Origin of the sequence: Pseudomonas baetica (genome assembly GCF_002813455.1) — a bacterium.
Taxonomy (GTDB): Bacteria; Pseudomonadota; Gammaproteobacteria; order Pseudomonadales; family Pseudomonadaceae; genus Aquipseudomonas; species Aquipseudomonas baetica.
The window spans coordinates 2009853-2066626 of the sequence record NZ_PHHE01000001.1; the positions used below are offsets into that span (position 1 = coordinate 2009853).

Sequence of the window (56774 nt, forward strand, 5' to 3'; positions counted from 1 at the left end):
GCCGACGGCATTCCGCGGCCTGCTTCGTAGGAGGTGTAACTCGACTTACTAATACCCGCAGCCTCCCAAACGGCCTGTTGGGTCAACCCTTTGGCCTCCCGATACCGTCTCAGATTTGTTCCGATGGTCATGGCTCTGCTGCCTGCGTGGTTGCTCATGCTTTCCATCGTATTAACTGTCTATCCATACAGTATCTATATATCGGTACATTTCTGCTTGCATTTGAGCATTCGATAGTCTCATAATCCTGCCACTTCTGTATTGGAATACAGATATTGACAGGATTTCCCATGTTCATCGATTGGCTGACGATTTCGCAGGAGCACGATCACGATCTTCCGATCGTGTGCGACGTCTTTACCCTAACGATAGACGCGAACAGTAATGAAGTGTTGAGCACCCGGCAGCCTCGCTTCAAACATGAAGCGAGCTTCTCTACCTCCGTCAGCATTCACGTTCAGGGTCGGAAGATTCGCGTTGAAGGAAATCCCAGCCGGGTAGGGCGGCTGGACAACTTATTCGGGTTTGCCTCTATCGAGCAATGCGTCTCGGTATACAACGCTTTGTTGCGTGAATACGGTCTTCCTGGCTTCACACGTTGCACCCGCCTAGATATTCGTCAGGGTGAGTCAGGTGCAAAGTCCGGCGACCGTATCGCTGACGGGGCAAAGATTGAACGGATCGACCTGACCACCAATGTTTCGTTGGGTGAGGGCAATGTACTTGCCTATTTACGCGGCGTTTCTAGTCAGCGAATCGGGCATTCCATCGGTTTTTTGTATCCCAATGGTCGCACTGTTGCTTGGACGCCAAAGGGCAACGGCAAAGGCGGGCGACTCCAATATCGAAAGGCATATGACAAGGCCTTTGAGATGGATCAGAACTGCCTTCCAAAAATAAAGCGTGTTTTTGGCGAAGACTCACCTGAGTACAAATATGTTCAGCGGGTAAAAAACTACTGTGCCCAAGAAGGCGTAGTCCGCATGGAACAAGAGCTTAAAAGCGAATATTTACAGCGTGAAGCCCTTTGCTATTGGGGCCTATTTGATGAAAGGCGTCTGGCCGAACTCCACAGTGAGTTTCTTAAAATAGATGAAAAGTTGAAGGTGACAGCCATGGATATTGTGAGCATTGCTGAACAATTGGTTGCTGAGGGTGTTTGCGACACTCTACGTTCTGCTCGTACCACGGCTAGTTACGCTCTTGAGTGGATGTCTGGCACATCCAACATTGACTTTTCAAAGTCTCAGGTAAAAGGACATGCGGCCAAACTTAATCGTATCGGCATCAACATTCGCAATGCTTGCGATACGAGTCGTTTTGCTCCGGTGTTTGTCCGCCAGTGTCGGGAAGTGACGAAAAGTACTCTGTCTATACCAACATGGTACCAGCGCCCTAATCATCTGCAGCAGGTTGCCGCGTGAGAACGGTAAGTTTTCAGGGGACTCAGCTCACAAGCGGACAGCGAAGGAGATTGGCTGAACAGCAGCAAGTTCGCGATTTTTTTATCAACCCGGTTCTTGCTCAGCAGGTCGAGCAAGCGCTCAAGGCTGTCGAGGCCCGAAAAGAGCAGGGTGTTAAGCCAGAGCGTATCTGGATGCTAGAGCGTCAAGAAGCAGGAACAACCTCGGTGGCTGAATGGATGGGTTTCTAATGGATAAGAAACAGTTTCAAACTCTCCGCTGGAATGTTGAGGCCGATATTCGCAACCACGTTAGCGATGAGTCGCTAGTAAAAAGCATTGCAAATGATGTTATGCGAACTGTATTGGCTGACTTTTCGAATCAGGCGATTGCTCGACAACGCAGCAAGCGTCAATTTCTGACTTTCAGGCGCAACCCTGAAGTCATTGCGCCCAGTTGGGCATACCGCAAGCCTGGCACTGTCCCTGGCTTTCCAACACTGAGATAAGGGCATTACATGTCTAACGTAATCGTAGTTGAAGTAACTGGCAATCATCGTAGTGGTACCGCCGCGAAAAGCGGCAAACCTTATTGCATGTTTGAAGCATATGCTCACTTGCCAAATATTCCATACCCGCAAAAATGTACTTTTTACGCTGAAACCCCACAGCAGGTTCCTCAGCCGGGAAAGTATGAGTGCGATGTTATTGCACAGGTTCGGGATGACCGTCTCATTTTTGAAGTCGATCCTCGCCAAGGGCGTCGTGTCAGTTCGAACGCTCCGATTTCTTCGGCAACTCCTAAGTCTGCGTAATGCCCGGCATTCTTTTCTGTCCATCTGAGATTTCTATCGATGGCGGTTTGCCGGTTTGTTCTACTTCTTGGGAGGCTTTGCCTTACATGCCTCCCTTTGATCCGTCTCAGCTTGATCCAACTACTTTGGCGCAAGCATTTGGGGCCGGATTCACACTAGTCGCTTTCTTTATGATCGGGTCTATGGGTATCCGGGCGTTTCTTAATTTCATCAAGCAATCCTGAGGATTCAATCATGTTTAAAAAGACGAGTGCTGTAGTTGTGTCTGCTGTTGCCTTGGCTGTTGTTGCACCATCAGTATTCGCCGCTGATCCTGCGGGCGGCTGGGATTATACCGGTCTTACTTCCTCCATCGATTTCAGCACTATTTCCGTCGGTGTTCTTGCCGTGGCTGGAATCTTGGCCGGTGTGTACGCCGGTATCAAAGGTGCCAAAATCGTGCTGGGTTTCCTGCGCGGTTAAATCACCTCTTCTGATTGACCTGGGTGTCTTCGGGCACCCTTTTTTTTACCTGAATATTTGCAACAGCGAAGAGTCTCGCTATTTGCCTGAGGCCTGCAAAATGGATCAGCTCTATTACTTTGCTATGTTTTGCATCGGTTGTGGTTGCTCGTTCGCTACCTTCTCGGGGTGGTGATATGAGAGCAACGGCTTTTTTCTTTTTAACCGCGCTTTTTAGTGCCAATAGCTTTGCCGGTTATTACTACACGATTGCCGACGGTGTAACTGAGTATCCGACACCTGATGCAGCGTGTACCTTTGTGCTTTCCACATATACGGACGTTACCTATACAAATCTTACTTTCAATCATTGGGGCACACTTACCGACACAGGTGATCCTGTAGCAGCTGGTTCAGGTTACTGCTATTACAACAGAACCAATAAATGGGGTGAGGTTTCTGTAAAGCGGCATCCAGCAGTAATCAAACAACACATTTCGAATGAGCACGTACCTAACGAGTGCGCAGGCGCTCCTGCTGCCATTGTCAGTCGCGGCCCTTATTCCTCGGTAGTGCGCAGTGATGGTAAGAACTATGTGGTTGGTTCATCTCCATCTTCTGTGTGTTCGGGTAATTGCTTATATGAAAAGCCTGATGCCGCCAATACCAAGGACTGCTTTGTTTTATCATCGGATGCACAAACTGGTTTTTGTAATTATGGCTTCACTTTAGTCACAGCTGATAACGGTGATGGGACGAGCTGTTCAGTTAACACCTCAATTCCTTATGAAACCGGTTCTAGCCTGAATGGCTCAGAGACTGGTGGTGAGGATGAAGATTGCGACACAACTCTCCCCAACAATACCTGCGATAGCACTGGTGGTGAGGGTGGTGGAGACGGTTCTGGTGATGGGAACGGTGATGGGAGTGGAGAGGGTGGTAGCTCCAATGATGGCTTTAAGACCCCCGGAAAGCCTGATCTTGATCCTAGGGAAGGTCAGCGAAAGCCTCGCATAGCTTCGCAATATCTAGGCTTCAGTTCGACCTTTCAGGAATCTGTTACGTACACCACAATCAAATCCTCTTTTCAAAATATCGGTGATCCTGGTGCAGCGTGCCCCGTTGCAACTATTGATCTTTTTGGAACAAATATAACCTTCGATTCCCACTGCATTATTTTTGAGTCTATCGCACCTACATTGTCCTTTGTGTTCATGGCGGCGTGGGCTTTATTGGCCGTTTTTATTATTCTTTCAGCTTAGGTAAACCACATGCTAAGTGATTTCTCTGCATGGCTCAGGGATGTAGTAAGTGATGTCGCGCAATTTTTCATTGATATGCTTCTTAATCTGTTGGACTGGATCTGGGCAGCGTTTGTCACTTTGATCGACTCACTGCCCATTGCAAGTACTGTTGAGCAAGCGGCTGGATTGTTTACAGCAATACCGCCATCGGTTTGGTATTTCATGAATGTGTTCCAGATACCGAATGGAATCATTAGTGTTATAAGTGCATATTTAATTCGTTTCTTTATTCGTCGGCTTCCATTCATTGGGTGATGTATGGCTATTCATGCTTATGTTGGAAAGCCGGGCCATGGCAAGAGCTATGGTGTTGTTGAGCATGTGGTAATTCCTTCGCTCAAACAAAACAGGCATGTGGTTACTAATATTCCGCTGTCAATCGACGATCTTCTTTCTACTTACGGCGGCAACATTACCCAGCTTCCGCCAAACTGGTTTGAGCTTGATGATCTTTCGCATATTATTCCTCCCGGATCTGTTGCGATCATCGATGAATGCTGGAGGCGTTGGCCGGCAGGTCAAAATACAAATCACGCAAACTTTACTGATAAATCCCTGTTAGCTGAACACCGGCATCGTGTTGATGCAAATAACAACTCAATGCGTGTTGTATTGGTTACGCAAGATCTAGCGCAAATTTCGTCGTGGGTTCGTCTTTTAATTGAAACCACGTATAGAATTAGAAAGCTGAGCAAGAAAGCTTTTAAGGTTGACATTTATAACGGCGCTGTTACTGGTGACTCCCCGTCAAAATCGAAGCTTGTAAGAACTACGGCAGGCACATTCAAGCCTTCTGTTTATTCTTTCTATAAATCAGCAACTCAATCTGATTCGGGAGCTGTTGGTGATGAGTCGTCTGCTGACGGTCGTGCCAGTATTCTTCGTTCGTTCGGTCTTTGGTCAACAATTGTCGTGTTTGTTTTATTTATCGGCCTAGGCATTTTTGGGGTAAAGAGTTTCTTTTCCGCTAGCTCTCCCGGTGTGGTAGAACACGATATTCCTTCGTCTGTTTCAAAGCCACCAATCAAATCATCTGAACCTGCTATTTCTACGACTTGGCGTTTAGTTGGGTTTATTCATCCATCAAAACCAGACCAGTCCTCTAAAGCTGTCGCTGAGGCTTTAGCCTTAATAGCAGATAATAATGGAAACACTCGATACATTTCGTTTTCTAACTGTCGATACTTTCCTGATTACATTGAAGCCTATTGCATAGTCGATGGCTTCAAGGTCACCAACTGGTCGCTTAAAAAGTCTATCCCCATTGTAGGTGGGTTAATTGGCGGTGGTGTTTAGCGTAGCGCAAACGACGCCGCTAATTAATCCACCCACCACTTGGAACTCCAGTCATGATTAACTCTAAGATGATTCACCGTTTCTGCCTGTCCATTAGCCTTGTTCTTTTTTTATCTGTTTCCCAAGCTGAAACTGTTACGCCTCCGCTTAATTTTGACTTTCAAAGCATTCAAGTTTCTTCGGCATTACAACTCCTTGCCGACTATCGTGGTTTAAATCTTGTGCTGGATGACAGTATTCACGGTTCGCTTTCCATGCGAATGAAGGATGTCACCTGGGATGAGGCAATTGAATATGTATCGTCTGCCAAGGGCTTGCTATATAGCGTAGAAGGTAACTTTTTGCGCGTAAGCTCACTCCAGCGCCCTAGCGAGTATTCAAAGCAGTCTTATGGCGTCTTTCAACAGCTCAAAGATTCAAGCTCTTCTGCCGCCAATTCGTCTTTCAGAGTTTCTATTTTTAAAGTGCATAATATCTTGTCGTCTGACGCTATAAAGGCATTTGCTCTCGATCAGGGCGAGAGCCTTAACTTTGAGGATGACTCTTCTATTATTGTTGCTCGGATGTCTGACAGCAGGCTTTCTGATTTTCGTACTTATCTTGCTGCTGTTGATTACTCAAGAAAGCAGGTGATGATTGAGGCTCGCATAGTCGAAGTTGATCGATCCTACTCCAAAAATCTCGGCGTCCAATGGGGTGGATCTGTTGGCAGCGGCGCCGGTACTGTCACTGGGTCTGTACCACTTGGACTTTCAGCGGCCGCTGTTGCTGGATTCGGTATCGTCTCCAAATCAGTCAATCTTGACGTGGCCCTCAGCGCAATGGAACAGCGCGGGAAAGGCCGCGTTATCTCTAGTCCGCGCGTATACACCTCTGATCGACACCAAGCCAAAATCGTTAAGGGATCTCAGGTTCCTTACCAGCAGTCCGCAGGGGAGGGGTCAACATCAATTTCTTTTAAGGAGGCTGCGTTATCTTTGGACGTCACTCCGTTCGTTAACGAGAAGGGTGTATTGCTCGATGTTATTCTTTCTAAGGACGAACCAGATTATTCCAACGCCATGAATGGTGTTCCACCAATCAACACCACGTCGCTTACCTCCCGGGTTTTTTCAGGCTTCGGTCAGACTGTGGCCCTTGGCGGTGTCTACTCGGACGTCGACACGACAGTGACCAAGAGTGTTCCGTTTCTCGGGAAAATTCCCGGTTTTAAATGGTTGTTTACCAGTAGCTCGACCGTATCTAATAGCACTGAGCTTGTGCTTTTCCTCACACCTGTTTTGGTCGAGAAGCAATGACAGGCGTCATTTTCCTCTGGCGTTAGCCTGGTGAGGCCCGCAATGCACAATCAAATCGACAAATTGATAGCTGAAACGATGAAGATCGATGTTGATGCAAGCAAGGTAACTGCGGAAATATTCTGGATTCCACTGGCAATTTCGATAGGATTGATCTCTTTCGTAGCTACCATAACTGCGGTTATTTTGAAGCTACTTTGACATTCTCATATAACTAAACTAAACAACTATTTAGCATAGTTATTCCTTAGGGGTATATGGGCGAGTAGGGTGCTAGATAATCGCAGGTAGCTCCTTTCCAGTTAACAAACGGTTATCCAAGCTAATAAATTCGAATTCATCACTATGCGCATAAATTTGCCGTGTTGCATTGCCGATAATTCGACTGTTGAAGGCTGCAACCTCTGTTTTTTCTAACGGGATCACTCGCTCGTTTGCCTCGTAGTCGCCTAGAACAGCGATATCTTTGCTCAAGGGGATGAAAATACTGACGTCTCTCAGCGCGAACCCCAAGCCCCAGCCATCGTCAGGTCGATCTGTAGTGGTCTAATGAAACCGGACACCCATTTAGGCGAGAATGCTCGCCAGATAGAGGTGTCTGATGACCAAACAACGTCGTTCTTTTTCCGCTGAATTCAAACGCGAGGCCGCAGGCCTCGTGCTCGATCAAGGCTATAGCCATATCGAAGCCAGCCGCTCGCTTGGTGTGGTTGAGTCCGCGTTGCGCCGCTGGGTTAATCAGCTTCAGCAGGAGCGCACTGGCGTTACTCCGCAGAGTAAAGCGCTGACGCCAGAGCAACAGAAAATCCAGGAATTGGAAGCTCGAATCGCTCGACTTGAGCGGGAGAAATCCATTTTAAAAAAGGCTACCGCGCTCTTGATGTCGGAAGAGCACGAGCGCACGCGCTGATTGATCAACTGAGCCCCCAAGAGCCGGTTGATTGGCTTTGCGCAGTCTTTGACGTCACTCGTTCGTGTTACTACGCCCATCGTCTCAGGCGCCGAACTCCAGACGTTGAGCGGCTTCGGTTGCGCAGCCGGGTTAACGAACTGTTTACGCAAAGTCGAAGCGCCGCCGGTAGCCGCAGCATCGTGTCGATGATGCAGGAAGACGGCGAGCAAATTGGGCGGTTCAAGGTGCGAGGCCTGATGCGGGAACTGGAGTTGGTCAGTAAACAACCTGGATCACATGCCTACAAACAAGCGACGGTTGAGCGGCCTGACATTCCGAACATATTGAATCGAGAGTTTGATGTGCCGGCGCCGAATCAGGTCTGGTGTGGCGACATCACCTACATCTGGGCTCAAGGGAAATGGCATTACCTGGCTGTCGTTATGGATCTTTACGCGCGCCGAGTGGTGGGCTGGGCGCTGTCGAACAAGCCGGATGCGGATCTGGTCATCAAGGCGTTGGACATGGCTTACGAACAGCGTGGCAGGCCTCAAGGGCTTCTGTTTCACTCGGATCAGGGCTCGCAATATGGCAGTCGCCAGTTTCGCCAACGGCTCTGGCGTTACCGCATGCGCCAAAGCATGAGCCGTCGTGGAAACTGCTGGGATAACGCGCCGATGGAGCGTGTGTTTCGCAGCTTGAAAACTGAATGGATACCGACCGTGGGCTACATGACAGCTCAAGAAGCGCACCGCGACATCAGTCATTACCTGATGCATCGGTACAACTGGATTAGACCGCACCAATTCAACAACGGACTGGCCCCAGCTCAGGCCGAGAAAAAACTTAACGTCGTGTCCGGGATTAGTTGACCACTACAAACTGCCGGCTGATAGCTTCCTTGGTTGTTGAATGAGTCTGACGTACAATTTTTGCTTTCTAATGAGCAGTTTTGATAAGGAATCCCATGACGCAATCGCAAGATCTTCACAAAGAAAAAGCTCGAATTTCCGTTGCTTTTCAGACCGCTGAAGGTACCGAAATAGCCGCATTTCGTGAGTTTTGGCGGACAAATTGTGAGCAGGCAAACCAAGGGTATCTAAATTTTTTACAAGTCATGAATGGCTCCGAGCAAATATCATTTGCAAAGGTTTCGGAGCTTGAAGAGGTGTTCTTGCGCCTGTGTCAGTACGATTACGTATTAAACGAAAAATCCAAAGATCTACCAGTTGAAGGTGATGTGCACGCTGGTGTTCAGATCCGGTTGAATGACGCTGTCAAATGGGTTGCGTTTGCTCGGCAGAGCATGAAGCATATTCGCGGCTGGACCTTTCCAATGAATCGTTGATCCGTCAATCAGGGAAAGACTCGTCTAGCCCGCCGGGTTGAGTTTCCGATTCGGAAACTTCGCTCCATGGCCGCAGTTTCGCGGCCGCGAAACTTTTCTCTCCGACGGGATTGACCAAGCCAAAAGGGAAGGATTCCGGCTAGCCTGAGTTTCCGATTCGGAAACTTCGCTCCATGGCCGCAGTTTCGCGCCCGCGAAACTTTTCTCTCCAGGATTGACCAAGCCAAAAAAGGGAAGGATTCCGGCTAGCCTAGGTTTCCGATTCGGAAACTTCCCTCCCTGACCCGCAGTTTCGCGCCCGCGAAACTTTTTTGTACGCTCCCCAAACATCATGATTTCGAAGCTCTCTCATTGCTTGAGGCATCTGTTACGCTCGATGCTTCAACCAAGGGGATGCATATGCAATATAAAGGCAAAGCTATTTTGACTCTTCGCTGTCTGCTGACCGTTCCGCGTCAAATGACGGTGGCCACCAACATCGACGTTTCGGTAACGCCTCGCGATAATCATGTCGTAATTGCTGCAACGCTCGCCGAAGAAGTCCCCAACGTTTCTGAGCTTGATATTTCAATTGAGGATGAGGTTCATCGTTTTGTGGTGGATTCAACGACGCATCTTGGTCGCCAATACGTCTTCTTCTGTTTCCCCGTTGCAGACTGAAACCTCGACCTGCCCGCAGGGCATTAGGCGCCACGCTAATCGGTAGCCAGGCTAATCAACATCCGCGCCGATACCCGGCAACGCCGGCCGCTCTCAAGCCCAATAAAAAACCCCCGGCGATCGACAAATCACCGAGGGTTTCTTTCGCGTTAAAACCTCTGAGGATCGCTCTGAGGGCACTTCGCGCATTGTTCTGCCAAGAGCTTTTTACGCGGTCTTACGCGCAGCCTGCACGGTCCCGTGACGTCCAGCACTATCTTAGGATAGGTCCCGGAGGTCCGATTTCTCAGCGAGTCTCAGGTTTCCCGATGAGGCGTTTTTCAGTGTCCTCGATGGTTGATGCCCTCACGTAACAGGCACCCGTAGCTTTTTGGCCTTGTATTCGTTGGATCATCAGCATCTTTGCCATGCTTTCTTTGCAATGTGCCTCGGAGTCGCTTGCAAAGGTTTCAGGCACCTTTCCCTCAATCAACATGATGAAAAACCACATTTTCAGCATGGCGCCTCCATGGCTTTCGGAGCGAAGCGGGTGGGGGTGTTGTTACACCCCCACTTTGGTATGGTTTTCCATACTTTCCAACCTTCACACGACCTGCTTTTGCTATCTCAGCGCTTCTTGCTCGTACCCGAAAAGCACACCTTTCAAGGCGATTTTGGCTTGATTACGGATATCTACAGGTAGGGCTTCAAACCGCCGAAGAATAGGCAACATGTCTTGGGATACAACCATTTCAGAAGGCTCTAATAAGAGTTCATCAGTGGTTGTTCCCAGCACTTGGGCAAGGCTTACCACCTTGTCAGCCGACGGCATTCCGCGGCCTGCTTCGTAGGAGGTGTAACTCGACTTACTAATACCCGCAGCCTCCCAAACGGCCTGTTGGGTCAACCCTTTGGCCTCCCGATACCGTCTCAGATTTGTTCCGATGGTCATGGCTCTGCTGCCTGCGTGGTTGCTCATGCTTTCCATCGTATTAACTGTCTATCCATACAGTATCTATATATCGGTACATTTCTGCTTGCATTTGAGCATTCGATAGTCTCATAATCCTGCCACTTCTGTATTGGAATACAGATATTGACAGGATTTCCCATGTTCATCGATTGGCTGACGATTTCGCAGGAGCACGATCACGATCTTCCGATCGTGTGCGACGTCTTTACCCTAACGATAGACGCGAACAGTAATGAAGTGTTGAGCACCCGGCAGCCTCGCTTCAAACATGAAGCGAGCTTCTCTACCTCCGTCAGCATTCACGTTCAGGGTCGGAAGATTCGCGTTGAAGGAAATCCCAGCCGGGTAGGGCGGCTGGACAACTTATTCGGGTTTGCCTCTATCGAGCAATGCGTCTCGGTATACAACGCTTTGTTGCGTGAATACGGTCTTCCTGGCTTCACACGTTGCACCCGCCTAGATATTCGTCAGGGTGAGTCAGGTGCAAAGTCCGGCGACCGTATCGCTGACGGGGCAAAGATTGAACGGATCGACCTGACCACCAATGTTTCGTTGGGTGAGGGCAATGTACTTGCCTATTTACGCGGCGTTTCTAGTCAGCGAATCGGGCATTCCATCGGTTTTTTGTATCCCAATGGTCGCACTGTTGCTTGGACGCCAAAGGGCAACGGCAAAGGCGGGCGACTCCAATATCGAAAGGCATATGACAAGGCCTTTGAGATGGATCAGAACTGCCTTCCAAAAATAAAGCGTGTTTTTGGCGAAGACTCACCTGAGTACAAATATGTTCAGCGGGTAAAAAACTACTGTGCCCAAGAAGGCGTAGTCCGCATGGAACAAGAGCTTAAAAGCGAATATTTACAGCGTGAAGCCCTTTGCTATTGGGCCTATTTGATGAAAGGCGTCTGGCCGAACTCCACAGTGAGTTTCTTAAAATAGATGAAAAGTTGAAGGTGACAGCCATGGATATTGTGAGCATTGCTGAACAATTGGTTGCTGAGGGTGTTTGCGACACTCTACGTTCTGCTCGTACCACGGCTAGTTACGCTCTTGAGTGGATGTCTGGCACATCCAACATTGACTTTTCAAAGTCTCAGGTAAAAGGACATGCGGCCAAACTTAATCGTATCGGCATCAACATTCGCAATGCTTGCGATACGAGTCGTTTTGCTCCGGTGTTTGTCCGCCAGTGTCGGGAAGTGACGAAAAGTACTCTGTCTATACCAACATGGTACCAGCGCCCTAATCATCTGCAGCAGGTTGCCGCGTGAGAACGGTAAGTTTTCAGGGGACTCAGCTCACAAGCGGACAGCGAAGGAGATTGGCTGAACAGCAGCAAGTTCGCGATTTTTTTATCAACCCGGTTCTTGCTCAGCAGGTCGAGCAAGCGCTCAAGGCTGTCGAGGCCCGAAAAGAGCAGGGTGTTAAGCCAGAGCGTATCTGGATGCTAGAGCGTCAAGAAGCAGGAACAACCTCGGTGGCTGAATGGATGGGTTTCTAATGGATAAGAAACAGTTTCAAACTCTCCGCTGGAATGTTGAGGCCGATATTCGCAACCACGTTAGCGATGAGTCGCTAGTAAAAAGCATTGCAAATGATGTTATGCGAACTGTATTGGCTGACTTTTCGAATCAGGCGATTGCTCGACAACGCAGCAAGCGTCAATTTCTGACTTTCAGGCGCAACCCTGAAGTCATTGCGCCCAGTTGGGCATACCGCAAGCCTGGCACTGTCCCTGGCTTTCCAACACTGAGATAAGGGCATTACATGTCTAACGTAATCGTAGTTGAAGTAACTGGCAATCATCGTAGTGGTACCGCCGCGAAAAGCGGCAAACCTTATTGCATGTTTGAAGCATATGCTCACTTGCCAAATATTCCATACCCGCAAAAATGTACTTTTTACGCTGAAACCCCACAGCAGGTTCCTCAGCCGGGAAAGTATGAGTGCGATGTTATTGCACAGGTTCGGGATGACCGTCTCATTTTTGAAGTCGATCCTCGCCAAGGGCGTCGTGTCAGTTCGAACGCTCCGATTTCTTCGGCAACTCCTAAGTCTGCGTAATGCCCGGCATTCTTTTCTGTCCATCTGAGATTTCTATCGATGGCGGTTTGCCGGTTTGTTCTACTTCTTGGGAGGCTTTGCCTTACATGCCTCCCTTTGATCCGTCTCAGCTTGATCCAACTACTTTGGCGCAAGCATTTGGGGCCGGATTCACACTAGTCGCTTTCTTTATGATCGGGTCTATGGGTATCCGGGCGTTTCTTAATTTCATCAAGCAATCCTGAGGATTCAATCATGTTTAAAAAGACGAGTGCTGTAGTTGTGTCTGCTGTTGCCTTGGCTGTTGTTGCACCATCAGTATTCGCCGCTGATCCTGCGGGCGGCTGGGATTATACCGGTCTTACTTCCTCCATCGATTTCAGCACTATTTCCGTCGGTGTTCTTGCCGTGGCTGGAATCTTGGCCGGTGTGTACGCCGGTATCAAAGGTGCCAAAATCGTGCTGGGTTTCCTGCGCGGTTAAATCACCTCTTCTGATTGACCTGGGTGTCTTCGGGCACCCTTTTTTTTACCTGAATATTTGCAACAGCGAAGAGTCTCGCTATTTGCCTGAGGCCTGCAAAATGGATCAGCTCTATTACTTGCTATGTTTTGCATCGGTTGTGGTTGCTCGTTCGCTACCTTCTCGGGTGGTGATATGAGAGCAACGGCTTTTTTCTTTTAACCGCGCTTTTTAGTGCCAATAGCTTTGCCGGTTATTACTACACGATTGCCGACGGTGTAACTGAGTATCCGACACCTGATGCAGCGTGTACCTTTGTGCTTTCCACATATACGGACGTTACCTATACAAATCTTACTTTCAATCATTGGGGCACACTTACCGACACAGGTGATCCTGTAGCAGCTGGTTCAGGTTACTGCTATTACAACAGAACCAATAAATGGGGTGAGGTTTCTGTAAAGCGCATCCAGCAGTAATCAAACAACACATTTCGAATGAGCACGTACCTAACGAGTGCGCAGGCGCTCCTGCTGCCATTGTCAGTCGCGGCCCTTATTCCTCGGTAGTGCGCAGTGATGGTAAGAACTATGTGGTTGGTTCATCTCCATCTTCTGTGTGTTCGGGTAATTGCTTATATGAAAAGCCTGATGCCGCCAATACCAAGGACTGCTTTGTTTTATCATCGGATGCACAAACTGGTTTTTGTAATTATGGCTTCACTTTAGTCACAGCTGATAACGGTGATGGGACGAGCTGTTCAGTTAACACCTCAATTCCTTATGAAACCGGTTCTAGCCTGAATGGCTCAGGACTGGTGGTGAGGATGAAGATTGCGACACAACTCTCCCCAACAATACCTGCGATAGCACTGGTGGTGAGGGTGGTGGAGACGGTTCTGGTGATGGAACGGTGATGGGAGTGGAGAGGGTGGTAGCTCCAATGATGGCTTTAAGACCCCCGGAAAGCCTGATCTTGATCCTAGGGAAGGTCAGCGAAAGCCTCGCATAGCTTCGCAATATCTAGGCTTCAGTTCGACCTTTCAGGAATCTGTTACGTACACCACAATCAAATCCTCTTTTCAAAATATCGGTGATCCTGGTGCAGCGTGCCCCGTTGCAACTATTGATCTTTTTGGAACAAATATAACCTTCGATTCCCACTGCATTATTTTGAGTCTATCGCACCTACATTGTCCTTTGTGTTCATGGCGGCGTGGGCTTTATTGGCCGTTTTTATTATTCTTTCAGCTTAGGTAAACCACATGCTAAGTGATTTCTCTGCATGGCTCAGGGATGTAGTAAGTGATGTCGCGCAATTTTCATTGATATGCTTCTTAATCTGTTGGACTGGATCTGGGCAGCGTTTGTCACTTTGATCGACTCACTGCCCATTGCAAGTACTGTTGAGCAAGCGGCTGGATTGTTTACAGCAATACCGCCATCGGTTTGGTATTTCATGAATGTGTTCCAGATACCGAATGAATCATTAGTGTTATAAGTGCATATTTAATTCGTTTCTTTATTCGTCGGCTTCCATTCATTGGGTGATGTATGGCTATTCATGCTTATGTTGGAAAGCCGGCCATGGCAAGAGCTATGGTGTTGTTGAGCATGTGGTAATTCCTTCGCTCAAACAAAACAGGCATGTGGTTACTAATATTCCGCTGTCAATCGACGATCTTCTTTCTACTTACGGCGGCAACATTACCCAGCTTCCGCCAAACTGGTTTGAGCTTGATGATCTTTCGCATATTATTCCTCCCGGATCTGTTGCGATCATCGATGAATGCTGGAGGCGTTGGCCGGCAGGTCAAAATACAAATCACGCAAACTTTACTGATAAATCCCTGTTAGCTGAACACCGGCATCGTGTTGATGCAAATAACAACTCAATGCGTGTTGTATTGGTTACGCAAGATCTAGCGCAAATTTCGTCGTGGGTTCGTCTTTTAATTGAAACCACGTATAGAATTAGAAAGCTGAGCAAGAAAGCTTTTAAGGTTGACATTTATAACGGCGCTGTTACTGGTGACTCCCCGTCAAAATCGAAGCTTGTAAGAACTACGGCAGGCACATTCAAGCCTTCTGTTTATTCTTTCTATAAATCAGCAACTCAATCTGATTCGGGAGCTGTTGGTGATGAGTCGTCTGCTGACGGTCGTGCCAGTATTCTTCGTTCGTTCGGTCTTTGGTCAACAATTGTCGTGTTTGTTTTATTTATCGGCCTAGGCATTTTTGGGGTAAAGAGTTTCTTTTCCGCTAGCTCTCCCGGTGTGGTAGAACACGATATTCCTTCGTCTGTTTCAAAGCCACCAATCAAATCATCTGAACCTGCTATTTCTACGACTTGGCGTTTAGTTGGGTTTATTCATCCATCAAAACCAGACCAGTCCTCTAAAGCTGTCGCTGAGGCTTTAGCCTTAATAGCAGATAATAATGGAAACACTCGATACATTTCGTTTTCTAACTGTCGATACTTTCCTGATTACATTGAAGCCTATTGCATAGTCGATGGCTTCAAGGTCACCAACTGGTCGCTTAAAAAGTCTATCCCCATTGTAGGTGGGTTAATTGGCGGTGGTGTTTAGCGTAGCGCAAACGACGCCGCTAATTAATCCACCCACCACTTGGAACTCCAGTCATGATTAACTCTAAGATGATTCACCGTTTCTGCCTGTCCATTAGCCTTGTTCTTTTTTTATCTGTTTCCCAAGCTGAAACTGTTACGCCTCCGCTTAATTTTGACTTTCAAAGCATTCAAGTTTCTTCGGCATTACAACTCCTTGCCGACTATCGTGGTTTAAATCTTGTGCTGGATGACAGTATTCACGGTTCGCTTTCCATGCGAATGAAGGATGTCACCTGGATGAGGCAATTGAATATGTATCGTCTGCCAAGGGCTTGCTATATAGCGTAGAAGGTAACTTTTTGCGCGTAAGCTCACTCCAGCGCCCTAGCGAGTATTCAAAGCAGTCTTATGGCGTCTTTCAACAGCTCAAAGATTCAAGCTCTTCTGCCGCCAATTCGTCTTTCAGAGTTTCTATTTTTAAAGTGCATAATATCTTGTCGTCTGACGCTATAAAGGCATTTGCTCTCGATCAGGGCGAGAGCCTTAACTTTGAGGATGACTCTTCTATTATTGTTGCTCGGATGTCTGACAGCAGGCTTTCTGATTTTCGTACTTATCTTGCTGCTGTTGATTACTCAAGAAAGCAGGTGATGATTGAGGCTCGCATAGTCGAAGTTGATCGATCCTACTCCAAAAATCTCGGCGTCCAATGGGGTGGATCTGTTGGCAGCGGCGCCGGTACTGTCACTGGGTCTGTACCACTTGGACTTTCAGCGGCCGCTGTTGCTGGATTCGGTATCGTCTCCAAATCAGTCAATCTTGACGTGGCCCTCAGCGCAATGGAACAGCGCGGGAAAGGCCGCGTTATCTCTAGTCCGCGCGTATACACCTCTGATCGACACCAAGCCAAAATCGTTAAGGGATCTCAGGTTCCTTACCAGCAGTCCGCAGGGGAGGGGTCAACATCAATTTCTTTTAAGGAGGCTGCGTTATCTTTGGACGTCACTCCGTTCGTTAACGAGAAGGGTGTATTGCTCGATGTTATTCTTTCTAAGGACGAACCAGATTATTCCAACGCCATGAATGGTGTTCCACCAATCAACACCACGTCGCTTACCTCCCGGGTTTTTTCAGGCTTCGGTCAGACTGTGGCCCTTGGCGGTGTCTACTCGGACGTCGACACGACAGTGACCAAGAGTGTTCCGTTTCTCGGGAAAATTCCCGGTTTTAAATGGTTGTTTACCAGTAGCTCGACCGTATCTAATAGCACTGAGCTTGTGCTTTTCCTCACACCTGTTTTGGTCGAGAAGCAATGACAGGCGTCATTTTCCTCTGGCGTTAGCCTGGTGAGGCCCGCAATGCACAATCAAATCGACAAATTGATAGCTGAAACGATGAAGATCGATGTTGATGCAAGCAAGGTAACTGCGGAAATATTCTGGATTCCACTGGCAATTTCGATAGGATTGATCTCTTTCGTAGCTACCATAACTGCGGTTATTTTGAAGCTACTTTGACATTCTCATATAACTAAACTAAACAACTATTTAGCATAGTTATTCCTTAGGGGTATATGGGCGAGTAGGGTGCTAGATAATCGCAGGTAGCTCCTTTCCAGTTAACAAACGGTTATCCAAGCTAATAAATTCGAATTCATCACTATGCGCATAAATTTGCCGTGTTGCATTGCCGATAATTCGACTGTTGAAGGCTGCAACCTCTGTTTTTTCTAACGGGATCACTCGCTCGTTTGCCTCGTAGTCGCCTAGAACAGCGATATCTTTGCTCAAGGGGATGAAAATACTGACGTCTCTCAGCGCGAACCCCAAGCCCCAGCCATCGTCAGGTCGATCTGTAGTGGTCTAATGAAACCGGACACCCATTTAGGCGAGAATGCTCGCCAGATAGAGGTGTCTGATGACCAAACAACGTCGTTCTTTTTCCGCTGAATTCAAACGCGAGGCCGCAGGCCTCGTGCTCGATCAAGGCTATAGCCATATCGAAGCCAGCCGCTCGCTTGGTGTGGTTGAGTCCGCGTTGCGCCGCTGGGTTAATCAGCTTCAGCAGGAGCGCACTGGCGTTACTCCGCAGAGTAAAGCGCTGACGCCAGAGCAACAGAAAATCCAGGAATTGGAAGCTCGAATCGCTCGACTTGAGCGGGAGAAATCCATTTTAAAAAAGGCTACCGCGCTCTTGATGTCGGAAGAGCACGAGCGCACGCGCTGATTGATCAACTGAGCCCCCAAGAGCCGGTTGATTGGCTTTGCGCAGTCTTTGACGTCACTCGTTCGTGTTACTACGCCCATCGTCTCAGGCGCCGAACTCCAGACGTTGAGCGGCTTCGGTTGCGCAGCCGGGTTAACGAACTGTTTACGCAAAGTCGAAGCGCCGCCGGTAGCCGCAGCATCGTGTCGATGATGCAGGAAGACGGCGAGCAAATTGGGCGGTTCAAGGTGCGAGGCCTGATGCGGGAACTGGAGTTGGTCAGTAAACAACCTGGATCACATGCCTACAAACAAGCGACGGTTGAGCGGCCTGACATTCCGAACATATTGAATCGAGAGTTTGATGTGCCGGCGCCGAATCAGGTCTGGTGTGGCGACATCACCTACATCTGGGCTCAAGGGAAATGGCATTACCTGGCTGTCGTTATGGATCTTTACGCGCGCCGAGTGGTGGGCTGGGCGCTGTCGAACAAGCCGGATGCGGATCTGGTCATCAAGGCGTTGGACATGGCTTACGAACAGCGTGGCAGGCCTCAAGGGCTTCTGTTTCACTCGGATCAGGGCTCGCAATATGGCAGTCGCCAGTTTCGCCAACGGCTCTGGCGTTACCGCATGCGCCAAAGCATGAGCCGTCGTGGAAACTGCTGGGATAACGCGCCGATGGAGCGTGTGTTTCGCAGCTTGAAAACTGAATGGATACCGACCGTGGGCTACATGACAGCTCAAGAAGCGCACCGCGACATCAGTCATTACCTGATGCATCGGTACAACTGGATTAGACCGCACCAATTCAACAACGGACTGGCCCCAGCTCAGGCCGAGAAAAAACTTAACGTCGTGTCCGGGATTAGTTGACCACTACAAACTGCCGGCTGATAGCTTCCTTGGTTGTTGAATGAGTCTGACGTACAATTTTTGCTTTCTAATGAGCAGTTTTGATAAGGAATCCCATGACGCAATCGCAAGATCTTCACAAAGAAAAAGCTCGAATTTCCGTTGCTTTTCAGACCGCTGAAGGTACCGAAATAGCCGCATTTCGTGAGTTTTGGCGGACAAATTGTGAGCAGGCAAACCAAGGGTATCTAAATTTTTTACAAGTCATGAATGGCTCCGAGCAAATATCATTTGCAAAGGTTTCGGAGCTTGAAGAGGTGTTCTTGCGCCTGTGTCAGTACGATTACGTATTAAACGAAAAATCCAAAGATCTACCAGTTGAAGGTGATGTGCACGCTGGTGTTCAGATCCGGTTGAATGACGCTGTCAAATGGGTTGCGTTTGCTCGGCAGAGCATGAAGCATATTCGCGGCTGGACCTTTCCAATGAATCGTTGATCCGTCAATCAGGGAAAGACTCGTCTAGCCCGCCGGGTTGAGTTTCCGATTCGGAAACTTCGCTCCATGGCCGCAGTTTCGCGGCCGCGAAACTTTTCTCTCCGACGGGATTGACCAAGCCAAAAGGGAAGGATTCCGGCTAGCCTGAGTTTCCGATTCGGAAACTTCGCTCCATGGCCGCAGTTTCGCGCCCGCGAAACTTTTCTCTCCAGGATTGACCAAGCCAAAAAAGGGAAGGATTCCGGCTAGCCTAGGTTTCCGATTCGGAAACTTCCCTCCCTGACCCGCAGTTTCGCGCCCGCGAAACTTTTTTGTACGCTCCCCAAACATCATGATTTCGAAGCTCTCTCATTGCTTGAGGCATCTGTTACGCTCGATGCTTCAACCAAGGGATGCATATGCAATATAAAGGCAAAGCTATTTTGACTCTTCGCTGTCTGCTGACCGTTCCGCGTCAAATGACGGTGGCCACCAACATCGACGTTTCGGTAACGCCTCGCGATAATCATGTCGTAATTGCTGCAACGCTCGCCGAAGAAGTCCCCAACGTTTCTGAGCTTGATATTTCAATTGAGGATGAGGTTCATCGTTTTGTGGTGGATTCAACGACGCATCTTGGTCGCCAATACGTCTTCTTCTGTTTCCCCGTTGCAGACTGAAACCTCGACCTGCCCGCAGGGCATTAGGCGCCACGCTAATCGGTAGCCAGGCTAATCAACATCCGCGCCGATACCCGGCAACGCCGGCCGCTCTCAAGCCCAATAAAAAACCCCCGGCGATCGACAAATCACCGAGGGTTTCTTTCGCGTTAAAACCTCTGAGGATCGCTCTGAGGGCACTTCGCGCATTGTTCTGCCAAGAGCTTTTTACGCGGTCTTACGCGCAGCCTGCACGGTCCCGTGACGTCCAGCACTATCTTAGGATAGGTCCCGGAGGTCCGATTTCTCAGCGAGTCTCAGGTTTCCCGATGAGGCGTTTTTCAGTGTCCTCGATGGTTGATGCCCTCACGTAACAGGCACCCGTAGCTTTTTGGCCTTGTATTCGTTGGATCATCAGCATCTTTGCCATGCTTTCTTTGCAATGTGCCTCGGAGTCGCTTGCAAAGGTTTCAGGCACCTTTCCCTCAATCAACATGATGAAAAACCACATTTTCAGCATGGCGCCTCCATGGCTTTCGGAGCGAAGCGGGTGGGGGTGTTGTTACACCCCCACTTTGGTATGGTTTTCCATACTTTCCAACCTTCACACGACCTGCTTTTGCTATCTCAGCGCTTCTTGCTCGTACCCGAAAAGCACACCTTTCAAGGCGATTTTGGCTTGATTACGGATATCTACAGGTAGGGCTTCAAACCGCCGAAGAATAGGCAACATGTCTTGGGATACAACCATTTCAGAAGGCTCTAATAAGAGTTCATCAGTGGTTGTTCCCAGCACTTGGGCAAGGCTTACCACCTTGTCAGCCGACGGCATTCCGCGGCCTGCTTCGTAGGAGGTGTAACTCGACTTACTAATACCCGCAGCCTCCCAAACGGCCTGTTGGGTCAACCCTTTGGCCTCCCGATACCGTCTCAGATTTGTTCCGATGGTCATGGCTCTGCTGCCTGCGTGGTTGCTCATGCTTTCCATCGTATTAACTGTCTATCCATACAGTATCTATATATCGGTACATTTCTGCTTGCATTTGAGCATTCGATAGTCTCATAATCCTGCCACTTCTGTATTGGAATACAGATATTGACAGGATTTCCCATGTTCATCGATTGGCTGACGATTTCGCAGGAGCACGATCACGATCTTCCGATCGTGTGCGACGTCTTTACCCTAACGATAGACGCGAACAGTAATGAAGTGTTGAGCACCCGGCAGCCTCGCTTCAAACATGAAGCGAGCTTCTCTACCTCCGTCAGCATTCACGTTCAGGGTCGGAAGATTCGCGTTGAAGGAAATCCCAGCCGGGTAGGGCGGCTGGACAACTTATTCGGGTTTGCCTCTATCGAGCAATGCGTCTCGGTATACAACGCTTTGTTGCGTGAATACGGTCTTCCTGGCTTCACACGTTGCACCCGCCTAGATATTCGTCAGGGTGAGTCAGGTGCAAAGTCCGGCGACCGTATCGCTGACGGGGCAAAGATTGAACGGATCGACCTGACCACCAATGTTTCGTTGGGTGAGGGCAATGTACTTGCCTATTTACGCGGCGTTTCTAGTCAGCGAATCGGGCATTCCATCGGTTTTTTGTATCCCAATGGTCGCACTGTTGCTTGGACGCCAAAGGGCAACGGCAAAGGCGGGCGACTCCAATATCGAAAGGCATATGACAAGGCCTTTGAGATGGATCAGAACTGCCTTCCAAAAATAAAGCGTGTTTTTGGCGAAGACTCACCTGAGTACAAATATGTTCAGCGGGTAAAAAACTACTGTGCCCAAGAAGGCGTAGTCCGCATGGAACAAGAGCTTAAAAGCGAATATTTACAGCGTGAAGCCCTTTGCTATTGGGGCCTATTTGATGAAAGGCGTCTGGCCGAACTCCACAGTGAGTTTCTTAAAATAGATGAAAAGTTGAAGGTGACAGCCATGGATATTGTGAGCATTGCTGAACAATTGGTTGCTGAGGGTGTTTGCGACACTCTACGTTCTGCTCGTACCACGGCTAGTTACGCTCTTGAGTGGATGTCTGGCACATCCAACATTGACTTTTCAAAGTCTCAGGTAAAAGGACATGCGGCCAAACTTAATCGTATCGGCATCAACATTCGCAATGCTTGCGATACGAGTCGTTTTGCTCCGGTGTTTGTCCGCCAGTGTCGGGAAGTGACGAAAAGTACTCTGTCTATACCAACATGGTACCAGCGCCCTAATCATCTGCAGCAGGTTGCCGCGTGAGAACGGTAAGTTTTCAGGGGACTCAGCTCACAAGCGGACAGCGAAGGAGATTGGCTGAACAGCAGCAAGTTCGCGATTTTTTTATCAACCCGGTTCTTGCTCAGCAGGTCGAGCAAGCGCTCAAGGCTGTCGAGGCCCGAAAAGAGCAGGGTGTTAAGCCAGAGCGTATCTGGATGCTAGAGCGTCAAGAAGCAGGAACAACCTCGGTGGCTGAATGGATGGGTTTCTAATGGATAAGAAACAGTTTCAAACTCTCCGCTGGAATGTTGAGGCCGATATTCGCAACCACGTTAGCGATGAGTCGCTAGTAAAAAGCATTGCAAATGATGTTATGCGAACTGTATTGGCTGACTTTTCGAATCAGGCGATTGCTCGACAACGCAGCAAGCGTCAATTTCTGACTTTCAGGCGCAACCCTGAAGTCATTGCGCCCAGTTGGGCATACCGCAAGCCTGGCACTGTCCCTGGCTTTCCAACACTGAGATAAGGGCATTACATGTCTAACGTAATCGTAGTTGAAGTAACTGGCAATCATCGTAGTGGTACCGCCGCGAAAAGCGGCAAACCTTATTGCATGTTTGAAGCATATGCTCACTTGCCAAATATTCCATACCCGCAAAAATGTACTTTTTACGCTGAAACCCCACAGCAGGTTCCTCAGCCGGGAAAGTATGAGTGCGATGTTATTGCACAGGTTCGGGATGACCGTCTCATTTTTGAAGTCGATCCTCGCCAAGGGCGTCGTGTCAGTTCGAACGCTCCGATTTCTTCGGCAACTCCTAAGTCTGCGTAATGCCCGGCATTCTTTTCTGTCCATCTGAGATTTCTATCGATGGCGGTTTGCCGGTTTGTTCTACTTCTTGGGAGGCTTTGCCTTACATGCCTCCCTTTGATCCGTCTCAGCTTGATCCAACTACTTTGGCGCAAGCATTTGGGGCCGGATTCACACTAGTCGCTTTCTTTATGATCGGGTCTATGGGTATCCGGGCGTTTCTTAATTTCATCAAGCAATCCTGAGGATTCAATCATGTTTAAAAAGACGAGTGCTGTAGTTGTGTCTGCTGTTGCCTTGGCTGTTGTTGCACCATCAGTATTCGCCGCTGATCCTGCGGGCGGCTGGGATTATACCGGTCTTACTTCCTCCATCGATTTCAGCACTATTTCCGTCGGTGTTCTTGCCGTGGCTGGAATCTTGGCCGGTGTGTACGCCGGTATCAAAGGTGCCAAAATCGTGCTGGGTTTCCTGCGCGGTTAAATCACCTCTTCTGATTGACCTGGGTGTCTTCGGGCACCCTTTTTTTTACCTGAATATTTGCAACAGCGAAGAGTCTCGCTATTTGCCTGAGGCCTGCAAAATGGATCAGCTCTATTACTTTGCTATGTTTTGCATCGGTTGTGGTTGCTCGTTCGCTACCTTCTCGGGGTGGTGATATGAGAGCAACGGCTTTTTTCTTTTTAACCGCGCTTTTTAGTGCCAATAGCTTTGCCGGTTATTACTACACGATTGCCGACGGTGTAACTGAGTATCCGACACCTGATGCAGCGTGTACCTTTGTGCTTTCCACATATACGGACGTTACCTATACAAATCTTACTTTCAATCATTGGGGCACACTTACCGACACAGGTGATCCTGTAGCAGCTGGTTCAGGTTACTGCTATTACAACAGAACCAATAAATGGGGTGAGGTTTCTGTAAAGCGGCATCCAGCAGTAATCAAACAACACATTTCGAATGAGCACGTACCTAACGAGTGCGCAGGCGCTCCTGCTGCCATTGTCAGTCGCGGCCCTTATTCCTCGGTAGTGCGCAGTGATGGTAAGAACTATGTGGTTGGTTCATCTCCATCTTCTGTGTGTTCGGGTAATTGCTTATATGAAAAGCCTGATGCCGCCAATACCAAGGACTGCTTTGTTTTATCATCGGATGCACAAACTGGTTTTTGTAATTATGGCTTCACTTTAGTCACAGCTGATAACGGTGATGGGACGAGCTGTTCAGTTAACACCTCAATTCCTTATGAAACCGGTTCTAGCCTGAATGGCTCAGAGACTGGTGGTGAGGATGAAGATTGCGACACAACTCTCCCCAACAATACCTGCGATAGCACTGGTGGTGAGGGTGGTGGAGACGGTTCTGGTGATGGGAACGGTGATGGGAGTGGAGAGGGTGGTAGCTCCAATGATGGCTTTAAGACCCCCGGAAAGCCTGATCTTGATCCTAGGGAAGGTCAGCGAAAGCCTCGCATAGCTTCGCAATATCTAGGCTTCAGTTCGACCTTTCAGGAATCTGTTACGTACACCACAATCAAATCCTCTTTTCAAAATATCGGTGATCCTGGTGCAGCGTGCCCCGTTGCAACTATTGATCTTTTTGGAACAAATATAACCTTCGATTCCCACTGCATTATTTTTGAGTCTATCGCACCTACATTGTCCTTTGTGTTCATGGCGGCGTGGGCTTTATTGGCCGTTTTTATTATTCTTTCAGCTTAGGTAAACCACATGCTAAGTGATTTCTCTGCATGGCTCAGGGATGTAGTAAGTGATGTCGCGCAATTTTTCATTGATATGCTTCTTAATCTGTTGGACTGGATCTGGGCAGCGTTTGTCACTTTGATCGACTCACTGCCCATTGCAAGTACTGTTGAGCAAGCGGCTGGATTGTTTACAGCAATACCGCCATCGGTTTGGTATTTCATGAATGTGTTCCAGATACCGAATGGAATCATTAGTGTTATAAGTGCATATTTAATTCGTTTCTTTATTCGTCGGCTTCCATTCATTGGGTGATGTATGGCTATTCATGCTTATGTTGGAAAGCCGGGCCATGGCAAGAGCTATGGTGTTGTTGAGCATGTGGTAATTCCTTCGCTCAAACAAAACAGGCATGTGGTTACTAATATTCCGCTGTCAATCGACGATCTTCTTTCTACTTACGGCGGCAACATTACCCAGCTTCCGCCAAACTGGTTTGAGCTTGATGATCTTTCGCATATTATTCCTCCCGGATCTGTTGCGATCATCGATGAATGCTGGAGGCGTTGGCCGGCAGGTCAAAATACAAATCACGCAAACTTTACTGATAAATCCCTGTTAGCTGAACACCGGCATCGTGTTGATGCAAATAACAACTCAATGCGTGTTGTATTGGTTACGCAAGATCTAGCGCAAATTTCGTCGTGGGTTCGTCTTTTAATTGAAACCACGTATAGAATTAGAAAGCTGAGCAAGAAAGCTTTTAAGGTTGACATTTATAACGGCGCTGTTACTGGTGACTCCCCGTCAAAATCGAAGCTTGTAAGAACTACGGCAGGCACATTCAAGCCTTCTGTTTATTCTTTCTATAAATCAGCAACTCAATCTGATTCGGGAGCTGTTGGTGATGAGTCGTCTGCTGACGGTCGTGCCAGTATTCTTCGTTCGTTCGGTCTTTGGTCAACAATTGTCGTGTTTGTTTTATTTATCGGCCTAGGCATTTTTGGGGTAAAGAGTTTCTTTTCCGCTAGCTCTCCCGGTGTGGTAGAACACGATATTCCTTCGTCTGTTTCAAAGCCACCAATCAAATCATCTGAACCTGCTATTTCTACGACTTGGCGTTTAGTTGGGTTTATTCATCCATCAAAACCAGACCAGTCCTCTAAAGCTGTCGCTGAGGCTTTAGCCTTAATAGCAGATAATAATGGAAACACTCGATACATTTCGTTTTCTAACTGTCGATACTTTCCTGATTACATTGAAGCCTATTGCATAGTCGATGGCTTCAAGGTCACCAACTGGTCGCTTAAAAAGTCTATCCCCATTGTAGGTGGGTTAATTGGCGGTGGTGTTTAGCGTAGCGCAAACGACGCCGCTAATTAATCCACCCACCACTTGGAACTCCAGTCATGATTAACTCTAAGATGATTCACCGTTTCTGCCTGTCCATTAGCCTTGTTCTTTTTTTATCTGTTTCCCAAGCTGAAACTGTTACGCCTCCGCTTAATTTTGACTTTCAAAGCATTCAAGTTTCTTCGGCATTACAACTCCTTGCCGACTATCGTGGTTTAAATCTTGTGCTGGATGACAGTATTCACGGTTCGCTTTCCATGCGAATGAAGGATGTCACCTGGGATGAGGCAATTGAATATGTATCGTCTGCCAAGGGCTTGCTATATAGCGTAGAAGGTAACTTTTTGCGCGTAAGCTCACTCCAGCGCCCTAGCGAGTATTCAAAGCAGTCTTATGGCGTCTTTCAACAGCTCAAAGATTCAAGCTCTTCTGCCGCCAATTCGTCTTTCAGAGTTTCTATTTTTAAAGTGCATAATATCTTGTCGTCTGACGCTATAAAGGCATTTGCTCTCGATCAGGGCGAGAGCCTTAACTTTGAGGATGACTCTTCTATTATTGTTGCTCGGATGTCTGACAGCAGGCTTTCTGATTTTCGTACTTATCTTGCTGCTGTTGATTACTCAAGAAAGCAGGTGATGATTGAGGCTCGCATAGTCGAAGTTGATCGATCCTACTCCAAAAATCTCGGCGTCCAATGGGGTGGATCTGTTGGCAGCGGCGCCGGTACTGTCACTGGGTCTGTACCACTTGGACTTTCAGCGGCCGCTGTTGCTGGATTCGGTATCGTCTCCAAATCAGTCAATCTTGACGTGGCCCTCAGCGCAATGGAACAGCGCGGGAAAGGCCGCGTTATCTCTAGTCCGCGCGTATACACCTCTGATCGACACCAAGCCAAAATCGTTAAGGGATCTCAGGTTCCTTACCAGCAGTCCGCAGGGGAGGGGTCAACATCAATTTCTTTTAAGGAGGCTGCGTTATCTTTGGACGTCACTCCGTTCGTTAACGAGAAGGGTGTATTGCTCGATGTTATTCTTTCTAAGGACGAACCAGATTATTCCAACGCCATGAATGGTGTTCCACCAATCAACACCACGTCGCTTACCTCCCGGGTTTTTTCAGGCTTCGGTCAGACTGTGGCCCTTGGCGGTGTCTACTCGGACGTCGACACGACAGTGACCAAGAGTGTTCCGTTTCTCGGGAAAATTCCCGGTTTTAAATGGTTGTTTACCAGTAGCTCGACCGTATCTAATAGCACTGAGCTTGTGCTTTTCCTCACACCTGTTTTGGTCGAGAAGCAATGACAGGCGTCATTTTCCTCTGGCGTTAGCCTGGTGAGGCCCGCAATGCACAATCAAATCGACAAATTGATAGCTGAAACGATGAAGATCGATGTTGATGCAAGCAAGGTAACTGCGGAAATATTCTGGATTCCACTGGCAATTTCGATAGGATTGATCTCTTTCGTAGCTACCATAACTGCGGTTATTTTGAAGCTACTTTGACATTCTCATATAACTAAACTAAACAACTATTTAGCATAGTTATTCCTTAGGGGTATATGGGCGAGTAGGGTGCTAGATAATCGCAGGTAGCTCCTTTCCAGTTAACAAACGGTTATCCAAGCTAATAAATTCGAATTCATCACTATGCGCATAAATTTGCCGTGTTGCATTGCCGATAATTCGACTGTTGAAGGCTGCAACCTCTGTTTTTTCTAACGGGATCACTCGCTCGTTTGCCTCGTAGTCGCCTAGAACAGCGATATCTTTGCTCAAGGGGATGAAAATACTGACGTCTCTCAGCGCGAACCCCAAGCCCCAGCCATCGTCAGGTCGACCTGGATGAGCTATGAGATTCACTGGGTAATCTGAGGTAATGAACCCGGGAGATCCATTGCTTGCTTGCAGAAAGCGCCATTTGCGCTCCAGTAAACACTGATGAATCTCACCGATGAGACCTAGCTCGAAATAGGCATGTTTTGAGCTGTTCATTTGTAGGGCGGCTAAAGCTTCCGGTGAATTTAAAGCCTCAGCCCCCAATGCTGAAGCAATTAGAACCTGATTTAGGGGCTGAATGGTTTTTTCTAAGCGCTGCCTATCGTGAGGATTTCTAGCGGCAAAAAGCGAAAAAAGGAGCAATGCCGCCTCACGATCTGCGGTGTTTGAAAAACTGCAGCTCTTAACCACTCTGGTGAGAGCCGCAATTCCGGGCCCCTCGATTTCATTGGCGTAGGATCTCTCGAGTAAATTGGGATCTGGGTGATTATGTAATCTGTTGAAATGATCCTCCCCAGCGACATTTTTTACGTTTTGTGGGAATCCTTTTTTCACAACAAGATCGACGCAGTGAACGACATCGTGCTTACCTGACTTCGCGAAACCTCTCAAATACCCAGCTGAAACATAGTGGTGATATATCGGTTCGCTCATGACGGATTCGTCTTCGTTGCCATTCGATTTGTAAAAGGTAACTCATGTCCCTGATTTTCGCGCCCGCGAAAAACGCCGGCAGGAGGCAGTGCCTGGCTTCAAATCTGACCTCCAGAGCCCCCCAGACCTCTATAGGACGCTTCGCATAATGTATATTATGTTAAATCACGTATTGCACTACAAGCACTCGTTGAACGCTTACTGATCGAGTGCTTCCACGAGCTCAATTTTCTCCAGCTCAGTTGCGAACGTTCTACTGCCCAGGAATATTTCAACAATCAGCTGTCACCGATGGAGTTTGAAAAACGTTATGCAATGAGCTCGCAAGGTGTCTAGAAAATCCGGGGCGATTCATTGATTCAAGTTAAATAGGCTAGACTGCGCTCCTACCTTGCACAGGCCAACATACCATGCACTCTGCGCGCCTCTCCAATTCCTATACAGTTCTGGCCATCGACGACGATCCGCAATCGCTGATCGTGCTGTCAAAGACGCTGACCACTGAATATGAGGTGCTGCTGGCCAAGAACAGCGAACGCGGGATCGAGCTGGCTCATAGTTCCAGACCTGACCTGATCATTCTCGATATCACCATGCCGGGCATGGACGGTTTCCAGGTGCTCAGTGAGTTGAAGAACCATCCGGCCACGGCGACCATTCCGGTGATTTTCCTGACCTCGCGCAGCAGCATTGAGGACGAGCGTCTTGGCTTGCTGCTTGGCGCTGCGGACTACATCGCCAAGCCGATTTCGCCGCCAGTCGTGCTGGCCCGGGTGGCGGCGCAATTGGGGTACCGGGACAAACCGCTACATAGCCCGCAGCCGGCCGCCGAGCCGTCAGCGGGCAGCAATATGCGTGACGGTTTTACCTGCGCACTGGCGCTGCAGCTGGCGCAAAACCCGCACATTCGCCTGGATGCGCTCCTCGATACCCTGACGATCCTGCTCGACAACAGCGTCGTCGAAAGCGACCCGGCGGAGTTTCGCAGCGCTGCCTGCCTGGCGTTGATCGGCCTCAATCAGCCCTATGCCAGTCTTTCCCAGGCGCTCGTCAATAGCCGGTTGCTGATTGAGGAAATACTCAACCATGTCGACCCGGAAGACCGTTTGCTCAACCAGGCCTGGAGCATCAGCCACGCCAGCGTTCTGCTCGATAGTCGGGCAAGCGCTAAAGATCTCGAGTCCACGCCACTGTCGACACGCCTGTTCACCCTGGCCTTGATCTATCACTTGGCGCTTCTGCAACCCGGCATCGATCTACCCCAACGGCATGCCCACGCCTTCAGGCAGATGCTCGATCACCAGCAACTGATGTCATGCCTGCCCAGTGACCAGCAGGCACTGTCAGCGGCGATGCTCACCGCCTCCTCTAACTTTCCCGGCCTCTGAGCAAACAGCGAGTATTCACTATGGCCAACCTGGAAGATCTAGAGCTGTTTGTACTCATCGCCGAGTTGGAAGGCCTGTCGGCTGCTGCTCGTGCCATGTCCATCACCCCCGCCGCTGCCAGCATGGCGCTCAAGCGTCTGGAAAACCGCTTGGGCGTGCGGTTGTTTACCCGCTCCACCCGCACCATGAAACTCACCTCCGAGGGCGCACGCTATCTGGAAAGCGCGCAGCATGCTCTGAAGATCCTCGCAATGGGCAAGCGCTCGTTGACTCATGATGACGGCATGCTCGAACTCACCGTGTCTTCAGACCTGGGGCGTCATCTGTTGCTCGACCTGCTGGCCCAACTGAAGCAGGAGAAACCGAAACTGCACATCAAGCTGTCTCTGAGCGACAAGGAAGAAGACCTGCTCAAAGGAAAGTTCGACGCAGCCTTGCGCTTTGGCCGCAGCCTGTCATTGGATCTGGTGGAACTGCCGGTACTCAAGCACCACCATTTCATTGTCTGTGCCGCCCCGGCTTATCTGGCCGCAAACCCGGCACCCGTCACCCCGGCGCAACTTGGCGAACACGACTGCATCATCAGTCATAGCATCGGCCGGCCGGAATCGCGCTGGCGTTTCCATGCCCAGGGCGAGGTCGAAGAGGTGCGGGTGCAGGGACTCTTCCACTGCGACGATGGCGACGCCGCCCGCCGTTGGGCCCTGGCCGGCCATGGCGTGATCTACCTGCCGCTGTTGACTGTCGCCGACGACTTGGCCGCCGGCCGCCTGCTGCCATTATTGGGCGGCTGGCTGGGGGATCCGGCCCCGCTGAACCTGGTGGTGTCGCACCGTTCGCAGATCTGCGAACCGTTGCGGGCCCTGCACCGTCGACTGGTGCAAGTATGTGAGGAGCGTGTGGCGGCCTGTCAGGCGCTCCTCACTGCATGCGGTCGGTGACCGACTGGCGGTAGTGCACCAGTAAAGCGTGGGCCTGGGCAAACTCCAGGTCATAGATCAGTTCCTGGATAACCCACAAACCGGCGCCGTCGTCTTGCTGGCACAGTCGATCAATCAGGCTCAGGGCTTCGGCATTGTCCTCCACCAGCAAACGAGCAAGTCGATCCAGTTGCAGATCTTTTTCGTCATTTATCAGAGGCCGACTGACAGCCGTTGGGGGCACCGCCTCGGCGGTAAAATCGGCAAGATCGGCGAGCACCGGCCGTAGACAGTCAGCCACGCGGTGAATCAACGACGCGGTATCAACCTCGCGCGTGCAGCCTTCTTCCAGCAATCCTGCAGCCTCTTGCAGCGCCGTCGCCCCGATATGCCCGGCACACCCCCTCAGACTGTGGGCCAGACGGCCGATGGCGGTCGTGTCCAAAGCTTCATGAGCAAGCCAGAGATGCTCAAGCAGTTGCTGATTATCCGCATAAAAAATCCTTAGTAGATGCGCGTAGAGCGCTTCGTCCTGATTGACCACCGCAAGGCCAAGTGCGGTGTTGATCGACGAGCCGTCGAGGGCCAGCAATGACTCCGGGGGGGACACCATTGCCGCCGACGGTGACTCAATGACCGACGGCAGCACCTGCAATTCCCGCGTTTTGATCCAGCACACCAGAGTCCGGTAGAAAGCCTTGATCTCCAACGGCTTGGTAATGCAATCGTTCATTCCGGCAGATAAGGCTCGGCCCTTCACATCCGCCAGGATGTTGGCCGTGACCGCGATGATCGGCAGCCTCTGCAAATGAGCATGAAGGCGAATCTGCCTGGCCGTTTCGTAGCCATCCATGACGGGAAGCTGGCAGTCCATCAGCACAGCATCGAACTGTGTGTCGCGCATCAAGAGGTTAAGCGCCTCTTCGCCACTCTCCGTCATCACCACGTGGACCTTGGCGTGTTGCAGTAACCCGTCCACCACTTCCTGGTTCAACAGGTTGTCCTCCACCACGAGGATTCGCGCACCGGCTAATAGCTGCGCATAGTCGCAGGTGGACATTCCCGAATCAGTGAGCGTGGTAACACCACCGGTATTACCCGCCCAGCAAACCGGTCTGGGCGACAGTTCTTTGGTCGACGCAGGGTGCGCCAACTTCAACTGGGCCGTGAACTTGAACTCACTGCCCTGCCCCTCGATGCTGTTGACCCAGATATCGCCCTGCATCAGACGCACAATGCGCCTGGAAATCGTCAATCCCAGCCCCGTGCCGCCGTACCGTCTGCTGATGGACGGGTCGGCCTGGACAAAGGCGCTGAACAAGCGGATGCGCTGCTCCTCACTCATGCCCAGTCCCGTGTCAGCGACGCTGAAGCACAGCATCGCGGTGTCGCTCCATTGACTCAGTTGGCGCACACCGAGGGTCACATGCCCGACGTCAGTAAACTTGATCGAGTTGTCCACCAGATTGATCAGCACCTGAGTGAGGCGAAATGGATCGCCAATATAGACGCGACTCAAGTGTGAAGGGATATCCAGCCGCAGCTCGATGTTCCGCTCACGGGCGCGCTGACTCATGAGGCCGAGCACATCCTGAACCATCTCATGAAGATCGAAGCTGACCTGTTCGATACTTAACTTGCCGGCCTCGATCTTGGACAGGTCCAGCACGCTGTTGACGACACTCACCAACCCCTTGGCCGCGCGATCCATCTTCTCGATGTATTGTCGTTGCGCCCTCTCCAATGGCATGCCCAGAACCAGATGAGCCATGCCGATGATGGCGTTCAACGGCGTGCGGATTTCATGGGACATGTTGTCGAGAAACTCGGACTTGGCCTGGGTCGCCAGCTCCGCCTCCTGGCGTGACTGCTGTACTTGCGCCTCCACTGCCTTGCGCTCGCTGATATCGAAAATAACCCCGTCCAGGTACTGCGGCAAGCCATTGTTCTGGATGATCTGGCCCTTGTCATAGACCCAACGCACTTCGTTGCTGGCCATAATGATCCGGTATTCGAGGATATAGCTGGTGCTGTCCAGGCTGCGGTTGAAAATCTCCAGGTCATCAGGGTGAACGATTTCCCGATAGGCATGCCCGGACTGGAAATGGTGCGCGGGGTAGCCGCTGAGCGTTTCTATGGCATCGCTGAGAAATACCATCTCGCGCTCACGACTGGGCAGACTGCGAAACACAACGCCGGGAATGTTCGCAATCATCGACTGCAGTTTGGTCTGACTGTCCACGATGGATCGCTGCACTTCGATTGACTGGGTGATGTCCTGCAGCACCCCGGTCACACGAATGGCCTCTCCCCGAGCGTCGCGTTCCATGACCTTGCCGATGTCCAGTACCCATAACCAGCGCCCGCTCTTGTGACGCATCCGGTATTCGGCGCGATACTCGCCGACGCGATGATTGAGGTGGTCCATCAGCCTCGTCATGGTCGGTTCACGGTCTTCGGGATGAACCAGGCAGGTCCAGCGTTCCAGACCATTGCCAAATGTCCGATCAAGCTCCGGCTGACTGTAGCCGAGCATCCGCATCCAGACATCGTTGTTGATGATAGTGCCCAGGCTGACATTCCAGTCCCACAAGCCCAACGCGCCACTTTGCAGCGCCAGGTCCAGGCGCCGCTCACTCTGTTCGATACGTTGCATATCACGCTTGTGTTGCACAGCATCGGTCAGCCGCCGCAGGCCAGCCCAAAACATCAGGAATAACAACAGCGCACTGGCGCCTTCGATCAACAGAAACTGACCTTCGGAAAGGACTGCATCCAGGCTGTCCAGCCTGATAACGGCCCAGGAACCATTCGGGTCGTTCCAGTCGAAACTGGTCCGGGACACGGCGTAGCGCTGCCCCTCGAATGACACCACCGGTTGCTCGACATCGAACGGCAGCCGTTCAGGTACGCCGTTGGTGAATGGGTAGTTGCCAAATTGCTGGCGCACATCACCGGTAAATGTCTCAGGTGACCACGACCGATCAGACTTGAGCAAGAGCGAGGAAAGATTGGAGGACAGCACGACCCCACCAGGCGAGAGAATCATCTGCAGATGGTGGCGGGAGGTTTTGTTCAGCTCAGCGTCCAGAACCCGTGCATCAAAGCCCGCCACCACCACGCCGATAGCTTTATCCTGGCTGGTGCTGGAGGCATACACCGGCGCCGCCATAAAAAACATGCGCTGGCCCAGTGTGCGGCTGATGGCACCGTAGACAGTCGGCTTGCCCTGCATCGCGGTCTTGAAATAGGGGCGAAAGCCTATGTTCAAACCTTCCACCGAACGTCCAAGGCTATCGTACGCCGCCACAATCACACCCTGCTGATTGACGACATAGGCATGACCTGCGCCAACCACCAAGGCGAGGCTTTTCAATGGAGTGGCGGCCTCTACTTTCAAAGCGGTCGAAGGCGCAGGCTCGCTGATCACCTGTTTAAGCGACTGCGCATGCCGCCCGAGCATCGACAGTGCGCCAATGGCGAAACCGTCAGCGTTCCAGGTGCCAAGGCGCGCGGCATAGTCCTCAGTCATGGCCTGGGTATCGATCCGGTAACGCTGCTCGGCCTGTGCGCGGTAGAGATTGCCCAGCAGCAGCCCACCACCGACGGAAAGGATTATGCCCAATGCGTAGCAAAACACTTTATGGCGATCAAAGAACGTCATTAATCTATGCAACATCGGATCCCCCGCTGATCACCCTGCCCGTCACTGTAACCCTCCACCACCTGCTGCGCCTCGATCAGCGTCTCGCCAATTGGCGGGGGAACTCCGGCGGCAGGAAATCACGATCCGGATCGTAGTCCGGCTTGAGGAAGTCGCAGAGCGCTCGAAGATCCTCAGGGGCCAGGGTTCCGACCGACTGCTTTAGGCGCAGTGTATCGAGAATGTAGTCATACCGGCTGTTGTTGTACTCGCGCACAGCGCTGTAGAGCTGACGCTGGGCCTCCAGCACATCGACGATATTGCGCGTACCGACCTGGAAACCCTTCTGCGAGGCCAGCACCGCGCCCTGGTTGGAAATGATCGATTGGCGACGTGCCTGAATCTGTTCGACGCTGCTGTTGAGACCGCGGTGCAGATTTCGGGTCTGCTCGACCACCTGGCGACGCAGGTTATCGTTGAGAGCATCGCGCTGGTTCAGCCGGTGATGCGCTTCGCGCACCTGAGAACTCACCTGGCCACCGCTGAACAGCGGGATATTGAGTTGCAGCCCGATCGAGCGTTGCTCGACATCACCGCCATAACCGCCACCTCTGAGGCTGCTGTTACCGTAGCCGAGGTTATCGTTGTCGCCGGTCTGATAACGCAGCACCGCATCCAGGGTAGGCGCATGCCCGCCCTTGCGCGCGCTCAGGGTTTGCTGCGCGGCTTCCAGGGCCTGCCGGCTCGCCAGCAGTGTCAGGTTTTGTTGCATGGCGGTGTTGACCCAGGCGGGTGCATCGTTGGGTGTGGGCAGCAACACTGGCATATCGTGGCGCACGCCCTGGATTGCCGGATATTGCTGATGGCTCAGGGTATCGAGGGCTTCGAAGGCATCGTCCAGTTGTTTCTGCGCGACGATTCGACTGGCCCGTGCCGTGTCATGGCTGGCCTGGGCCTGCAGCACATCGGTGCGATCAGACACCCCCAATTGCAGCCCTCTGTCAGCCTGTTCGAGCTGACGCTTGAACGCCGCCTCCTCGGCTTTGCTCGCGGCAAGACCATCCTGCGCCTTGAGCAGGCCAAAATAAGCCTGAGCGCTGTCGAGCATCAGCTTCTGCTCGGCCGCTGATAACTCCAGCAATGCCTGTTCACTTTGCGCCTCGGCAGCCTTGAGGCTGAACCAGCGATCGATGCGAAACAGTGGTTGATTCAACGTCGCTTGATAACTGGTACCGCTGCGCCGGGTCTGCTGCGCAGGCTGTTGCAGTGTGGTCTCATTGTTATTGATCTCCGCACCCGCCGAAAACGTCGGCAACAATGCGGCCCTTGCCTGGGGCACAGCCTCGGCCCGGGCAGCCTGGTCAAAACGGGCGGCGGCCAGTTCGGAGTTGTTCTGTTGAGCATCCTGGTAGACCTGCCAGAGATCGCTGGTGGCAGCGATGGCTGGCGCGGCGGGCAGCCAAGCGACCAGCAGCCAGCCGGCAACGGCTTGCCGTGAGAAAATTATTGATCGGTTCATGATGCTGGGTTGTTCCGCAAAAAAAGGATCGAAAGTACGCAGCGACAGAAGGAGCATTGCGCTCCTCCTGTCAACTCCTCTGCGCCATCAAGACATGGAAGGCACCAGAACGCTTGGTACACTCTGGCGGTTCATCGGCAGTTTCTCGCGGCTACCGCCCTCATCAGGGAAAGCCGCCATGACACCGTTTAACTTGGCCAGATTTGGACTCTTCGTGTGTGCGAAAACACCCCCCTCATCTAACGGCTTGGCGGACTGCTGCTTGCTCCAGGACAATTGGACAAGTCCGTCCTGAAGACTTTCCTTTTCAGCGAAGTGCTTGACCAGGTGATTGATGTCGATCACGTCCCAGTTGCTTTTCAGTGAAATCAGCAGGTGACGATGCACCGCTGCCTGCTCGCCGAGCACCTTACGGATCATCAGTGCGGTGCCCGTCGCTGAGTCAGTCAGAATCAGGTCGTCGCCATGCCGGCTGACCAGCATGTCTGGCGAAACGGTCGGCGGCAGAATCAGGCGGTCCAGTGCCAGGCCTGAATCTTCATTGTCGATGACGATGGTTCGGTAGTGCCCCCAAGCCTTCTCGCTCAGACGGTAAGTATCGTGACCACCGCCACCATGGAGCACCAGCGTAGCGATCCCGGTGAGCAGCGGTGGTGCCAGTTCGTCTGTGCCGCTTGCCCCCCCCGTGCCCTGAAGCAACAGGGAGGAATCGGTACGGTCGACCCCGGTGAAGTGATTCCAGGCCTGCGCGCCCTCGCTGTTGACCCGATAAAGAACCTGGGCTGTCGAACTGTACACATAGGCCGCCTGCTCGCCTTCGCCTACCCCGACAAAATCAAGGTTGTCCGTGGCAGCGATGCCTTTGCCGGAGAACATCTGGCCACTGTCGATATCGAACCAGCCTCGACTTGCTTTGCCCTGCAAGGTCAGCACACCCTTCGCCCGCCACTGCCCGGCCAACTCGGCAAGGGCTTTTGGCAAGCGCGTCAGGTTGTCCTGCTGCCATTTTTCATCGACTGCCACCAGCTGTAAGTTGCCCTTGTTGGTGCGCAACAAAATCTCGCCGCTGTGCGTTGTCAGACGCAATCCACTCTCGACTTGCAGCACTGACTTGAGTTGCATCGTCGGTGTCAGTTCGCTCACGACAGGAATTTTCGCCGCTGCATCCAGCACTGCATCGTTGCCGAATGCCGTGGCCAACGCATCCGCAGCCATGGAGGGCTGGAGATAAAGTTTGCCGCTGCCGGATTCGAACAGCCGTGCCGTGACCCCATCGTCTTCAAAGCCGACAAATTGCAATGGCTTGCCCTGCAATGACGACGCAGCAACCACCACACGACCACTGTGGTACCACACCGACAGCGCGCCTTGGCCGTCGCGATCCTTGACCCCGAACACGGCCAGGGTGGCGTCAGTGCCGGTGACCTTGGGCAAGTCCAGCCACCACGTCGGACGCCCTTTTAGCCAATGCTCATTGACGGCCTCGTAGCTCAGCGAGCCCTGCGCATCAAGCCGGGCCACACGCCCGTCCACAGTGACCACAAGCAGTTGGCCCTCCAGCGCCAACACGTTCGCCAGCTCCGGGATATCCATGCGCAAGGCCGTTGGATGAGTGGCATCGAGAATCGCCTGGCCTGCTCCGTTCTGGCGGAACAGGACCTTTTGCGACTTGCTGTAGAAGAAAAACACTTCCTGCCCGCCGGGCTGGGGAATACTGCCCGCCAATACCAGATCGGCCGGAATTGTCCAGGCACTGCGGGTGCTCTCGTGCGCTTCAAAACGCAGAACATGATCAGCCGGCGGTGCCAGATTCGGCTTGATCAGCGTGCCATCGGCGGTGCGTATCCAATAACGATGCGCCACGCCCGCCGCATCGGTTCCATACACCGTGACCAAGGCGGCGGGAACCGGATGAATCAGCCGCCCACCGACCTTGTAAACCGGAGTTTCGCGCTGCGTGCTGAAGCTTTCGTAGCCTTGCAGCAAGTTCACGAATGCATCGCCATGCTGACGGGTACGCGCCAACAGTTTGAGCAGAGCATCGTCGCCGACAGCGCTGACCAGTTCCATACGATCACCAACGAGGCGGTAACCGAGTTCGCCCTCGCCGTCTTTCATCTGATACCGACGCGCCAGATAGACCTCTCCGCCCTCCGCCCACAATCGACTGATCTTGCCCACGCTGTCGTTGAACCATGGCGTGTACTGCGCGTCGACCTTGCCACTGGCGATATCGACGCGCCATGCCGCTGCGCTCTCGTCATCGTGGAAGTAGGCGTAGTCACCTATCACCGCGCCGAGCTGAGCCTTCCCGGCCTTCACTTCGGAGGTGTCGGTGAACATCATGCGGTCCTTGGCTACGTCGTAGTAAGCGCGTCCAAGATTGCGCCCGTTGTGCTGGTAGTTATCGACTACCACGTACTGCCCATGTAACTGATGCGCGCTGGCCAGATCCTTCAGATGTTTTTCTATTCCCTGGCCGGGAGCTTGCCACTTGCTCGCATCCTCGGACACCACGCGAGCACTCAGGTCGGTGAAATCGACTTCGCGCACTTCGCCCTTGCCATTGGCCAGCAGTACCCGTCCATTCGTGGCCGGATCCAGTAGAACACTGACCCCACCGATCACCACCCGATCCCGCAGGACCTGGATGTTGCCTCCAGCGAGCCGGCTAGTGTCGATGATCCAGCGCGAAGGCTTGTTGCCCACCAGGCTGTATGGAACACCGCCACCCACCGTGCCATCGAGTGAATGGATCTCAACCTCGGTATTCGCAGCGAAAGCCGGAACCTCGCTTGAGAGTTTCAACCAAGCGCCTTCCTTAAGGCTGACCAGATACTCGCCGCCCGCCCCCTTGATCTCGTAGCTCATGAAACCGTGAAGCTCTTTGGGCAACTCGGGCACGATCAATTGCCGGTTACGCTGATCGAGCTTCACCTCGACTGAAGTCGCTACATATTCTTGAGCGATTTTGCGGATCGTCCGCTCGGCAGGAAAAATGTAGAAGTCATAGTCGAAACGTTTGTCTTCCTCAAGGCGTCGGATCACATCGAAACCGGCATCGTGGCGAGTGGTCGCGCCAGGCAACTGCTCATATTCATAGCTGATATATGACTTGGGCGTGCCCGGCAATATCACCACGTTGCTCTCGCCGTGGTCGAGTGTGTAGGTTGCATCCCGGTAGCCGATTCCGCTGCGTATTTCGATAGCCTGATTGCGGTCTTTGACCATTACCGGAAAATCACCGGCCCAAAAGAAATAGTTGATTTTGCCAGAGCCGGTCGAGCCGGAATGGGTGCGGTAGATGTACTGACTGTCGAAGCTGATCTTATTGAGTTGCAGGTCGAGAGTCTTGACCACCGCCCCGGGCAGTGGCACCAACATTTTGTGCGCTTGATCATAGCGGTAGCCATGGCCCTTGTAGGCATCGTCGACCGTATCGAAGTAGCGCCCCACCGCCTTGGCATCCTCGGCGACCACCCCAAAGGCCTGAGCCAATCCGGTAAAGCCAACAGCGAGCCCGCCGGCAATCACTCCGACACCGCCCAGCAAGGCTCCTGCCGAAGTCGCGCCCAACATGCCCGCACCGATACCTGCGGCCCCGGTGATGAAGCTTGCCGAATCAAAGGCCAATTGAGTGCCGAACACTGCCTTCTGAGTTTCATTTTCAGCATGGGCCAGTTCATAGGCGTCGAGGATCACCATACCGCCGCCGAAGATTACGCCAGCCCCTTCATTGACGGTGTGGCCCAGGGTGGACACGAAGTCTTTGACAGTGGCCTCGCCGGCGATAACTTCGCCACGCAGCGCGGTGCGTACCAGCTCGGTGACCTTACCCACGTCCTGCAAAACCCCATGGCCCATCTGGACCATATTGAGGTAGCCATGGATCTTCAGTGCAGTTGCCAGATCAGTCGAGTCGACACCACGGGCGCTGGCGTCACGCTGCTTGTCGGCAAACCACTGAATCAGTGTCTGCAGGGCAAACCCGGCGTTAAGGCCATCAATCGAACCGGCCTCACCCACGCTGCCCCGAGGCCGCATCTGCCCGCGTTCGAGGGTGAAATGCCTGCCCAGCGTAGCGGTGTGTTCATCGATAAAGCGACGAAATTCGGTAAAGTTCGAATCCCGGGTGTTCAGCCAGCGACTCTGCTCCGGCTGATCACGGTTGATGAATTGCACCCGATAATTACCTGCACCCTGGTCCTCGGTTGTGGCGATGATCGGCATCCAGCGCGGGTCAAGGCCATTTTCCGTCGCAAGCCGCGTGCTGGACTCGGCGAATCTGGCGCCCCATTGCTCAACATCAAGTGTCACCAGGCTGCCGCGCAACTGCATATCTTCGGCAATCCGCGACTGGGCGCTGACGGTTTCCTGCACTTGCCGACGCTGACCGATCACTGTCGCCAGTTCGCCTGGACGGCTCAGATCGGCCACTTCCAAACCATTACCTACCTGGACTTTGGCCATCTTGTCGGCATCGATCTGAACCAGATTGAATTCCGGAGACTGCTTGCTACCGAAAGCGCCGTAAAAATCTGCCAGCCCTCTGCCTACCAGATGCTGCTCCATTGCCTTGAGAAAGCTGGCTGTATTGTCATAGGCAAAGATCCCGACATTTGGATCATAAAAATAGTAGCGACGGCCCTTAGCCATAGCCGTGCTTGCTACCAGCATTGAGTGATTGCGGGTATTGAGGGCAAATGTCGAGGTACCAGTCGCCCCTTTGAGCCGCCCGACCACATCGGCCAAATTCAGTTTGCCTACCGCTGTAGACGCCTGCACCGCATCACCATTGGAATGCAGCCTGACCAGACTCTTCTTGAGCAACGTCGAACTTCCTGCTTGCGGCTCCGCGGCCGCCAGGAAAAGTTTTTGCACCAGACTGTTGATGCCCTTAGAGCCGGCGTCGGCCAGTGCCACCGCCATCGCCCTGACCAATGGATAGCAGCGGCCACCGAATCGATCACCGACCAGCGACAGATAGAAATCCTGCGGGGCCAGTTGACTGAACGTACTTCCGGCGCGCTTGAAGCCCTCGCTCAGCAAGGCTGTACGTTTCAGTACCTTTTCAATGTTTTCGGCCTGGCTGATTTCTTCGATACGAGCGCTCAAGGCTCCCCGTTGTTGCGCGGTGAGTTGCCCATCGATGAACAGCTGCTTCATGTCCAGCGCCGACATTTCCTGGGTCACGCCAGGAATACTGATGTCGCGAAAAGCGCGTAATCCCTGCATGAACTCAGCGCCCAGTGCGCCTCGCTGGTACGCCTCGAAGTTTGCGTAGCGCTCGCCCAGGCTGCTGGTTGCATCCTGGTCTCCACCCCGCAGGTCGGTATCGTCAAAACGGAGGACGCCAGGCATTCCCTCCTTGGCCTTGATCTGCGTCCATAGCCAGCTTCGGTCGACAGAACCGCTCTCACGCAAGACCGTGTCGAACTGCGCCTTGTAATATTCATGGGTAAGGAGGTTCTGCTTGATCTGTTGGTCGATCAATTGTGGCCGCGACGCGGTACTCCGCTGTTTATAAAGCTCGTCGCGCTGAGCCTTCAATTGGTCGATCTCAAGCAAATACTTACGATCAACCTCACGACGCAAGGCAGTCCATGCGGCAATTGCCGGATGGTCGTAAGAGAACGCTCCGCCGCTGTATACACCGTCCGTGACGCCTTCGGCAGACACAGCGAACTGGCCGGCCAGTTTCTTCAGTCGTTGGTGTACCTGTTCGCGATAGTCAGTGAATTCGGCCAGTTTGCGCGGTCCGATCTGGCTATCGGCGTGCTGGATCGACAGCGGTTCGTCCATGACCCGCAGTGTTGGCGAGAGGGTCCTGTCAGCGCCGCGATATTCTTGGCGCTGGACCGCCAACTGCCATTGACCATCGACGAACTGCAGGTACGCCGCGGCGATCCCTTCCGCCGTAGCGCCGATCCGGTAGTCGTTCCAGTCCACCGACATCACCACATTGTCGTAGAGCACGGAACTGTTGACCCGGCCATCGTGGTAAACACGGAAAGTATTGGCATCCAGGCTGGTCACCACCAGCGAGCAGCCTGACAACGTACCAGTGAACAGAAAGCTCCCGGCTGCGGCCTGTTTGGGGATATCGATGTAGGCCGGCGACGCGTTGCCCTGATTGGGGCCGTTGTAACCGAGGAAGTAAGCCGGCACGGTGTCAGAGCCACTGGTCGCGGTGTATTCGACCTCGTACACACCGGCGTTCATCTTGATCAACTTGGCAAAAGCCTGGTCCGGCAACCGTCCTGAGCTGACCAGCGTCTCGACACTCAGGGCATGGGTCTTGGCAAAGAGCGCGGGGTTGGCGGCGAACTGACGGATATCGATGCTGCCTGCACGACCGCCCAAATCGCCGCGCGTACTCGCCGATCCGGCATTGATTTGCCCATTGATATCGAAAGCCTGGCGGACCAGATCAGCGGCATCCACGCTGACCGGATCAACCTTGCTACCAGGGTTTTTGAACATCCGGGCAAGCAGGTCCTGCAAGGTTTTAAAGGTACTTGCATCTTCAAGAACGCTACGCAATTGCGCCTGATCCAGTTCGTCATTGTCCCCGGGGAACAGCAGCGTCAGGACATAATTCTGCGCTGCCCCCAACTGTTCCAATGCAACCCGACCCAGGCGCAGGTCGTCGAGCAGGGCCCCTACGTCGATACCATCGCGCCCCAGCAGTGCCCGTGACGGCAGCGCCTCGAAAACCTCGGTCACACCCTGGTCCGGGCTCCATTCCAGCACGACCTTGTGCCTAGGGTCTTTGTGCCACAACTTGCCGTCGGCATCCCTGGTGGTCTTGATTCCTTTCGCCTGGACAACGACGTTGGCACTGCGGGCCGATATTTCGAGACCCGGGATTTGCAAGGCTTCCACCAGCTTGTGCCCAAAACCACCGAGCAGGTCGGCGTCTTCGACCGCGCAGCCGACAAGGCTGATCCGCGCCGGCTCCGAACTGATGCTGTACTCGTCGTAAAGACTTTGCTGAAAACGGCGAATGTGCTGTGACCACTGGGCAGCATCCAGATCACCGAGCGTGCGCGCGCCGACCGGACCCTCACCGTGTCCGACAATCTGCCAGCGCACTCTGTCGATTGCGTCAAGCTTCTGGAAGATCGCTGGATCACCGTAGACCAGCCGCATGTTGCCATCGGCATCAAGTTGTATCACCAAAGAGCTGTCAGGGTGCTTGCCCGCCAGATCGGCAGCCGCCTGCGCCACTGTGCCCTCATTCTGGGTCTGAACAATAATCTGCGCCGCGTACTGACTATCGCTGCCGTCCGGGTTGCCTTGAACCACAGGCGTAGCCCAGCGGTCGACGTACCGGCTTGACACCACAGGCGTCGAACTCGCGGGGGCATCACGCCTTACCGCCAGCAACGCTTCGCTCGTGGGCGTGCTCCATGAGCCGTCATTCTGGGCGTTGGAGATGACCGTGGGCGTATCACCGATGTTTTTGCTGGCCGTCACCTGATCGCCCTGGATCGTGATTTGCGCGGGCATGGTCTCCGACTTGAAGCTCATGAACAGGACAATTTGCAGATTCGCCAATTGTTTTTGCTGGGCAAACGCCTGTGCCAGCGTACTGGCGGGACTGAATGTGATCTCGGTCTGCGCGCCTGTCTGAAACTTGAATGTGGCTTTGCCAGCGGCGGCATCGCTGACCACCTCAATATCGGACCACATGCTGCGCAACATGTCGAAAGCCGGTTTGCTTGCAATCTGATTCGAGTACTGGTCTATAACGTCGCCCTTAAAAGGCAAATAAGCGACGAACTCGCCGTTTTTGTCCGCCTGGATCGGGAATGAGTCAGACTGCCGGTGGCCTTGCCATGCATCGAGTAGCGACAGAATGCGCAGGTAGGACTCTTCCCGTGTCTTGCCAAAAACCGCTGCATGGGCAGTCAGTTGTTCACGGGTCCAGATTTGCGACTCACCCAAGCGGTTAGCCTTGGCCGCTGTCACTCGGCTACCCGCATCCATGCGATCCATGGCATCGATTTCCAGCAGCTTGTTCCCCGTTTGCTTGAGCAGCAGGAGCAATACCTTGTTACGTGCGGATTTCGGATTAAAGTCGATGTAACCTTTCACTTCGCGATGCAAACTGATCAGGTCAGCCATGGGTTCGCCTTGAACCCATCGCTTGTGCATGCCGGCGAGCACCTCCAGATACACCGGTTCTACCAGACTCCTGGAGTTGACCAGTAGCTCGGTATCCTGTTCGGTCAGCAGCGATCCGACATCCTTGAGCTGTTTGCCCCGATAACTATCCGCCGGCTCATGCAGAACCCGGATGTCGCCGATCAGCCCCCACTTCTGCAAGGCACGCAACATCGGGAGATCGGCGTTCCAGAAAGTGCCGTCGAACTTGCCCCCGGCATCAGGCGCCACATAAACGGTGCCGTAAGCATTAGCAGCGAGGGTCGCACTCACCGAGCGCAAATAACCCTCCATGTCCCGATGACCTTGACTCGTGGCTTTCTTGATCGCGTCGTTTGTAGCAGACGCTGGGGCATTGACAGCCTGGGTCAGGCTCTCTGCTATTTTCTGCACGAAACCAATAGCCGCGATATCGTTCGGCGTCGCTACCAGCGGCTTGCCTTCCGCCGCCATCCGCTCATTCAACGCAGCCTGATACTGCGCATTTACCGCGCCACCGGACGCCAGCAGCAGGTCAGTATTCATTCCTGATTCAAAGGGAAAATCCAGTGATCCAAGATAGGTCATCAATTCCGTGAGCTTGCGGAAATTCTGTCGAATAATACCGTCGACCGCGAGGTTCGCGATTCGCGCGATCTGGCTTTGAGTCAACGTGGTACCGGCGGGTAGCGGCATCGCGCTGACACGTTCGACAAGGACCTTTTCCAACCCGCCGAGATTCAATGCGTCGAGTTCACTTCTGGTGAGCCGCCCGGCATTCGCTGCTGGAGTCACAGCGCTTTCGAGCAGCTGCTTGCTCAGCAGATCATGCACCTCGCCAATCACCTCAAAGAGTTCACTGAGCCCTCCGACGCCTGATGCCTGGTCGGCTTTAATACCTTCTTGATTGAACTTCATAGTATTCACCCCGTTACCTTCTCTTCGTCCGAATAAAAATAAATGGCGCGTTCAACCGCCCTTGCGCCGACAGTCTTTTCGTCAATCCTTCATCTGCAATGCCCACTGCCGGGCATACACCCCGTCCAGGACGAGCAACTGTTCATGACTGCCCTGCTCCACCACCTGGCCTTTGTCGATCACCAGAATTCGCGAGGCGTGGCGCAAGGTATTGAGGCGATGGGCAACGCTGATCACCGTGCGGCCCTGGGCGATGCGGTGCAGGTTGGCCATGACCGCGGCTTCGGACTCGTAGTCCAAAGCGCTGGTGGCTTCGTCGAGCAACAGAATGGCCGGCTGGGTCAGCAGGGCTCGGGCCAGAGCGATGCGCTGGCGCTGACCACCGGAAAGCTGGCCGCCGCGCTCGCCGACCTGGGTGTCGTAGCCCTGGCCCAGGGCCTGGATAAACTCATCAGCACCGGCCAGAGCCGCCGCTTCGTATACCTCGGCATCCGTGGCTTGTGGCCGACAGAGCCGGATGTTTTCGGCGATGCTGCCGGCGAACAGCACGCTTTCCTGCAGCACCACGCTCATGTTGCGACGTAGCGCCACAGGGTCGGCGATGGCCAGGTCGATGCCATCCACCAGCACGCGGCCGTGCTGTGGCACATAGAGGCGTTGCAACAAACGGGTCAGGGTCGATTTGCCGGAACCCGAGGGGCCGGTGATGCCGACAAATTCCCCGGGCTGGATGTCCAGGTTGAGATTGCGCAGAATTTCCTGGCCGTCCTCGTCATAGCGAAAGCGCACGCCTTGAAAGCTCATGCTGCCCGCCAATGCCGGTACCGAGGCCAGACCACCGCTGCCGCTTTCGCACTCGGTTTCAAGGATGTCGCCCAAGCGCCGCAGCGAAATCAGGGTGTGCTGGAAGTCCTGCCAGACCTGGGCCAGACGAAGGATCGGTTCCACCACATGACCGGCGAGCATATTGAACGCCACCAGTTGGCCCGGGGTTATCTGCCCGTCCATCACCAGGGTCACGCCCCACCACAGCAAGATTGCCGAAGTGAGTTTCTGGATCAGGCCAATGCCCTGCCCCGCCCAGATACCGACCAGACGGGTCGAAAACGCAGCCCGCACATAGGCGGCCAACTGGCGTTGCCACTGATGTTGGAACAGCCCTTCGGTGGCGCCGGTCTTGATGGTCTCGATGCCCGTCACGGCCTCGGTCAGAAAAGCCGTGTTATCCGCACCCAGCTCGTATTCGCGCAGCGCCCGACTGCGCAGCAGCGGCCCCACGCACAACCAGAACAGTAAATACAACGCCAGGGAGCCGATGACCACCCAGGTCAGCGTCGGCGCGTAGCTGTACATCACGCCGATAAACAACCCGCAGAACGCCAGGTCCAGTACCAGAGTCAGCGCCGAGCCGGTGAGGAACTGACGAATCTGCTGCATCTCACCGACGCGAGCGATGATCTCGCCCGTCTGGCGTTGCTGAAAATAGCCAAGCGGCAACTGCACCAAGTGCTGATACAGGCGTGAGGACAGTTCGGCATTGACCTTGCTGGCCAGATTGGAAAACAACCACGAACGTATGAAGCCATAGAGCGGCTCGAATATCGCCAACGCCAGCAGGGCAATACCCAGCACCTGCAAACTGGACAGACCGCGACTGACCAGGACGCGGTCGATGATGTTCTCGAACAGCATCGGCGTGACCAGCGCGACCAATTGCAACATCAACGAGACAAGCAACACGCTGCGAAACTGACGCAGGTGCTTGATGATCGATGGCAGGAACCAGGCAATGCCGAATGCCGGAGGCTTCAGGCCCGTGTGGCGCTCGGCCAAAAGCAGAGTCTGGCCGTGCCAGAGAGACGTCAGCATTTTGCGCGGTAGCGTCTGGCAACGATCTTCCAGTGGCCAGTAAATATCGACCTGGTCCGCTTCGACGCTGTTGAGCACTGCCCAGCCGTGAACAGTTTCCAGCAGCGCCGGTAGCGGTAGATGTTCCAGACGCTGGACCGCGCTGTGCACGGTACGCGCCCGCAGGCCGACCCAACCGGCGCAGCGGCACAGATCAAGGCGATCGGCCGTACCTTCAACACGTCCCAAGCGATGACTCAACTGCGCCACGCTGATATTCAGATCAAAGTGCCGCGCGGCCCAGGACAGGGCCTGCAAGCCGGTATCGAGAAATAGCGGAGCCTGGTCGGGCGTCACTATAAAGGCATCAGTCATGCTCAACGCTCCCGCAACGCTTCGGATTGATACTGCTGGATGGGGCTGAGCAAGTAGTCGATCACCCGGCGGTCACCGGTGCGGATCTCTGCGGTGACACTCATGCCCGCCTGCAACGCCAGCCATTCCTGACCTACGGCGATGGCGGCACGGTCCAGGCGGATGCGTGCAGGAAACACCAGGCCCAGCTGTTCGTCCTTGATTGCGTCACCAGAGACGTGGCTGACAGTGCCGCGCAAAGTGCCGTAGCGGGTATAGGGAAACGTATCAATCTTGACCTCCACCGGTTGCCCGGCGCGGACAAAACCGACGTCCTTGTTCAGCACCATGACCTCGGCATCCAGCTCGGCACCTTCGGGCACGATCACCAGCAGTTGCTGGGCCGGTTGCACCGCGCCACCGAGGGTGTGCACCGCCAGTTGCTGGACCACTCCGTCGACCGGCGCGAGCAAGGTTTGCAGGCGTTGCCGGTCACGGCCACGAATCAGTTGCTGCTCAAGTACGGCGATGTCCTGATGGGTACTGTTGAGCAGATCGTGCTGCTCGCGCTGGGTCCTGGCGAGGAAGCTGTCGCGTTGTTCGACACGGTTCTGTGCCTCAGCCTTGAGCACCTGGAGTTCGGCGTTTTGCTGGGCCAGCGAGCGCTCGACTTCCAACTGCTCTTTTTCCTGCTCAAGCAATTCGACCTGCGGCATCAGTTGCTCGGCCGCCATCGCCCGCCGGGCGTTCAAGCGTTGGCGAATATTGCTCGCGAGTTTCCCCAGGGCGACAATTTCCACACTGCGTGCGCGCTGATTGGCGTGATTGATACTGATCTCGGCGCGCAGGCTGTCGAGGTTGGCGCTGATCTCGCGCCAAGTGCTCGCCAGCTGCGCTCTAGCCGTCGCCACCTGCTCTGGATTCAAGCCAGCGGGCGGCTGATAACTGTCCAGCGGGTCGTTATTCAATAACGCCTGAGCCCGCGCCCTCTCCAGCAGCTTGAACGCCAACTGGGCCTGCAACTCGCCCAACTCGGCATCGACGCCAATCGGGTTCAGCGCCACCAAAGGCTCGCCGGCTTTGACACGTTGCCCGTCACGCACATGGATCGCGCTGACCTCGCCGGCCTCGTGGGCCTGAATCACCTTGGTATAACTGGAGACCATCAGCCGGCCGGTGCTGCTGGCGTGGATATCGAGAAACCCGAAAATCGCCCAGCCCAATGCCAGCAGGACCGACGCAATCAGCAACAAGGCTGTGGCCCGCGCCCACGGGGCCGGCGGCCGCTCGACGATCTCCAGATAGCCGGGCTGAAACTCATATTCGTCTCTGCTGCGCTTGAGCGCGGCAGGGGCTGCGCGTAATGCTCGCCACGCTTGTCGCAGGGCTGTGAGTGTCGAGCCGGCCATCATGCATCCTCCTTGAGCAGCGCCTGTTGCAAAGCCCAAAGCCGTGCATAACAACCACCGTTGGCGAGTAGTTCGACGTGGCTGCCGGACTCGCTGATTTGCCCCTGTTCCAGCGCGATGATGCGTTGGCAGTGACGCACCGCCGACAGCCTGTGCGCGATGATGATCACCGTGCGGCCCTCGGCGATCCGCGCCATGTTGTCCTGGATCAGGGCTTGAGATTCATCGTCGAGGGCGCTGGTGGCCTCATCGAAAATCAGTAGTCGCGGATCGCCCATCAACGCTCGGGCAATAGCCATGCGCTGACGCTGGCCGCCGGACAGCGAACTGCCCGCCTCGGCCAGCACCGTGTCGTAACCCAGGGGTAATTGCAGGATGAATTCGTGGGCGCCGGCCAGGCGCGCAGCCTCGATGACGTCTTCCAGGCTGGCGGTCGGATGGCGCAGAGCGATGTTTTGCCGCACGCTGCGGTTGAACAGGTAGTTTTCCTGCAACACCACGCCGATCTGGCTGCGTAGCCAACCCGGCTCCAGCTCTTGCAGCGGCTGACCATCGATCAAGATGCGCCCAGCGTCGGGCACATAGAGTTTCTGCAACAAGCGCGTGAGCGTGCTTTTCCCCGAGCCGGAAGGCCCGACGATGCCGAGGGTCTGCCCGGGAGCGATGTGCAGATCCAGATTCTGCAGCACCAGATCGAGGTCGGGGCGATAGCGGAAGGCCAATTGCTCGATACGCACTTCACCACGCAGCGCCTCGACCGGGCGTTGCTGGCCGTCGCTTTGCTCCACCGGCAGGTTGAGCATGTCCCCCAACTTGTCTACCGACACCCGCACCTGGACGAACTGCTGCCAGACATCAATCAGCTTGGCCAGCGGTTGGCTGACGTGGGACAGCATCATGTTGAAGGCGATCAACTGGCCCAGCGTCAGCTCCAGGCCGATCACTTTGTGTGCCCCCCAACAGATCACGGCAACGGCCGTAAGCTTCTGCAACAGCGTCACGCTCTGACTGATCGCGCTGCCCAGCGATTGGCTGGCAAACCCGGCCTCGACCATCTCGGCGGTCTGCGCCTCCCAGCGCCGTTGCATCCGGGGTTCGACCGCGAGGCTCTTGATCGTTTCGCTACTGCTGACGGTTTCATTGAGAAAGGCGGTGTTGCGCGCCGCGCTCTGGAATTGCCGTTCAATACGTTTTTCCAGCGGCCCGGTGCTGGCCCAGGCCAACAGGAAATACAGCGGCAATGTCGCCAAAACCAAAAGCGTCAGCGGCCAGGAGATCCAAGCCATGACCGCGAAGAAAACCAAGGTGAAAGCTACGTCGACACACAGGGTCAGCAAGGAGCCGGTGAGGAACTCACGGATGCTGTCCAGCTCCTGAACCCGGGTGATAATCGCGCCCACCTGCCGTTGCTTGAAATACAGCAGCGGCAAGCCCAGCAGATGACGGAACAGTTTGACCCCCAGGCCAATGTCGATGCGGTTGGCGGTGTGCGCCGACAAGTATTCGCGCAGCCCCTTGAGCAGGACTTCGAACACGCCCACGACCACCAGCGTCACCACCAGTACATCCAGAGTGGCCAGCGCCCGGTGGACCATAACCTTGTCCATCACCGCCTGAAAAAACAACGGTGTGGCCAGCGCCAGTACTTGCAACAGCAAAGAGCACAGCAACACTTCGCCCAGCACCCGCCGATGGTGCAATAGCTCAGGGACAAACCAGGACAGGTCGAAACGCAGTCCGCCCTGGCGCACGCGGATCACTTGCCCGCTCCACTGCGCTGCCAACTGCTCGCGCTCGATCACCTGCGGGGTGTCGGCCGAGGGTGACTGGATCAAGGCCTGGGTCTCGGAGAGTCGGGCCAACACCGCAAACTCACCGGCCTCGTTTCGCCAGGCCAGTGGCAGCATTTTGGGGGACAACTTGCGCAAGGACAGGCGCTCAAGACGCAGGTCAATGTCATTGGCGGTACCGTAGGCTCTAACGGCGGTGCGCAGGTCAGTCTGAAACCGTCCGGCCTCGACATCCGCCTCATTGCGCTGACTCAGCTGCAACAACAGTCGGCAACAGCCGAGTGCCGAGTCCGTCTTGATCGCTTCGGCCTGGCCGGCGACAGGGCGCTCCATGACAGGAGTTTCGGTCACAAAGATCTGCGTCATCGCAGGGCGCTCGATGGCGCGCGGTACGGTGAGGTGTGACGAGCGCTTCGCATAAAACTCGCTTTCCTTGATGGGGCTGGCATAACCCGATCATGTGGCAGCGAATGCAAAATGATAACCAGCGGCCCAGTTGATAACTGTTAAGGAAAAATTGATAACGAGCCTCTGCCAGGTGCATTGTATGCGATCCATGAACCCCACATTTTAAAGGCGGGGCGTATAGTTATCTTGGTATTTGCGGAGTGCAGTTCCACGGCAGCAAGGCTTCGAAGTCCTCTACCGCTGCGGCTTGCGGCAATCGTTCAAGTGCGTGGCGCAGCCACGCATAGGGCTCTTGGCCGTTGGCTTTAGCCGTCTCGACCAAACTGTAAAGTTGAGCACTGGCCGTCGCGCCTTTGGGCGTGTCGCTGAACAGCCAGTTCTTGCGCCCTATTACGAAGGGCCTGATCGCACGCTCTGCTGCGTTGTTGTCGATCGGCAAAGAACCGGCTTCGGTGTAGCGCACTAACTTGTCCCAGTTGCTGGCCAGATAACTGATGGCTTTGCCCAGCGCGTTTTGCGCCGTCACCTGAGGCTGCGTTCTCTCCAGCCAGGCGCGTAACTGCGCCAGGACTGGCAGGCTGTTTTGCTGTCGACCTTCATGGCGATGTTCATCGCCGACTTCTTTTAAATCTCGCTCGATACCGTACAGCTTGTTGATCAGATTCAGGGCTATATCGGCACGCCCGGTTTTGCCCTTGGGTTGCACTTTTTGCGCCTCGACAAACTTGCGTCGCGCATGTGCCCAGCAGCCTAAACGTTCGACACCAGCCTGCGCGCCCAAGGCGTTATAGCCGGCGTAATCGTCGGTCATCAGATAGCCGCGATAACCTTCGAGCAGGCGCGACGGTACCTCTTGCGCTCGGCTGGTCGAGTAATCAAAAAGGATCACTGGCTGATTCGGCGGTCCGCCGGTTTGTACCCACATCCAGGACTGGCTAGTCGGCTCTCGATCAGGCTCTTTCATCACCTGGACACGCGTTTCGTCGCAGTGGATTACGTGACTTTCCAGCAGCCTGTCACGCATCAAGTTGAGCAGCGGTTGCAGGTGTTCGCCGCACTGGATGACCCAACGTGCCAAGGTTTGTCGTGGAATATCGACGCCGTGGCGACCGAGTACTTTTTCGAAGCGATGCAGCGGCAGACCGTCGACGTATTTGGTGGTCAGCAACATCGCCAACACACTGGGACTGGCCATGCTCTTTTCAATCAATTGCGCTGGCTTGTCAGCGGTGACCGGCGCGGTTTCACAGCCACGGCAGGCGTAGACCTTGCGGATATGTTTGATCACGCGGATCTGCATCGGCACGATTTCCAACTGCTCGCTGGTTTCTTCGCCGATGGCGTGCTTGCGGCAGCCGCAAGCACACATCAGCTCGTGCTCGGGCAGTTCGTGGATGACTTCGATACGGGGCAAGTCGGCGGACAGAGGCTTGCGTTTGCCACGGCGTTTGGTCGGAGCGACGACTTCTTCCTCCGCCTCTTCGGCGGCAGGCTCAGCGACACTTTCGGCTTCATTAAAAAGAGCCAATTGCGGGGTCGCTGGGTCGACTGATTGTTCGGATTTACGTCCGAAGAGACGCTGACGTAGCAGCGCATTTTCTTCTTCAAGATGAACAACCTTGGACTGCATCTGAGCAAGTAATTGCTTGAGCGCAGTCAGGTCATCGGGAAGGTTGTCGGGCATGGAAATCATGCCGTGGATTATACCGAATCAGGCGACAAATCGAGGTGTCAAAACCTGATGTGGACGGTTGCGCCACAGATCAAAACCATCGAGCAGCCAGTTCAGCTCCTGGACCGTCAGCACGATGGCTTCGTCGCTGTGATCGGGCGATGTTTTGAAGCGTTCGGATTCAAGGCGTTTGAGCCAAAGGCAAAAGCCGTTGCGTTCCCAATACAAAATCTTCACCCGATTGCGGGGTTTGTTGAGAAAGACGAAAAGCACCGGATCGAACACCGCCACTTTGATATCCAGCTCCACCAGTGCGGCTAGGCCGTCGATGGATTTTCGTAAGTCTACGGGTTTAGGGTAGAGGTACACTTTTTCAACTTTGGCGTCGGGACGCATCATGGCCGCTGGCTTCTGAAAGAGATCGGGAGCACAGCATCAGGCATCAAATCGCGGCTTTGAATGTGGGGTTTGTGGAGCGGTTACTGTATTAGAACACTGTTCCAGCGACGGAAAGAAAGTTGACGCAATGCGTAGCCTGAATCGCATCAACGCCCTGCTCGACGGGCATGAGCAATTGCAATTCAACAAATTTACTAAATCACTTGCCGTCAACAATGATACAGCAACTGAAAAAATAGCATTGATTGCCTGGCAACCAAGTCAGACATGGAGAAAAGAAAAGACATTACTGGCAGCCCAAAGAAGTGGGCTATTTGACAGAATAGCTTAAAAATGAAGGCGCCGAAGACGCCTTCATCCTGAACTATTAAAGCGGCTTGCTGGACTGAATTGCACACCTAAAACTTGTGTCGCTTGAATGATATTTTTGAACTAGCTCTTCTGGCCAGCGACGCACGAGAGGGGCTGCGGATAAAGGGGCTTCCAACGTTGTAGACCCTCTTCTGACCTTTTTTTGGCCAGTTACCGGCCCTTGGGGATCTTCTATGGGAGAAATTTTGTAATAGTCTTCCGAGTACCAGTCATTTACCCAATCAGTGGAATTACCAGCCATACCATATAACCCCAAAGGATTTGGTGCAAAGCGATTCACTGGAAAATTCCCCTCTTCATTTTCAAAAGGGAAATTCTTACCGAAATCAAGACTTCCAGTATCGGTAGGAAACAGGATGTGCTGGCCACGATTGCGGGCCGCGAACTCCCACTGCGCCTCTGTCGGCAAGTCCACTTCGTAACCGCTTAAAGATCCAATCCACGTGCAATAATCTTTTGCCTCCTGCCAGCTTTGAGTTGGCGCTGGAAGATTAGGCAAGTAAAGCTCTTTTAGATCTTCACGTTTTCGATCTTCTCCATCATAAAGAGGTTTACCGTTAGCCACGAAAAAAAGGTCGAAATCCGCCAACGTAGCCTGATACTTTGAGAGATAGTAACTGCTCAACTTCACCGGATGAACAAAATCATCATTGCCTTTGCTACTAATATTACAGAGCTGCTCCGGCTCCTGCCCACAAGGCCAGGTACAAACATCTTTTTCATCGTACTCACAAATCCAGCCAAAGTCGCCCATATCAAACTGGCCACCTTCGACAAACACCATGTTATCGATCGACTGCACAACCGTACTGAGCACCTTATAGCGCAACTCGCTGGAAATGCCCGGGTATTTTGTCTTGATAGTCGTCGCAATCGACGCAACTTTCTCCGGAGTCAGACTCTTGCTGCTCGGCAACGGGCCGGACTCGGCTTCACAACCTACCAGCAGCATGATGAAAGGAAGGACGAGTAAAGACTGACGTAACACGAGCAATATCCTTATAAGATGCGTCAAAGAGTAACCTTACCATCCCGTGCCAAGACTACAATGGACTTGCCCCTACAAAACCGGACACCAACTCCCCGTTAAATTGATGCCACTGCCAAGCGCCTGAACTCCCTCGGTGAGCGATAGTTCAAGGCGCTGTGCGGATGCTGCTCGTTGTAGTGTTCGAAGGCAATCGCCAGGTTACGCAGCGCCGTTTCCCGATCCGGCTTGGGCATGTGCGCCACGTAGTCACGCTTGATCGTCTTCACGAAGCTCTCGGCCATGCCATTACTCTGCGGGCTACGCACTGGTGTGGTCACCGGCTGCAAGCCGATCTGCCGAGCAAACAGGCGCGTCTGTTCGGCGGTGTAGGCCGAACCGTTATCGCTGAGCCACTGCACCGGCGTTGCAGGCAGTTGATCACCGAAGCGCTTCTCCACACTTTCCAGCATCAAGTCGCGGATATCATCGCCGCTGTACCCGGTCGGGCTCGCGACCCAGCCGATGGCTTCGCGATCACAGCAGTCCAGGGCGAAGGTCACGCTCAGTTTAGCGCCGTCCTCACAACGGAACTCAAAGCCGTCCGAGCACCAACGCGTATCGCTGGTTTGCACCGCAATACGGCCTTCGTGCCGACGCGGCACGCCGGGTTGTTTGATCCGGCGCTCAAGCAGCAGGTTGTGATCACGCATCACCCGGTAAACCCGCTTCACGTTGATCGCAGGTAGCAGCTGGGTTTCACGGGCGCGACGCAGCAATCCCCAGACTCGACGGTAGCCATAGCTGGGCAGCTCGCTGACCTGTTGCTGGATTTCGGCCACCAACTCAGCGTCGTTCACAGGCCTGCTTCGCCGTGTCTTGGGCGATACCGATTGCTTGATTCGAACCGTTAATTGCGAGCGCGCCACACCGAGACATTCGCTGACCAGCTTCACTGGTCGTCCCCCGGCAACAAGGGTGAGTGCGCAATCCATTTTCGCGACCGGGCGATCTCCACGGCTTCTTTTAGGATTTCCGCTTCCATCGTTTTCTTGCCCAGCATCCGTTGCAGTTCACGGATCTGCTTGAGCGCATCGCTCAGCTCGGAGGCCGGCACCACGGCTTCGCCAGCACTGACCGCCGATAGACTGCCGTCCTGGTACAGCTTGCGCCACAGGAACAACTGGTTGGCATTGATGCCGTTGCGCCGAGCCACGACCGAAACGCTTTGTCCTGGTTCAAGGCTCTCTCGAACCATGGCCAGCTTTTGCTCTGGGCTCCAGCGGCGCCGCCGCTCCTGGCCCAAAAGCTCACCACTCTTATCGTTGCTATTAGTCATAAACATAACCGTTTGCCTATCCCTTATCGTAAGGGGGAAACGGTGTCCTGTCTTTCATGGGGCTCGTTCATACAAAACCCTCGACCATTCACCGCAGCGACTTCCAACTGGCTGAAGGCAAAAGCGATCAGCCGTTGCTGGTCAGCGGCCATTTCCTCGCGCTGACGCAACACCCGAAAGCCAAATGGAACGACCTTTGGCTGCTCACCGAAGTCCTCCACGAAGGCAAACAGCCGCAAGTGCTGGAAGAGTCGGTGACCAGCGACACCACCGCGCTCAAAGACGATTTCCACCAGGGTTACCGCAACCGCTTCCAGGCCACCCCGTGGGACGTGCCCAACCGCCCGCCGCTGCGCCATCCAAAACCGCGCATCCTCGGCAGCCAGAGCGCCGTGGTCACCGGCCCGAAAGGCGAAGAAATCCACTGCGACCAATACGGCCGCGTCAAAGTCCAGTTCCACTGGGACCGCGAAGGCCAGGCCGACGACAAAACCAGTTGCTGGCTCCGCGTCTCCAGCGCCTGGGCCGGCGCCCAGTACGGCGGCATCGCCATCCCGCGCATCGGCATGGAAGTGCTCGTCACCTTCCTTGAAGGCGACCCCGATCAACCGCTGATCAGCGGCTGCCTGTACCACAAGGAAAACACCGTCCCGTACGCCTTGCCGGCGAACAAGACCCGCAGCACCTTCAAGACCCTGAGCTCGATGGGTGGCGGCGGTTACAACGAACTGCGCATCGAAGACAAGAAAGGTCAGGAGCAGATTTATCTGCACGCCCAGCGCGACTGGGACGAGAACGTCGAACACGACCAGAAGATCCGCGTCGGCAACGAACGCCACGACACCGTCGAAAAGAACAGCTACAGCGAATTCAAGGCCGAAGAACACCACACGGTTTATGCCGATCGCAAAGTCGAAGCGCGGGCGAATGATCACCTGACCGTGGGCGTGAATCAGCACATCAAGATTGGGACTGGGCAGTTCATTGATGCCGGCCAGGAAATCCACCTCAGCAGCGGCATGAAAGTCGTGCTTGAAGCGGGGGCGGAACTGACGCTAGTCGGCGGTGGGAGTTTCATCAAGATCGATGCCGGCGGCGTGACCATGAGCGGGCCAGTGATCAACATGAACTCCGGCGGTGGACCGGGTAGCGGCACGGGCGCTGCGCCTTTGTTGCCGGGGCCGTTGAAGCAGGCGGATGCGGATAAGGCTGGGCAATTGCTGGTGCCGGCCCAGCGGCAGGCGTTGATGCAGAAGAAGCCGATTTGTGCGGTGTGTGAAGCCGCCAAACTGGCCGCACAGAAGGGTGCAAAATAAATGATCGAGTTACCGCCACTTCCTAATGACCTTCCGTGGAACGTACCAGCCTATCTGCTGCTGGATGGCGTCAGTGTTCCCAACCTCGCGCAGCAATTGTTTCAGTGGGACAACCAAGCCTACAGCCTGTACCAGTCCACTCGCTGGCAGGAGCTGGCAGATATCTCGCCATATTTGATTG

At 53.4% G+C, this 56774-nt stretch carries 57 protein-coding genes and 1 pseudogene (2 of these 58 cut by a window edge); 39 read left to right on the forward strand and 19 right to left on the reverse strand.

Going from position 1 to position 56774, the window contains the following annotated elements; genetic code table 11:
* A protein-coding gene (locus ATI02_RS09170) for a helix-turn-helix domain-containing protein (protein ID WP_238156169.1) crosses the window boundary here: on the reverse strand, nucleotides 1-158 show its 5' portion. 199 nt of this gene lie to the left of the window's left edge; the window shows 158 of its 357 coding nt (coding positions 1-158); its start codon is at nucleotides 156-158; its stop codon lies off the left edge, out of view.
* A gap of 132 nt (nucleotides 159-290) precedes the next feature.
* Between ATI02_RS09170 and ATI02_RS09175 the strand changes: the two genes are divergently transcribed.
* The 6 genes from ATI02_RS09175 to ATI02_RS31965 all read left to right on the forward strand — a co-directional run bounded on the left by ATI02_RS09175 (nucleotide 291) and on the right by ATI02_RS31965 (nucleotide 3920).
* On the forward strand, nucleotides 291-1424 hold the full coding sequence (locus ATI02_RS09175; RefSeq protein ID WP_016983069.1) for a phage/plasmid replication domain-containing protein: 1134 nt from the start codon (nucleotides 291-293) through the stop codon (nucleotides 1422-1424).
* A 50-nt stretch (nucleotides 1425-1474) separates the two neighbouring features.
* Nucleotides 1475-1654, forward strand: a complete 180-nt coding sequence (locus ATI02_RS09180; RefSeq protein ID WP_100846109.1) for a hypothetical protein — start codon at nucleotides 1475-1477, stop codon at nucleotides 1652-1654.
* Nucleotides 1654-1911, forward strand: coding sequence for a hypothetical protein (locus ATI02_RS09185; RefSeq protein WP_100846110.1), 258 nt, complete (start codon nucleotides 1654-1656; stop codon nucleotides 1909-1911). Before ATI02_RS09180 ends, ATI02_RS09185 begins: the two co-directional genes overlap by 1 nt.
* A gap of 9 nt (nucleotides 1912-1920) precedes the next feature.
* Nucleotides 1921-2217: a propanediol utilization protein gene (locus ATI02_RS09190; RefSeq protein WP_100846111.1), complete on the forward strand. Its 297-nt coding sequence runs from the start codon at nucleotides 1921-1923 to the stop codon at nucleotides 2215-2217.
* Between the two features lie 234 nt (nucleotides 2218-2451).
* On the forward strand, nucleotides 2452-2679 hold the full coding sequence (locus ATI02_RS09195) for a hypothetical protein (RefSeq protein WP_016983066.1): 228 nt from the start codon (nucleotides 2452-2454) through the stop codon (nucleotides 2677-2679).
* A 176-nt stretch (nucleotides 2680-2855) separates the two neighbouring features.
* Entirely contained in the window at nucleotides 2856-3920 is a 1065-nt protein-coding gene (locus ATI02_RS31965; RefSeq protein ID WP_146166058.1) for a hypothetical protein, read from the forward strand.
* Here ATI02_RS31965 and ATI02_RS32625 read toward each other — a convergent pair.
* Entirely contained in the window at nucleotides 3917-4126 is a 210-nt protein-coding gene (locus ATI02_RS32625; RefSeq protein WP_238156170.1) for a hypothetical protein, read from the reverse strand. The two genes, ATI02_RS31965 and ATI02_RS32625, sit on opposite strands and share 4 nt — an antisense overlap.
* Here ATI02_RS32625 and ATI02_RS33245 point away from each other — a divergent pair.
* From ATI02_RS33245 to ATI02_RS09235, 6 genes are all read left to right on the forward strand, one after another.
* Nucleotides 4041-4217: a DUF2523 family protein gene (locus ATI02_RS33245; protein WP_420875212.1), complete on the forward strand. Its 177-nt coding sequence runs from the start codon at nucleotides 4041-4043 to the stop codon at nucleotides 4215-4217. The two genes, ATI02_RS32625 and ATI02_RS33245, sit on opposite strands and share 86 nt — an antisense overlap.
* A gap of 3 nt (nucleotides 4218-4220) precedes the next feature.
* Nucleotides 4221-5258 (forward strand): zonular occludens toxin domain-containing protein, encoded by a 1038-nt coding sequence (locus ATI02_RS09210; RefSeq protein WP_100846114.1) that lies wholly within the window; start codon nucleotides 4221-4223, stop codon nucleotides 5256-5258.
* A 53-nt stretch (nucleotides 5259-5311) separates the two neighbouring features.
* On the forward strand, nucleotides 5312-6556 hold the full coding sequence (locus ATI02_RS09215) for a secretin GspD/PilQ domain-containing protein (RefSeq protein WP_100846115.1): 1245 nt from the start codon (nucleotides 5312-5314) through the stop codon (nucleotides 6554-6556).
* A 601-nt stretch (nucleotides 6557-7157) separates the two neighbouring features.
* Nucleotides 7158-8320 (forward strand): IS3 family transposase gene (locus tag ATI02_RS09225; RefSeq protein WP_095191983.1). Its coding sequence is split into 2 segments (ribosomal slippage): nucleotides 7158-7413 and nucleotides 7413-8320, totalling 1164 coding nucleotides; the frame shifts between segments, so codons are not numbered across the junction.
* A gap of 95 nt (nucleotides 8321-8415) precedes the next feature.
* On the forward strand, nucleotides 8416-8796 hold the full coding sequence (locus tag ATI02_RS09230; protein WP_100846105.1) for a hypothetical protein: 381 nt from the start codon (nucleotides 8416-8418) through the stop codon (nucleotides 8794-8796).
* 399 nt (nucleotides 8797-9195) lie between these two features.
* A complete protein-coding gene (locus ATI02_RS09235) occupies nucleotides 9196-9456 on the forward strand; it encodes a hypothetical protein (protein ID WP_100846106.1) in 261 nt (86 codons plus the stop codon).
* Between the two features lie 286 nt (nucleotides 9457-9742).
* Here the strand turns inward: ATI02_RS09235 and ATI02_RS09240 are convergent, their stop codons facing one another.
* Together ATI02_RS09240 and ATI02_RS09245 are read right to left on the reverse strand one after the other, a co-directional pair.
* Nucleotides 9743-9955, reverse strand: coding sequence for a hypothetical protein (locus ATI02_RS09240; RefSeq protein WP_100846107.1), 213 nt, complete (start codon nucleotides 9953-9955; stop codon nucleotides 9743-9745).
* Between the two features lie 102 nt (nucleotides 9956-10057).
* Nucleotides 10058-10414: a helix-turn-helix domain-containing protein gene (locus ATI02_RS09245; RefSeq protein WP_238156169.1), complete on the reverse strand. Its 357-nt coding sequence runs from the start codon at nucleotides 10412-10414 to the stop codon at nucleotides 10058-10060.
* Between the two features lie 132 nt (nucleotides 10415-10546).
* On the opposite strand from ATI02_RS09245, the gene ATI02_RS09250 reads away from it, so the two are divergent.
* The 7 genes from ATI02_RS09250 (at nucleotide 10547) to ATI02_RS31970 (ending at nucleotide 13829) form a co-directional block, all read left to right on the forward strand.
* Nucleotides 10547-11347 carry a phage/plasmid replication domain-containing protein gene (locus ATI02_RS09250; RefSeq protein WP_244196547.1) on the forward strand — a complete coding sequence of 267 codons (801 nt, stop codon included), beginning with the start codon at nucleotides 10547-10549 and terminating at the stop codon, nucleotides 11345-11347.
* 23 nt (nucleotides 11348-11370) lie between these two features.
* Nucleotides 11371-11679: a phage/plasmid replication domain-containing protein gene (locus ATI02_RS32630; protein WP_244196548.1), complete on the forward strand. Its 309-nt coding sequence runs from the start codon at nucleotides 11371-11373 to the stop codon at nucleotides 11677-11679.
* 50 nt (nucleotides 11680-11729) lie between these two features.
* Nucleotides 11730-11909, forward strand: coding sequence for a hypothetical protein (locus ATI02_RS09255; protein ID WP_100846109.1), 180 nt, complete (start codon nucleotides 11730-11732; stop codon nucleotides 11907-11909).
* Nucleotides 11909-12166, forward strand: coding sequence for a hypothetical protein (locus ATI02_RS09260; protein ID WP_100846110.1), 258 nt, complete (start codon nucleotides 11909-11911; stop codon nucleotides 12164-12166). The genes ATI02_RS09255 and ATI02_RS09260 overlap by 1 nt, the downstream gene beginning before the upstream one ends.
* 9 nt (nucleotides 12167-12175) lie before the next feature.
* Nucleotides 12176-12472, forward strand: coding sequence for a propanediol utilization protein (locus ATI02_RS09265; RefSeq protein WP_100846111.1), 297 nt, complete (start codon nucleotides 12176-12178; stop codon nucleotides 12470-12472).
* Nucleotides 12473-12706: 234 nt separating this feature from the next.
* The gene (locus ATI02_RS09270) at nucleotides 12707-12934 is read left to right on the forward strand and encodes a hypothetical protein (RefSeq protein ID WP_016983066.1); all 228 of its coding nucleotides are present in this window, start codon (nucleotides 12707-12709) and stop codon (nucleotides 12932-12934) included.
* A gap of 571 nt (nucleotides 12935-13505) precedes the next feature.
* Nucleotides 13506-13829 carry a hypothetical protein gene (locus ATI02_RS31970; RefSeq protein ID WP_157815136.1) on the forward strand — a complete coding sequence of 108 codons (324 nt, stop codon included), beginning with the start codon at nucleotides 13506-13508 and terminating at the stop codon, nucleotides 13827-13829.
* A gap of 373 nt (nucleotides 13830-14202) precedes the next feature.
* Here the strand turns inward: ATI02_RS31970 and ATI02_RS31975 are convergent, their stop codons facing one another.
* Nucleotides 14203-14373 carry a hypothetical protein gene (locus ATI02_RS31975; protein WP_157815137.1) on the reverse strand — a complete coding sequence of 57 codons (171 nt, stop codon included), beginning with the start codon at nucleotides 14371-14373 and terminating at the stop codon, nucleotides 14203-14205.
* An 89-nt stretch (nucleotides 14374-14462) separates the two neighbouring features.
* Between ATI02_RS31975 and ATI02_RS09275 the strand changes: the two genes are divergently transcribed.
* From ATI02_RS09275 to ATI02_RS09300, 6 genes are all read left to right on the forward strand, one after another.
* On the forward strand, nucleotides 14463-15503 hold the full coding sequence (locus ATI02_RS09275) for a zonular occludens toxin domain-containing protein (protein ID WP_244196549.1): 1041 nt from the start codon (nucleotides 14463-14465) through the stop codon (nucleotides 15501-15503).
* Nucleotides 15504-15556: 53 nt separating this feature from the next.
* Nucleotides 15557-15832 (forward strand): hypothetical protein, encoded by a 276-nt coding sequence (locus ATI02_RS31980; protein WP_157815138.1) that lies wholly within the window; start codon nucleotides 15557-15559, stop codon nucleotides 15830-15832.
* A gap of 11 nt (nucleotides 15833-15843) precedes the next feature.
* Complete coding sequence (locus tag ATI02_RS09280; protein ID WP_157815139.1) at nucleotides 15844-16800, forward strand: secretin GspD/PilQ domain-containing protein; 957 nt, start codon at nucleotides 15844-15846, stop codon at nucleotides 16798-16800.
* Between the two features lie 601 nt (nucleotides 16801-17401).
* Nucleotides 17402-18564, forward strand: a protein-coding gene (locus ATI02_RS09290; RefSeq protein WP_095191983.1) for an IS3 family transposase whose coding sequence is annotated in 2 segments (ribosomal slippage) — nucleotides 17402-17657 and nucleotides 17657-18564 — 1164 coding nt in all. Because the reading frame shifts where the segments join, the coding sequence is not laid out codon by codon here.
* 95 nt (nucleotides 18565-18659) lie between these two features.
* The gene (locus ATI02_RS09295) at nucleotides 18660-19040 is read left to right on the forward strand and encodes a hypothetical protein (RefSeq protein ID WP_100846105.1); all 381 of its coding nucleotides are present in this window, start codon (nucleotides 18660-18662) and stop codon (nucleotides 19038-19040) included.
* A gap of 398 nt (nucleotides 19041-19438) precedes the next feature.
* On the forward strand, nucleotides 19439-19699 hold the full coding sequence (locus ATI02_RS09300; protein ID WP_100846106.1) for a hypothetical protein: 261 nt from the start codon (nucleotides 19439-19441) through the stop codon (nucleotides 19697-19699).
* A gap of 286 nt (nucleotides 19700-19985) precedes the next feature.
* Here ATI02_RS09300 and ATI02_RS09305 read toward each other — a convergent pair whose 3' ends face one another.
* A complete protein-coding gene (locus ATI02_RS09305) occupies nucleotides 19986-20198 on the reverse strand; it encodes a hypothetical protein (RefSeq protein ID WP_100846107.1) in 213 nt (70 codons plus the stop codon).
* A gap of 102 nt (nucleotides 20199-20300) precedes the next feature.
* A complete protein-coding gene (locus ATI02_RS09310) occupies nucleotides 20301-20657 on the reverse strand; it encodes a helix-turn-helix domain-containing protein (RefSeq protein WP_238156169.1) in 357 nt (118 codons plus the stop codon).
* A gap of 132 nt (nucleotides 20658-20789) precedes the next feature.
* Between ATI02_RS09310 and ATI02_RS09315 the strand changes: the two genes are divergently transcribed.
* The 6 genes from ATI02_RS09315 to ATI02_RS31985 all read left to right on the forward strand — a co-directional run bounded on the left by ATI02_RS09315 (nucleotide 20790) and on the right by ATI02_RS31985 (nucleotide 24419).
* Complete coding sequence (locus ATI02_RS09315; protein WP_016983069.1) at nucleotides 20790-21923, forward strand: phage/plasmid replication domain-containing protein; 1134 nt, start codon at nucleotides 20790-20792, stop codon at nucleotides 21921-21923.
* A gap of 50 nt (nucleotides 21924-21973) precedes the next feature.
* On the forward strand, nucleotides 21974-22153 hold the full coding sequence (locus tag ATI02_RS09320; RefSeq protein WP_100846109.1) for a hypothetical protein: 180 nt from the start codon (nucleotides 21974-21976) through the stop codon (nucleotides 22151-22153).
* Nucleotides 22153-22410, forward strand: a complete 258-nt coding sequence (locus ATI02_RS09325) for a hypothetical protein (RefSeq protein ID WP_100846110.1) — start codon at nucleotides 22153-22155, stop codon at nucleotides 22408-22410. Before ATI02_RS09320 ends, ATI02_RS09325 begins: the two co-directional genes overlap by 1 nt.
* 9 nt (nucleotides 22411-22419) lie before the next feature.
* Nucleotides 22420-22716 (forward strand): propanediol utilization protein, encoded by a 297-nt coding sequence (locus ATI02_RS09330; RefSeq protein ID WP_100846111.1) that lies wholly within the window; start codon nucleotides 22420-22422, stop codon nucleotides 22714-22716.
* 234 nt (nucleotides 22717-22950) lie between these two features.
* Nucleotides 22951-23178, forward strand: coding sequence for a hypothetical protein (locus ATI02_RS09335; protein WP_016983066.1), 228 nt, complete (start codon nucleotides 22951-22953; stop codon nucleotides 23176-23178).
* Between the two features lie 176 nt (nucleotides 23179-23354).
* Nucleotides 23355-24419, forward strand: a complete 1065-nt coding sequence (locus ATI02_RS31985) for a hypothetical protein (RefSeq protein ID WP_146166058.1) — start codon at nucleotides 23355-23357, stop codon at nucleotides 24417-24419.
* On the opposite strand, the gene ATI02_RS32635 is transcribed toward ATI02_RS31985, so the two are convergent.
* Nucleotides 24416-24625 (reverse strand): hypothetical protein, encoded by a 210-nt coding sequence (locus ATI02_RS32635; protein ID WP_238156170.1) that lies wholly within the window; start codon nucleotides 24623-24625, stop codon nucleotides 24416-24418. The two genes, ATI02_RS31985 and ATI02_RS32635, sit on opposite strands and share 4 nt — an antisense overlap.
* On the opposite strand from ATI02_RS32635, the gene ATI02_RS33250 reads away from it, so the two are divergent.
* Genes ATI02_RS33250 through ATI02_RS09355 form a run of 3 tightly spaced genes read left to right on the forward strand, consistent with a single transcriptional unit; the run spans nucleotide 24540 to nucleotide 27055 of the window.
* Nucleotides 24540-24716: a DUF2523 family protein gene (locus tag ATI02_RS33250; protein WP_420875212.1), complete on the forward strand. Its 177-nt coding sequence runs from the start codon at nucleotides 24540-24542 to the stop codon at nucleotides 24714-24716. The genes ATI02_RS32635 and ATI02_RS33250 overlap by 86 nt on opposite strands.
* Nucleotides 24717-24719: 3 nt before the next feature.
* Nucleotides 24720-25757, forward strand: a complete 1038-nt coding sequence (locus ATI02_RS09350) for a zonular occludens toxin domain-containing protein (protein WP_100846114.1) — start codon at nucleotides 24720-24722, stop codon at nucleotides 25755-25757.
* A 53-nt stretch (nucleotides 25758-25810) separates the two neighbouring features.
* Nucleotides 25811-27055, forward strand: a complete 1245-nt coding sequence (locus ATI02_RS09355; RefSeq protein ID WP_100846115.1) for a secretin GspD/PilQ domain-containing protein — start codon at nucleotides 25811-25813, stop codon at nucleotides 27053-27055.
* A 273-nt stretch (nucleotides 27056-27328) separates the two neighbouring features.
* On the opposite strand, the gene ATI02_RS09360 is transcribed toward ATI02_RS09355, so the two are convergent.
* Entirely contained in the window at nucleotides 27329-28183 is an 855-nt protein-coding gene (locus ATI02_RS09360) for a DUF4238 domain-containing protein (RefSeq protein WP_100846119.1), read from the reverse strand.
* A gap of 410 nt (nucleotides 28184-28593) precedes the next feature.
* Here ATI02_RS09360 and ATI02_RS09365 point away from each other — a divergent pair, with 410 nt between their 5' ends.
* Both ATI02_RS09365 and ATI02_RS09370 read left to right on the forward strand, forming a co-directional pair.
* A complete protein-coding gene (locus tag ATI02_RS09365; RefSeq protein ID WP_095190778.1) occupies nucleotides 28594-29571 on the forward strand; it encodes a response regulator in 978 nt (325 codons plus the stop codon).
* 20 nt (nucleotides 29572-29591) lie between these two features.
* Nucleotides 29592-30512: a LysR family transcriptional regulator gene (locus ATI02_RS09370; RefSeq protein WP_095190779.1), complete on the forward strand. Its 921-nt coding sequence runs from the start codon at nucleotides 29592-29594 to the stop codon at nucleotides 30510-30512.
* On the opposite strand, the gene ATI02_RS09375 is transcribed toward ATI02_RS09370, so the two are convergent.
* The 8 genes from ATI02_RS09375 to tnpB form a co-directional block, all read right to left on the reverse strand.
* Nucleotides 30493-34170 (reverse strand): PAS domain-containing protein, encoded by a 3678-nt coding sequence (locus ATI02_RS09375; RefSeq protein WP_100845104.1) that lies wholly within the window; start codon nucleotides 34168-34170, stop codon nucleotides 30493-30495. The genes ATI02_RS09370 and ATI02_RS09375 overlap by 20 nt on opposite strands.
* 61 nt (nucleotides 34171-34231) lie before the next feature.
* Nucleotides 34232-35653 (reverse strand): TolC family outer membrane protein, encoded by a 1422-nt coding sequence (locus ATI02_RS09380; protein ID WP_100848448.1) that lies wholly within the window; start codon nucleotides 35651-35653, stop codon nucleotides 34232-34234.
* Between the two features lie 87 nt (nucleotides 35654-35740).
* Nucleotides 35741-44719, reverse strand: a complete 8979-nt coding sequence (locus ATI02_RS09385) for a TcdA/TcdB pore-forming domain-containing protein (RefSeq protein WP_100846120.1) — start codon at nucleotides 44717-44719, stop codon at nucleotides 35741-35743.
* 81 nt (nucleotides 44720-44800) lie between these two features.
* Nucleotides 44801-46942 (reverse strand): type I secretion system permease/ATPase, encoded by a 2142-nt coding sequence (locus ATI02_RS09390; protein WP_100846121.1) that lies wholly within the window; start codon nucleotides 46940-46942, stop codon nucleotides 44801-44803.
* Between the two features lie 2 nt (nucleotides 46943-46944).
* Nucleotides 46945-48333, reverse strand: coding sequence for an HlyD family type I secretion periplasmic adaptor subunit (locus ATI02_RS09395; RefSeq protein ID WP_100846122.1), 1389 nt, complete (start codon nucleotides 48331-48333; stop codon nucleotides 46945-46947).
* Nucleotides 48330-50453, reverse strand: coding sequence for a peptidase domain-containing ABC transporter (locus tag ATI02_RS09400; RefSeq protein WP_100848449.1), 2124 nt, complete (start codon nucleotides 50451-50453; stop codon nucleotides 48330-48332). The genes ATI02_RS09395 and ATI02_RS09400 overlap by 4 nt, the downstream gene beginning before the upstream one ends.
* Before the next feature lie 256 nt (nucleotides 50454-50709).
* On the reverse strand, nucleotides 50710-52221 hold the full coding sequence (gene tnpC, locus ATI02_RS09405) for an IS66 family transposase (RefSeq protein WP_100845498.1): 1512 nt from the start codon (nucleotides 52219-52221) through the stop codon (nucleotides 50710-50712).
* Between the two features lie 18 nt (nucleotides 52222-52239).
* Nucleotides 52240-52599 (reverse strand): IS66 family insertion sequence element accessory protein TnpB, encoded by a 360-nt coding sequence (tnpB, locus tag ATI02_RS09410; RefSeq protein WP_244196544.1) that lies wholly within the window; start codon nucleotides 52597-52599, stop codon nucleotides 52240-52242.
* 127 nt (nucleotides 52600-52726) lie between these two features.
* Here tnpB and ATI02_RS31990 point away from each other — a divergent pair, with 127 nt between their 5' ends.
* A complete protein-coding gene (locus tag ATI02_RS31990) occupies nucleotides 52727-52930 on the forward strand; it encodes a hypothetical protein (RefSeq protein ID WP_146166059.1) in 204 nt (67 codons plus the stop codon).
* 36 nt (nucleotides 52931-52966) lie between these two features.
* Here the strand turns inward: ATI02_RS31990 and ATI02_RS09415 are convergent, their stop codons facing one another.
* On the reverse strand, nucleotides 52967-53959 hold the full coding sequence (locus tag ATI02_RS09415) for a formylglycine-generating enzyme family protein (RefSeq protein WP_238156171.1): 993 nt from the start codon (nucleotides 53957-53959) through the stop codon (nucleotides 52967-52969).
* A gap of 98 nt (nucleotides 53960-54057) precedes the next feature.
* Nucleotides 54058-55277 (reverse strand): IS3 family transposase gene (locus ATI02_RS09420; RefSeq protein ID WP_372241875.1). Its coding sequence is split into 2 segments (ribosomal slippage): nucleotides 54058-54932 and nucleotides 54932-55277, totalling 1221 coding nucleotides; the frame shifts between segments, so codons are not numbered across the junction.
* A gap of 92 nt (nucleotides 55278-55369) precedes the next feature.
* On the opposite strand from ATI02_RS09420, the pseudogene tssI reads away from it, so the two are divergent.
* Nucleotides 55370-56593 (forward strand): annotated as a pseudogene (tssI, locus tag ATI02_RS09425) (type VI secretion system tip protein TssI/VgrG); the annotation flags it as partial.
* Nucleotides 56594-56774: the beginning of a DUF4123 domain-containing protein gene (locus ATI02_RS09430; protein ID WP_100846124.1), read on the forward strand. 692 nt of this gene lie beyond the right edge of the window; 181 of the gene's 873 nt are visible here — the first part of the coding sequence; its start codon is at nucleotides 56594-56596; its stop codon lies beyond the right edge, outside the window.

Bases quoted from the DNA above. Each gene is read 5' to 3' on its own strand.
- ATI02_RS09195 (WP_016983066.1), top strand. From the start codon at position 2,452: ATGTTTAAAAAGACGAGTGCTGTAGTTGTGTCTGCTGTTGCCTTGGCT.
- ATI02_RS09300 (WP_100846106.1), top strand. From the start codon at position 19,439: ATGCAATATAAAGGCAAAGCTATTTTGACTCTTCGCTGTCTGCTGACC.
- tnpB (WP_244196544.1), bottom strand. From the start codon at position 52,599: ATGATGCGTCCCGACGCCAAAGTTGAAAAAGTGTACCTCTACCCTAAA.
- ATI02_RS09380 (WP_100848448.1), bottom strand. From the start codon at position 35,653: ATGAACCGATCAATAATTTTCTCACGGCAAGCCGTTGCCGGCTGGCTG.
- ATI02_RS09245 (WP_238156169.1), bottom strand. From the start codon at position 10,414: ATGAGCAACCACGCAGGCAGCAGAGCCATGACCATCGGAACAAATCTG.
- ATI02_RS09190 (WP_100846111.1), top strand. From the start codon at position 1,921: ATGTCTAACGTAATCGTAGTTGAAGTAACTGGCAATCATCGTAGTGGT.
- ATI02_RS09325 (WP_100846110.1), top strand. From the start codon at position 22,153: ATGGATAAGAAACAGTTTCAAACTCTCCGCTGGAATGTTGAGGCCGAT.
- ATI02_RS09230 (WP_100846105.1), top strand. From the start codon at position 8,416: ATGACGCAATCGCAAGATCTTCACAAAGAAAAAGCTCGAATTTCCGTT.
- ATI02_RS31965 (WP_146166058.1), top strand. From the start codon at position 2,856: ATGAGAGCAACGGCTTTTTTCTTTTTAACCGCGCTTTTTAGTGCCAAT.
- ATI02_RS31985 (WP_146166058.1), top strand. From the start codon at position 23,355: ATGAGAGCAACGGCTTTTTTCTTTTTAACCGCGCTTTTTAGTGCCAAT.
- ATI02_RS09385 (WP_100846120.1), bottom strand. From the start codon at position 44,719: ATGAAGTTCAATCAAGAAGGTATTAAAGCCGACCAGGCATCAGGCGTC.
- ATI02_RS09395 (WP_100846122.1), bottom strand. From the start codon at position 48,333: ATGATGGCCGGCTCGACACTCACAGCCCTGCGACAAGCGTGGCGAGCA.
- ATI02_RS32635 (WP_238156170.1), bottom strand. From the start codon at position 24,625: ATGAAATACCAAACCGATGGCGGTATTGCTGTAAACAATCCAGCCGCT.
- ATI02_RS09400 (WP_100848449.1), bottom strand. From the start codon at position 50,453: ATGGAGCGCCCTGTCGCCGGCCAGGCCGAAGCGATCAAGACGGACTCG.
- ATI02_RS09235 (WP_100846106.1), top strand. From the start codon at position 9,196: ATGCAATATAAAGGCAAAGCTATTTTGACTCTTCGCTGTCTGCTGACC.
- ATI02_RS09350 (WP_100846114.1), top strand. From the start codon at position 24,720: ATGGCTATTCATGCTTATGTTGGAAAGCCGGGCCATGGCAAGAGCTAT.
- ATI02_RS09260 (WP_100846110.1), top strand. From the start codon at position 11,909: ATGGATAAGAAACAGTTTCAAACTCTCCGCTGGAATGTTGAGGCCGAT.
- ATI02_RS09265 (WP_100846111.1), top strand. From the start codon at position 12,176: ATGTCTAACGTAATCGTAGTTGAAGTAACTGGCAATCATCGTAGTGGT.
- ATI02_RS09215 (WP_100846115.1), top strand. From the start codon at position 5,312: ATGATTAACTCTAAGATGATTCACCGTTTCTGCCTGTCCATTAGCCTT.
- ATI02_RS09315 (WP_016983069.1), top strand. From the start codon at position 20,790: ATGTTCATCGATTGGCTGACGATTTCGCAGGAGCACGATCACGATCTT.
- ATI02_RS09275 (WP_244196549.1), top strand. From the start codon at position 14,463: ATGTATGGCTATTCATGCTTATGTTGGAAAGCCGGCCATGGCAAGAGC.
- ATI02_RS09310 (WP_238156169.1), bottom strand. From the start codon at position 20,657: ATGAGCAACCACGCAGGCAGCAGAGCCATGACCATCGGAACAAATCTG.
- ATI02_RS09335 (WP_016983066.1), top strand. From the start codon at position 22,951: ATGTTTAAAAAGACGAGTGCTGTAGTTGTGTCTGCTGTTGCCTTGGCT.
- ATI02_RS09305 (WP_100846107.1), bottom strand. From the start codon at position 20,198: ATGCTGAAAATGTGGTTTTTCATCATGTTGATTGAGGGAAAGGTGCCT.
- ATI02_RS09210 (WP_100846114.1), top strand. From the start codon at position 4,221: ATGGCTATTCATGCTTATGTTGGAAAGCCGGGCCATGGCAAGAGCTAT.
- ATI02_RS09355 (WP_100846115.1), top strand. From the start codon at position 25,811: ATGATTAACTCTAAGATGATTCACCGTTTCTGCCTGTCCATTAGCCTT.
- ATI02_RS09250 (WP_244196547.1), top strand. From the start codon at position 10,547: ATGTTCATCGATTGGCTGACGATTTCGCAGGAGCACGATCACGATCTT.
- ATI02_RS31980 (WP_157815138.1), top strand. From the start codon at position 15,557: ATGATTAACTCTAAGATGATTCACCGTTTCTGCCTGTCCATTAGCCTT.
- ATI02_RS09240 (WP_100846107.1), bottom strand. From the start codon at position 9,955: ATGCTGAAAATGTGGTTTTTCATCATGTTGATTGAGGGAAAGGTGCCT.
- ATI02_RS32630 (WP_244196548.1), top strand. From the start codon at position 11,371: ATGGATATTGTGAGCATTGCTGAACAATTGGTTGCTGAGGGTGTTTGC.
- ATI02_RS09330 (WP_100846111.1), top strand. From the start codon at position 22,420: ATGTCTAACGTAATCGTAGTTGAAGTAACTGGCAATCATCGTAGTGGT.
- ATI02_RS31990 (WP_146166059.1), top strand. From the start codon at position 52,727: ATGCGTAGCCTGAATCGCATCAACGCCCTGCTCGACGGGCATGAGCAA.
- ATI02_RS09295 (WP_100846105.1), top strand. From the start codon at position 18,660: ATGACGCAATCGCAAGATCTTCACAAAGAAAAAGCTCGAATTTCCGTT.
- ATI02_RS09185 (WP_100846110.1), top strand. From the start codon at position 1,654: ATGGATAAGAAACAGTTTCAAACTCTCCGCTGGAATGTTGAGGCCGAT.
- ATI02_RS09370 (WP_095190779.1), top strand. From the start codon at position 29,592: ATGGCCAACCTGGAAGATCTAGAGCTGTTTGTACTCATCGCCGAGTTG.
- ATI02_RS09175 (WP_016983069.1), top strand. From the start codon at position 291: ATGTTCATCGATTGGCTGACGATTTCGCAGGAGCACGATCACGATCTT.
- ATI02_RS32625 (WP_238156170.1), bottom strand. From the start codon at position 4,126: ATGAAATACCAAACCGATGGCGGTATTGCTGTAAACAATCCAGCCGCT.
- ATI02_RS31975 (WP_157815137.1), bottom strand. From the start codon at position 14,373: ATGAAATACCAAACCGATGGCGGTATTGCTGTAAACAATCCAGCCGCT.
- ATI02_RS09360 (WP_100846119.1), bottom strand. From the start codon at position 28,183: ATGAGCGAACCGATATATCACCACTATGTTTCAGCTGGGTATTTGAGA.
- tnpC (WP_100845498.1), bottom strand. From the start codon at position 52,221: ATGATTTCCATGCCCGACAACCTTCCCGATGACCTGACTGCGCTCAAG.
- ATI02_RS09270 (WP_016983066.1), top strand. From the start codon at position 12,707: ATGTTTAAAAAGACGAGTGCTGTAGTTGTGTCTGCTGTTGCCTTGGCT.
- ATI02_RS09390 (WP_100846121.1), bottom strand. From the start codon at position 46,942: ATGACTGATGCCTTTATAGTGACGCCCGACCAGGCTCCGCTATTTCTC.
- ATI02_RS09365 (WP_095190778.1), top strand. From the start codon at position 28,594: ATGCACTCTGCGCGCCTCTCCAATTCCTATACAGTTCTGGCCATCGAC.
- ATI02_RS09375 (WP_100845104.1), bottom strand. From the start codon at position 34,170: ATGTTGCATAGATTAATGACGTTCTTTGATCGCCATAAAGTGTTTTGC.